Source organism: Bacteroides acidifaciens (assembly GCF_024623065.1).
Lineage (GTDB): Bacteria > Bacteroidota > Bacteroidia > Bacteroidales > Bacteroidaceae > Bacteroides > Bacteroides acidifaciens.
This window is the reverse complement of the sequence record NZ_JANJZR010000008.1, coordinates 1-57,671: the sequence shown is the minus strand read 5'-3', so window position 1 is coordinate 57,671 and position 57,671 is coordinate 1. Positions and strand designations below refer to the sequence as shown.

Below are 57,671 nucleotides of genomic sequence, written 5' to 3'. Positions count from 1 at the left end.
CATTCTTCTGGGCTTCGCTCGCTGTGTTATTCATGATATTATCAAAGATTTTAGCGGCATCTTCCGGTGTTTGTCCGCCGTCCAAATCGGTATCTTTATAACGGGAGAATCCGAGGCTTTCGGGAGTATAAATCTTTTCGTTGGCACTGGTTGCCACTTTAAATTCATTAGTCAGGGAGATTTCATCATATCCGTCCAAACTATGAACGACCGCAAATTTCGTCTTACTTTCCTGATAAGTATAGGTATAGAGACGCAGTAGCGGGAGATTATAAACTCCTAAAAGCTGATAAGCCGGCAATGCCGGATTCACCAACGGACCGAGCATATTGAAGAAAGTACGTACGGCAAGTCCTTTGCGAACCGGAGCGACCGCTTTCAAGGCCGGATTGAATAAGGGGGCATGCAGATAGGCGATATTGCATTGTTCCATGCTACGACGGAGTTGATTGACATCACTGGTGAACTTCACACCATGCTGTTCCATCACATTGCTGGCGCCACTGACTGATGTTGCCCCATAATTACCGTGTTTTATTACCGGAAAACCTGCTCCGGCAACGGTAAAGCAGGAAGCCGTAGAAATGTTGAACGTATTTTTCCCGTCACCGCCGGTTCCTACAATATCTATCGGGGCGAACTCGCTCAAATCTACCGGAACACGCATCTCAAGCAATGCATCGCGGAAACCGCATAATTCCTCAACGGAAATGTTGCGCATCAGGAAGACAGTGATTAGCGATGCCACCTGTACATCATTGTATTTTCCTTGTGCGATGTTTTGCAAAATAGTACGCGCCTCATCTCGTCCCAGATATTGATGCTCGAAAAGTTGGTATAGAATCTGTTTCATAACTTTAATCGTTTAAGAAGTTTCTGATAATTTCTTTTCCTTGCGGAGTTAATACGGATTCGGGATGGAACTGAATGCCATGTACATCATAAGTTTTATGGCGCAATGCCATGATTTGTCCTTCCTTGCTTTCTGCCGTTATTTCGAGGCAGTCGGGAAAACCGTCCCGGCTTACTACCCAGGAGTGGTATCGTCCGACGGGAATTTCCTTTCCCAATCCCTCAAAGAGTATATCGTGACTAAGGATACTGACCGGAGTCTGCACTCCGTGATATACTTCTTTCAGATTTTCCAAACGTGCTCCGAAAGCCTCACCGATAGCTTGATGTCCTAAACAGACACCCAGAATACTTTTGGTAGGAGCATACTTTTTTATAATGGGTAATAGCAATCCCGCTTCTTCGGGGATACCCGGTCCGGGAGACAGGATGATTTTATCGAACCGTTCTACATCATCAAGTTCTATCTGGTCATTACGGACTACTTCTATATCCGTAGCCCCCAATTCTTTCACTGCGTGCAGCAAGTTATAGGTGAAAGAGTCATAGTTATCTAAAAGTAATATTTTCATTTCTTTATTGTCTTTGTAAAATTGTTGTTTCAATTGTTTCTCAATTGTTGTTTTTGTTTCCCGCCTAGTTCTTTAATTTTACAGCCAAATCAATTGCTTTTTTCAACGCTCCCAGCTTATTATTCACCTCTTGCAATTCGTGTTCTTCCTGACTGTGTGCCACGATACCGCCCCCCGCCTGGAACCATAATTCATTGTTGCGGCTTACAAACGTACGGATGGTGATGGCTTGGTTTAATTCACCGTTCAATCCGATAAAACCGATGCAACCGCCATACGCTCCGCGGTTGTGGGGCTCGATTTCACTGATTAGCTGCATGGCGCGTACTTTCGGTGCGCCGCTTAATGTGCCGGCGGGGAAAGTGTCGATAAATGTCTTTATCTTATCCGCTCCTTCATTTAACACACCACTGACACGGCTTACCAGATGGATGACATGACTATAATATTGCGGCTCTTTGTAGAATACCACCCGTACGTCATGGCAATTGCGGGAAAGGTCATTTCTTGCGAGGTCTACCAGCATTACGTGTTCGGCATTCTCTTTGGGGTCGGCAAGCAATGCTTCAGCCAGCTCACGGTCTTTCACGATGTCTCCGCTGCGGCGGGTAGTTCCCGCAATCGGGTCGATATACGCATGTCCGTCTTCAATCTTGCAGTGCGTCTCCGGTGAAGAGCCGAAAATGCGGTATCCGCCGAAGTCGAAATAGAAAAGATAAGGAGAAGGATTAATGCTGCGTAGTGCCCGGTAAACTTTGAAATCATCTCCGGCATAAGGTTGGATAAATCTTCTGGAGAGTACGATTTGAAAAACATCTCCACGCATACAGTGGGCAATTCCTTTACAGACATTCGCTTTATGTTCTTCGTCCGTGATAGGACTGGTGACGGGGCCAGTCACCGAGAAATTGTAAGAAGCATAATTCCTGTTTTCGATGGCTGCTTCCAGTTCCGGCAGACCGCTCTCTTCTCCCTCAGCCGACATCTCGACTAATGTCAGTTCATTCTTGAAGTGGTTGAAGACAATGACATACTTATATAATATGTATAGCAAATCCGGTGCGTCATTCTGTTCGTCATGGCTTTCTTTTACCGGAATATGCTCGAAATACTTCACGGCATTGAATGTGGTATATCCATAGAGCCCGCATACATTCTTATATTCTCCGGTCACCTGGAATCGGCTGATAAAGCGGTTCATGGCTTTTTCTACGGTGAATGTCTTAGCCAACGGCTCCTCAGCACGGCTGCCGTCCGGATAACTGGCTGTAACAATGCCGCTGTTTATGCCGATATTTGCCAGCGGGCAAAGGGCTATAAATGATAAAGAGTTTTCTCCCGCATGATAATCGGAACTTTCCATTAATGCAGATTGTGGATACATGTCGCGCACTTTCAGGTAGATGCTGACGGGGGTATGCATATCTCCGAGCACCTGTTTGCTATGGGTAGTATAATTAAATGTTTTCATTTCTGCTTTTGTTAATTGCGAGTTATAAACATGATTTGGCTGGTTCTCCTATTGCTCTTCGTTGAAAGATAAATAAGTCTCGATGTCTTTGTCACCTCGTCCCGAAACAGTGAGTACAACCACATCTTCCGGTTTAAACTTCAGTTTCTTCAAAGCGCCTAGTGCGTGTGCCGATTCCAGTGCGGGGATAATTCCTTCCAGCTTCGTCAGTTCGTAGGCAGCTTCTATGGCTTCGTCATCGTTGATGGCCAACACATTGGCACGGCTTTGGGCGGCAAGGTTAGCGTGTATCGGACCAATGCCTGGATAATCCAGTCCGGCGGAAATGGAGTATGGTTCCTCTATCTGTCCGTCTTCGTTTTGGATGACGTAGGTACGTGCTCCGTGGATAATGCCCATTTTGCCGAGTTGGATGGTAGCGGCGGTCATTCCGGTTTCTATTCCTTTACCTCCCGCTTCTGCCAGGATAATGCCTACCCGTTCGTCGTTGATATAATGATAAATCGTTCCGGCAGCATTGCTTCCTCCTCCCACGCAGGCTATCAGATAATCCGGATAATCACGTCCTTCTTTTTCTTGCAGTTGCTTTTTGATTTCTTCACTGATGACAGATTGCAGGCGTGCCACCATGTCAGGGTAGGGATGAGGACCTACGGTAGAGCCGATGATATAATAAGTGTCGGCAGGATGACAGCACCAGTCGCGGATCGCTTCGTTGGTTGCGTCTTTCAGCGTCATGTTGCCGGAAGTAACGGGGATAACGGTGGCTCCCAACATTTTCATTTTCTCTACATTGATGTGCTGGCGTTCTACGTCCGTTTTTCCCATATAAACGATACATTCCATATTCATCAATGCACAGACGGTAGCTGTTGCTACTCCATGTTGTCCGGCTCCGGTTTCGGCGATGATGCGCTTCTTTCCCATGCGGCGTGCCAGTAAGATTTGTCCGATGGTATTGTTGATTTTGTGAGCACCTGTATGATTCAGGTCTTCCCGCTTCAGATACAATTTGCAACCGTATTTTTCAGAAAGGCGTTGGGCTGGATAGAGTGGGGAAGGACGTCCTACGTAGTCACGTAGCAACTGGTCGAATTCCTTCTTAAATTCTTTACTTTCAATTACTTCGAGGTACTTACTAGTTAATTCCTCAACACATTTGTGGAGGATTTCCGGTACGTAAGCACCGCCGAATTCTCCGTAATAGCCATCCTGGTCAACTAAAAAACTTTTCATAATCCTATCTGTTTTTATGTTATTATTTGATTTTGTAAATGAAAAGAGCCCTGTCGCAAGTTGCGACAGGGCTCTTTCAAATCTGTTATATCTTTAATGAGGTATATACATACGAGCACTGCTCCCTTACGACTGTCGGAGTTGTAACGGGCGCCACCACCAATATGTATTTACTAACATTCTTCTCATTGTCTTTTGTTATTTTATGGAGACAAATATAGACACTTTGTTTGAAACAGCAAACAAAATATTACTTTTTTTCTCTTTTGCCTTCATTTTTCTGATTATAGAACAATTTCAGAACTGAGCTGTTCTTGTAAATATTGAATTTTTAAACAAAGACAAGTATGAAACAGAGAAAAGTCTTAGTAGGCATTGCTATTGTCATTTTCGTTATATTATTGCTTTATTGGTTATTGGTAGCAGAAGATATGAAACCTTGGCTGTCGGCTATGGTTCCTTCCGTTGCGCAGCAATTTATTACCTGATTCTGAAGATTTGGTTATTTCACGATAATTTCCCGTATCGGAATCCTGCCCCCCTCCCCCAAAAAAAAAGCGTCTTCTCCCAGCCGTAATGGGATACGGATTAATTTTCTACAAAAATATCTAAGTGAGATGTAATCGCTATAACGATTATATTACGAACTTATTACAATGTTCATTTGTTATTTTTATATATCAGTAGAAACACTTATATTCGCAAAAGTATCGGAACAGACTTGGTTAAAAAATATAGAATTTATGAAAACAATGAATTATTCCCTTATTCGTATTCTCTTTGCACTCGTGATAGGTTTGGTCTTGGTGATTTGGCCGAATGCGGCTGCCGGTTATATTGTTATCACAGTAGGAGTCGCTTTTTTGATTCCCGGTGTTATCAGCCTTTTCGGCTATTTCGGACGGAAAAGAACGGAAGGTGAGCCCGCACCCCGTTTTCCGATAGAAGGAATCGGCAGTTTATTATTCGGATTTTGGCTGATTATGATGCCTGAGTTTTTTGCGGATGTTCTGATGTTCCTGTTAGGGTTTATTCTGATTATGGGTGGTGTGCAACAGATTGCTTCTCTGTCTGCCGCTCGTCGCTGGATGCCTGTTGCGGGAGCATTTTATCTGATTCCTTCCCTGATTCTTATTGCGGGTATCGTTGCTTTGTTCAATCCGACAGGAGCACGTAATACTGCTTTTATTATTATCGGTATCAGTAGTTTGGTTTATTCGCTTTCTGAGTTGATAAACTGGTTCAAGTTTGTGCACCGCCGTCCGCAGACTCCGATGTCACATAACGATGCCGATATTGAGGATGCGAAGATTATCGAATGAAAAGTAGAGGACTGCCTCACGGCACCCCTCTACTGCAAACTTAAAACAACCAACAAAAGAAATAGATAATCTCTATTCCATGCCCGATGAGAAAGACTTCATCGGGCATTTTCTTTTTCTATCTTACGAATAATAGTTCCCTGTATTTCGGAAGCGTCCACATTTGATTGTCGACAATGAGTTCCAACTTGTCGATGTGGTAACGGATTTCTTCCAGTGCCGGAGTGATTGTGTCATGGTAGGCAATGGCTTTCTCACGTTCGCTTTCAATCTTGTTCGCCACTTTACGGGCTTCCACCATTGCGTCTACATGCTCCTTGATGAAGGCTGTACGGTCGGCAATCTCTTCGATAAGTTCCAGGTTCTTGGCAGATAGTTTGGCTGCCTTTTCTGCCGGAAACAGGGATTGCATCTTATAGACGTTGTTAATCAAATCTGTTTGATACTGGGTTGCTACCGGGATGATATGGTTCATTGCCAGGTCACCCAATACACGGGCTTCAATCTGGATTTTCTTCGTGTAAGTTTCCCATTTCACTTCGTTGCGGGCTTCCAGTTCTTTCTTTGTCATTACGCCGGTAGCTTCGAACATGGCAATCGTTTCCGGTTTCAGATAGTTGTCGAAGATGACAGGAACACTCGTTTCACAATCCAGACCGCGGCGGGCAGCTTCTTCTTTCCACTCGTCACTGTAACCGTTGCCGTCAAAGTGAATGGCTTTGCACTCTTTGATGTATCCGCGGATAATCTCAAGGATGGCGGATATCTTCGGTTCTCCTTTATCAATCAAGGCGTCTACATCTTTCTTGAATTTTGTCAACTGATGAGCTACGGCAGAGTTCAATGCAATCATGGCGGAAGCGCAGTTTGCTTCGGAACCTACGGCACGGAACTCGAAACGGTTGCCGGTGAAGGCGAAAGGAGAGGTGCGGTTACGGTCGGTATTGTCAATCAGCAATTCGGGTATCTGCGGAATATCCAGCTTCATGCCCTGTTTGCCGCTGAGGCTGATTAAGTCATCCTTTGTACTGTTTTCTATATGGTCCAATACCTGAGACAACTGTTTGCCCAGGAAAGAGGAGATGATTGCCGGCGGCGCTTCATTCGCTCCCAGACGGTGGGCGTTGGTGGCACTGGAGATAGATGCTTTCAGTAATCCGTTATGATGATAAACCGCCATCAATGTATTTACAACGAACGTAACGAAACGCAGGTTGTCTTCAGGAGTCTTGCCCGGTCCCATCAATAAGATACCTGTGTCAGTCCCCAGTGACCAGTTATTGTGCTTGCCGGAACCATTGACGCCTTTGAACGGTTTTTCATGAAGAAGTACACGGAAACCATGACGGCGGCTTACTTTGCGCATCAACGACATAATCAATAAGTTATGGTCATTGGCTAAGTTGCATTCTTCGAAGATTGGAGCCAGCTCAAACTGGTTGGGTGCAACCTCGTTGTGACGGGTCTTTACAGGGATACCCAGTTTCAGGGCTTCAATTTCGAGGTCTTTCATAAATGCTGCTACGCGGGTAGGGATAGCACCGAAATAATGGTCTTCCAACTGCTGGTTCTTGGCGCTGTCGTGTCCCATTAATGTACGGCCTGTCATTAACAAGTCCGGGCGTGCGGCGTATAAACCTTCGTCCACTAAGAAATATTCCTGTTCCCAGCCCAAGTAGGCAACTACCTTCTTCACTTCCGGGTTGAAATAGTGACAAACGTCTACGGCTGCCTTATCCACGGCACGAAGTGCTTTCAATAACGGAGCTTTGTAGTCGAGAGCTTCGCCGGTATATGCGATAAATACGGTCGGGATACAAAGAGTGTCGTCTACGATAAATGCAGGAGATGAAGGGTCCCAGGCACTGTATCCGCGGGCTTCGAACGTATTGCGGATACCACCGTTCGGGAAAGAGGAAGCATCCGGCTCCTGCTGTACAAGCAGTTTGCCCGTGAATTCTTCCATCATGCCGCCTTTGCCGTCATGTTCTACGAAAGCATCGTGCTTTTCTGCCGTACCTTCGGTCAGCGGTGCAAACCAGTGGGTGTAATGGGTAACTCCCATTTCGGTAGCCCATTTCTTCATGCCGGCAGCCACTTCGTCGGCAATGCTGCGGTCTAGCGGAGCGCCATTGTCAATAGCGTCAATCAATGCATTATATACCTTGCTGGGAAGGTACTTAAACATCTTTTCCTTGTTGAATACGTACTTGGCGAAATACTCCGACGGGCGTTCGGCAGGAGTTGCCACCTCAACCGCTTTCTTCTTGAAAGCAGTTTCTACTACTCTGAATCTTAGTTTTGACATAATATCTAATTTTGATTTGTTGTTAAATATGTGAGAGCAAATAATCTTTCTCTGTTAGTTGTAAGCGGATTCTCCGTGTTCGTAAATATCGAGTCCTTCTTCCTCGATACGTGCCGGAACGCGCAGACCGTGAATTTTTTCAAGAGCCTTGAAGATGATGAATCCCATGCCTGCCGCCCAAACTCCGACTACAAGTGCTCCGAAGATTTGTGCTCCGAGGAATCCGAAACCGTATCCATAGAACAGCCCTTCGCTGGTAGAAAACAAACCTGTAAGAATGGTTCCTAAGAAACCGCAAACACCATGCACGGAAGAAGCACCTACCGGGTCGTCGATTTTCAGGATTTTATCAATAAAGTCTACCGAGAATATCATCACAACGCCACAGATGGCACCTGTCAATGCGGCTCCTGCAGGAGATACGACATCGCATCCCGCGGTGATACCTACCAAACCTGCCAATACACCATTCAGTGTCAATGACAAAGAGGGTTTTCCGTACTTCGTCCAACTGATTGCCAAGGCGAAGAAACCACCGGCACAAGCTGCAAGATTGGTTGTCAGGAATACATGTGATATGGCGTTTGCATCTGCTTCACTACTTGCTGCCAACTGGGAACCGGGGTTGAATCCGAACCATCCGAACCAAAGGATAAATACACCCAATGCGGCAATAGTCAGGTTATGGCCCGGAATAGCTCTGGACTTTCCGTCTTTTCCATATTTCCCAATACGCGGGCCGAGAATGGCGGCACCTACCAAAGCAATCCATCCACCTACCGAGTGAACAACAGTGGAACCGGCGAAATCATGGAAGGTTGTTCCGAAAAGATTCATCATAAAAGAATCTGCTTCACTGTTCATCAGCCAACCGCCGCCCCAAGTCCAATGACCGGAAATCGGGTAAATCAGTACACTGATGAAGATTGTATAAATCAAATACATGGAGAATTTCGTACGTTCTGCCATTGCTCCTGATACGATGGTAGCGGCAGTGGCGCAGAATACGGTTTGGAAAACAAGGAATCCTTCTTTGGGCAGCCCGTTATCCATGAAAGACAGGTCGAAGAAGTGTGGCATCCCGATGAATCCGCCTGCGCCGAACATCAGTCCGAAACCGATGAACCAGTAAAGCAAAGAACCGAACATGAAGTCTACGAAGTTCTTCATTAAAATGTTGGCGGTATTCTTCACTCTAGTGAAACCGGCCTCTACCAAAGCAAATCCCGGCTGCATGAAGAACACGAGCATAGCTGCAAGTAGCATCCAAACCGTATTTAATCCTAAAGCCAGGTCGCCGATAGTATCCGGGGCTTCTGCCGTAGATTCGGCCGGGAGTGCTGAAAGTTCAGTTATTGTCTCTGTAACTGTTGCTGTATCGGCAATAACTGTATCCTGTGCTAGTGTACCTGTAGCAAAACAGCATAACATGAACATAGTAGTGGCTATCCACAGCTTTATGAAGCCATGGCCTTTATATTTTGTATCCATAATAATTATCTTATTTTATACCTATTATTAGTGATGTTGTAAACCTCTTTATAAACGTTATAAACCGCAAGGCAACCTGGGAACGGCACCTTGCCGCTGCCGCTAGCGTTCTTGTTCGGCGTTATAGAGGGCTATGTCGCCGCGCTCGGCAGTACGGATGCGGATGGCGTCTTCGATGGGGATGACGAAGATACGTCCGTCGCCGATTTCTCCGGTTTGTGCAGCCTTGATGATGGCTTGTACCGTTTTCTCTGTATTCTTGTCGCGTACGACAATAGAGATAAGTATTCGTTCGATGGTGCTGGTGTCATAGACTACGCCACGATAGATACGTCCCTGGCGCGCTTTTCCAATACCCCTTACGTCATAGTAAGAGAACCATTCGATGTCCGCTTCGAGAAGGGCGTCTTTCACGTCCTCGAATTTGGTTTTACGGATAATAGCTTCAATCTTTTTCATATACCTTAAATTATTAGTGTTGACCAGTAAAAGAAAGAGGTATAGGGTAGTGGCAGCCATGGCAGGTTACCATACAACAAACCGATAAAATCTAAACTCTAACTACCTTGGCCCTATACACTCTCTTGATATTCTAAACTTCCTCTCTTAAAAATTTAGTCCGAATGTGAAATAAGCTCCTTCCGTGCGTGGATTGACTGATACCTTGGCGAATGCCGGGACGGAGAAGGAATCGGTAATCTTGATGTCCTTGGAAGCTCCGAGGCTGACATCGGAAACACAGAACCCACTTGTATAGCCATTATAGAAAGTCGTCTCCCAGGGTACCATGCCCAAATCTACTGTCCAGTCAAGACCACCCAATCTGAACGGTGCGCTGAGTGCGAGATAGGAAGAATAAGCTCTTTTGCCATTTTCTTTCACACCGTCGGCACCAGCAAAGTTCGTGTACCAGTTGACGGACAGCAGACCGAAATCATATCCCACTTGTGCCTCAAACACATGAGCCGTAGAATGGGATCCATATTTAAAATACTTGTTGGTTGAATAAACCGTTTCTCCGTCATCGTCCACACCTGTCGCTACTTGGCTATTAAACCAATAATCTGTTACCGAAACGCTAAAACCACCAATCGAGTAACCGAAGGTCAAATCAAACTCTTTCGTGTCTGCCGATTCGAATCCTACAGAACCCCATGCTCCGAGTGTGAAACCTTTGTAAGCAATTCCCAGTGAAGGCTGGATGCTGACTCCGCCTAAATCCTGCCCACGCCAGATGTAACCGCTTACCAGGTCAACTCCTACGGAAGCTTCTACTTTATCTTGTGCCATCGTTGCGGATGGGACAAGTCCTGACAGTAATAATGCTACTGTTATTACCCCCTTGTTTTTGTTAATCGTCGTTTTCATCGTCTTTTTACCTTTAAAAGTTAGAAAAATGTGGATGTACGGTCCATATATATAGTAGCGCGCGAAATACTATCGTTCTTTTTATAGATAACTAACAATGGATAACTGATAATGCGGGAATGATGATGTCCGTTAATGGGGGTATGTTGAACTTTCCATTCCCCGCTATCCATTATTCATTCAATCAGAGCCAGTTTTTTATTCTTCTCATAGCTTCGATACAGTCGTTGCGTTCGCCGAAAGCGGTCAGGCGGATATATCCTTCACCACTCGGCCCGAAGCCCACACCGGGAGTACCGACAACATTGGCTTCATACAACATCTGTTCAAAGAATCGCCATGAGGATAGGCCATTCGGGGTTTTCACCCATAAATAGGGAGCATTCACTCCGCCATAAACTTTCAATCCGGTAGCTTCCAGTCCTTCCTTCATGATTTTTGCGTTGGTCATATAATAGTTGATCGTTTCTTTAATCTGTGCCTTGCCCTCCGCACTGTAAACAGCTTCCGCTGCCCGTTGGGTAATGTAGGAAGTGCCGTTGAACTTGGTACACTGCCGGCGGTTCCATAGTCTGTTGAGCGGGATGCGGTCGCCTTCCAACGTTGCGGCAGTAAGCTCTTTCGGTACTACCGTATATCCGCAACGTACTCCGGTGAATCCTGCTGTCTTTGAGAAGCTGCGGAATTCAATGGCACACTTCTTCGCCCCTTTAATTTCGTAGATAGAGTGGGGGATGTTTTCGTCTTGGATATATGCTTCGTATGCGGCATCAAACAGGATTAACGTGTCGTTTGCCAAAGCATAGTCCACCCATTTCTTCAGTTCCGGTTTGGTCAGTGTTGTCCCGGTCGGATTGTTCGGATAGCAGAGATAAACAATATCTATCCGTTTGTCCGGAATTTCAGGAATGAAGTTGTTTTCACTCGTGCAGGGCATATATGTGACATTGCTCCATTTACCCGTTTCCTCTTCCAGTACTCCGGCACGTCCGCACATGACGTTACTGTCAATATATACCGGATAGATAGGGTCTGTAACGCCTACGCTATTGTCATGGCGAAGAATATCACCTATGTTCCCGGTATCGCTTTTGGCTCCGTCGCTGACAAATATCTCAGAAGCGGAAAAGTGAATCCCGCGTGAGGCGAAGTCATTCTTTATAATTGCTTCAATCAAAAAATCATATCCCTGTTCAGGACCATATCCGCGGAATGTGTCCTTACTGGCCAGTTCTTCTACCGCTTTATGCATTGCTTCGGTACAGGCTTTGGGAAGTGGCTGAGTTACATCACCGATACCTAGCCGGATGATTTCCTGTTTGGGATGCGTTATCCTGAAAGTATTTACCTTTTTCGCTATATCCGAGAACAAGTAACTTCCCGGTAATTTCAAAAAATGTTCGTTTACTAATGCCATGTTGTTATTGTTTTAAGTTTCTATCCGTATTCATTCTTAATTCTCGACTCTCAACTCTCCATTCTCAACTTCTTCAACAATTTCTCCATCGAAAACTTTGGTTGCCGGTCCTGTCATCAATATATGGTCTGAGGCTTCGTCCCATTCAATGATAACTGTGCCGCCATCCATTATTATATTGCTTTTTCTTCCTGCAAGCCCGTTGATGAAGGCGGCTACTGCTGTGGCGCAAGCACCTGTTCCGCAAGCTTGGGTAATTCCCGAACCTCTTTCCCATACTCTCATCCGTATAGTATCTTTGCCGACAATTTGTGCAAACTCTACATTAGTTCTGTCAGGAAAAAGAGGATGATTCTCCAATTCGGGACCGATTTCCGGTAAGTTAATCCGGGTTATATCATCCACAAAAGTAACTAAATGAGGATTTCCCATTGATACTTTAGTTGACTGGAAAGGATATTTCCCTTTCCAATGTACTTCTCCTGTTTCCAACGGACTGCCCATATCTACTGTGACTGCGGTAACTGTTTCTCCTTCTACGTGAAGTTTCAGTATCTTAATTCCCGACAGCGTGTCCAGTGTGATTTCTGTTTTATCAGTCAAACCGTATTCATATACGTATTTGCCTACGCAACGGCTACCATTTCCGCACATCATCGCTTCCGAACCGTCGGCATTGAAAATACGCATGCTGAAATCAGCCTTATCGGAACTTCCAATTAATATAAGTCCGTCACTCCCAATTCCTGTATGAAACTTGCTCCATTCGATTGCTTTCTTTTCAGGATCTGCTATCGGATATTGGGTAGTATCTACATATATGTAGTCATTTCCTGCTCCATGCATTTTCGTGAACTTAATCTTTCTTATCATTTTGACTTGTATTTATTGGTTGTTGTATCCTTTTGTTTTATTACGATGCAAAGATATGACTTTTTGTTTTGTGTTTTATTTAAAAGTATATCTAATATCTATTTATTTTCATCAATCTTTCAATCGCTTATTATATAGCTATCTAAACTTATAAAATGAAATTATGTATATCTATATGTTGATGAATTGTTATTTGGGTGTGTCCTTTTGCATATTCTTTCATAATATATAAAGAATATTTAGCCTTGATAGTCCTAAGAACCTTCTCCTATATCCATTGTTTTTGCCGATGTACATAATGTAGATACTGTTCCGGCATTCCTCTTATTACATAAGAGAAATGAACTTTGGCGGCAAGTAGGAGAATTGACGGTGCAAGAGTTGAAAGAGGTGCTGGATGATTTGAGATGAACTGACTGTAATATTTTGTTAGTGTTTGCAGAAATACGGATATTCTCTTCAATGTCAAATGAATTGAAGGAATACTCCGTTGTTTTAAGTCCGGATACTAAACGATTAAATATATATATATATATATTGATTTATTGTTGCTTAAGCTCTTTCTGTAATACAATCGGCTCATTGGTAGTAATAAAATCTGCTTTATGCTCAATCAGCCATTTCATGTCCTCTGCCTCATCCACTGTCCATACATTGACTTTCATGCCAAGGTCATGAGCTTCCTTAATCCATTCGGGGTGTTTTTTAATTACTCCCATATGATAGTCAAATCCCGCTGCACCAAGTTCTTTTAATTCTTCCGGAGATAAATCACCGTTCAGATAGAATACCGGAGTTCCGGTAGGTGCCAAGCGGATAAATTCTTTCATGGCATGCAGAGAGAAAGTGATATATTCCATGCGGTTCTCCAATCCCATACTTTTTACCATAGCCACAATTTCCTGCACGGCTTTTGTCTCACGCTTTTTGGTGCTGTGTGCTTTGAGTTCGAGTATCAATTGGGTATCGCATTTTTTTCCTGCTTCCAAATACTGCTTTAAACTAGGCAGGTTTTCTCCGTTAGAGAGTTTCAGACCGGTCAATGCATCCCCTTTGGAATATTCCATCGGTCGCATTTTATAAACGGGGTCATGATTGACAATCAGTTTATTATCTTTGGCAATCCATACATCAAATTCTGAACCGTAGCATCCGATGGAATCTGCTTTTTGAAGTGCGGCAATACTGTTTTGTGATGAACCCGGGGTTTTCCAGAAACCACGGTGGGCAATTGCTTTTGTCTGTGCCTGCATACAGCAAGCAGTTACTAAAAGGGCGGAAGCCATCATTATTTTCTTTAAATTCATTGGTCTGGTCTTTAAAAGGTTTAACAGATTTAATCGGGTTTGGCCTCAAAATTATAAAAAAGAAAACGCAAATCAGACAATAATATGCTAATCTGCGTTAATCTTAAGGATTTTAGAATAGAAATGCTACAAAAAAGTAACAGAAATAGTCTATTCTATTACTTTTCGACAAGTTAAGTATAGGCTTCTTCATGTATTCCTTTTACCGCGCGTCCGCTTGGCTCATTCAGATTTCTGAAGGAAATATCCCATGCCAGTGCTTCTGCCGTAGAGCAGGCTACGCTGGGAACACTCGGCACGCTGCGAGCCGCACTTTCGCTGGGGAAATGTTCTTCAAAGATGCTGCGGTAATAATATTCTTCCTTGTTTTGCGGAGTATTGATGGGGAAACGTTCGGCTGCATGTGCCATTTGTTCGTCACTTACGGCAGCGGTTGTTATTTCTTTCAATGTATCAATCCAGGAATATCCCACACCGTCACTGAACTGCTCTTTTTGTCTCCATGCCACGCTTTCCGGTAGCATATCGGTGAAAGCCTCACGTACGATTCTTTTTTCAATATTCTTTCCTGGACACATTTTGGCCTTCGGATTCAGCGTCATTGCCACATCAAGAAATTCTTTATCAAGGAAGGGGACACGTCCTTCAACTCCCCAGGCAGATAAACTCTTGTTGGCCCGGAGACAGTCATACATATGCAATTTTGAAAGTTTGCGTACCGTTTCTTCGTGGAACGCCTCCGGAGTAGGGGCTTTGTGAAAATAGAGATAGCCGCCAAAAACTTCATCGGCACCTTCACCGCTCAACACCATTTTGATACCCATAGACTTGATGACACGTGCCAGCAGATACATAGGAGTAGAAGCCCGCACAGTAGTTACGTCATACGTCTCTATGAAATAGATAACGTCACGAATCGCATCCAGTCCTTCCTGCACGGTGTAGTTTATTTCGTGATGCACCGTGCCGATATATTCGGCAACCTCACGCGCCTTTATCAAGTCGGGCGCACCCTTCAGACCGATGGCAAAAGAGTGAAGTTGCGGCCACCAGGCATCGCTTGCCCCGTCTGTTTCTATACGTTTGGCTGCATATTTCTTGGCGATAGCGGAAATGACAGAACTATCCAGACCGCCGGAAAGAAGTACTCCATAAGGTACGTCACTCATCAACTGGCGATGAACGGCATCTTCTAATGCTGTTTTTATATCGGCGGTTCGGGCATCGTTGTCTTTTACGGTTTCATATTCTGTCCAGTCGCGCGAATACCAGCGTTTCATCTCTCCTTCTTTACTGTAATAGTAATGTCCGGGAAGGAATACCTCGTATTCATTACAAAATCCTTCGAGCGCTTTCAGTTCGCTGCCGAAGTAGATTTTTCCCTCTTTGTCTTTGCCTATATATAAAGGTATAACGCCGATAGGGTCGCGGGCAATCAGGAACTCATCTTTCTCTTCGTCATAAAGGACAAAGGCAAAGATACCACTGATATCTTCCAGAAAATGGATACCTTTATCTTTATAGAGGGCAAGAATTACCTCACAGTCACTTCCAGTCTGAAAGTTATATTTTCCCGCATATTTAGCGCGAATATCACGGTGATTGTAAATCTCACCGTTGACGGCTAGCACCTGTTTACGATCGGGAGAGTATAACGGTTGTCCGCCACTCTGCGGGTCGACAATGGAAAGACGTTCGTGTGCCAGGATGGCACTTCCGCCTACATAGATTCCGCTCCAGTCCGGTCCGCGATGACGGATCTTCTGGGCCATTTTCAGTGCTTTATCTCTTAGTTCTTTCGTTTGAACTTTGATGTTGAGTATACCTGCTATTCCACACATAACTTTAATTTTTGGTTGTTAAGTAAGCATCTATTTCCGCAGCCGCTTTCCGTCCGCCTGCCATGGCACGTACTACCAGACTGGCTCCGGTAGTTGCATCTCCGGCAAGAAATACATTTTTTGCAAATTTCGGTTGCTCCGGTTTCAGGAATCCCATCGCCAATAATACCATATCAGCTTCGATGACTTCCTTCTTCCCTGTTGGTTTCATCGTGGGACGTCCGCCGTCTGCTGCTGGAATCCATTCTACCTCTTCCACTTCTACACCTGTCACCTTTCCGTTCTTTCCGAGGAACTGATTGGAAGCCAGGCACCAGCGGCGTGTACAACCTTCTTCATGGCTGGAAGTCGTTTTGAAGACTGCCGGCCATTGTGGCCAAGGAGTAGCCGGATTGTAGCCGACAGGAGGTTTCGGCATGATTTCGATTTGAGTGACACTGGCGGCTCCCTGTCTCACACTGGTTCCGATGCAGTCGGAACCGGTATCTCCGCCACCTATCACAAGTACTTTTTTGCCTTTGGCATTCACCAATTTATCTTTCGGGAAAGTCTGTCCTGCCAGAATCCTGTTCTGCTGTGCCAGCATTTCAAGTGCGAAATGGATGCCTTTCAGTTCACGTCCCGGAATACTCAAATCACGTGCAGTCGGTGTTCCGGTACAGATGCAGTAAGCGTCGAATCCTTCCGGCAAATGATTGATGTCTATTTCTACTCCCATCTCAAACAGTATTCCTTCTGCAGCCAATATCTTCATCCGTCGGTCAATTACATTCTTATCCAGTTTGAAATTAGGAATACCGAACCGTAATAACCCTCCGGGCGCTTCATCTTTATCGAATAAAGTAACGCTATATCCTTTTAAATTCAGCTGATTAGCCACCACCAATCCGGCAGGACCCGCACCAATCACCGCCACTTTCTTTCCGTTTCTTCTCGGTGTTTTTACCTGTATATATCCTTCGCGAAAAGCTGCTTCAACAATAGCTGCCTCGTTTTCACGAATCGTCACAGGTTGGTCGCATGACAGTTTTAACACACAAGACTTTTCGCAGAGGGCAGGGCAGATACGTCCTGTAAATTCAGGAAAATCACAAGTGGATGACAATATTTCGTATGCCTCTTTCCATTTTCCCTTGAATAAGGCATCCTGCCATTCCGGTTGTTTATTTCCTATCGGGCATGCCCAGTGGCAGAAAGGTACGCCGCAGTCCATGCAGCGGGATGCCTGCAACTTGCGGCTGTTTGTATTCAACGTCTGTTCTACCTGACTATAATCAGTGATTCGTTCGTTCACAGGGCGGTATCCCGCTTCCTGCCGGGGTATATTTAGAAATGCTTTAGGATCTCCCATCTTGTTATTTACTATTTGACGGTTTACTATTATTATTTACTATTTCCAGACTATCTTGTCATTTGCTATTTGACTATTTACAGACTATACATTCAAATAGTAAATTGTAAATAGTCAAATAGTAAATCTAATAGTCTCTTTGCATGTCTGCAATTTTCTGTTGTAACTTTCTCATCTGTTCTTCCTGCAATACTTTTTTGTATTCGATAGGTACTACCTGGATGAATTGGTCTGCATAATGATTCCAGTCGTCGAGCATTGTTCGTGCCAGTTTGGAGCCCGTGTACAGGTAGTGCTGGCGAATCAGTTCGTGTAGCTCCTTCCGGTAGCTGGCTTCTTCGATGAGTGACAGTTCCACCATTTCCATATTACAGAAATAATCGAAGTTACCGTCTTTGTTCCATACATAGGCTACACCGCCACTCATGCCGGCTGCAAAGTTGCGTCCGGTTTGTCCGAGGACCACAACGCGTCCGCCGGTCATATATTCGCAACAGTGGTCGCCTACACCTTCCACTACGGCGACGGCACCCGAGTTGCGTACGGCAAAACGTTCTCCTACACGACCGTTGATATACACTTCACCACTTGTGGCGCCATAAAGCAAAGTATTGCCGGCAATTGTATTCTTGTCAGCTTCGAAATTGCTGCGGATAGGGGGAAGCACGGCGATACGTCCGCCACTCAGACCCTTGCCAAGATAATCGTTCGCTTCCCCTTCCAGTTTAAAGTTGACCCCTGGCACAAGGAATGCACCGAAAGACTGACCTGCCGAACCTTTGAATTTCACATTCAACGTATGTTCCGGTAATCCCTTGGCACCATGTTTCTTCGCGATTACTCCCGAAAGCATAGCACCTATTGCACGGTCTGTATTCGCAATTGTATATTCTAAAGAGATTTCTTTCTCATGTTCGATGGCATCCCGGGCGGCATCAATGATAGCCACATCCTTTACGGTAGAGATGCCATGTTCCTGGTCGGTGACATGACGGATAGCGGCAGTGTTGTCAATACGTGCCAACATTCTGTTGAAATCAATCAACGCATGCTTCGGATTCGGATCGTCCGCTACGGATTTACGTTCAATCAAGTCTGTCCGTCCGATAATGTCATTCATCCGGGTGAATCCCATTTCCGCCAGATGTTCACGGACTTCCTGCGCCAGGAACGTGAAGAAATTTACTAAATATTCACTGCGTCCGTGGAAACGTTTGCGCAACTCCTCATTCTGTGTAGCAACTCCCACAGGACAAGTGTTCTGATGACATTTGCGCATCATCACACAACCTAGTACAATCAGTGCAGAGGTGGCAAAACCATATTCTTCGGCTCCCATCAATGCCATTAAGATAATATCCCGTCCGGTTTTCAATTGCCCGTCAGCTTGCAGAATCACTTGGCCACGGAGTCCGTTCAGTACCAATGTCTGCTGTGTCTCGCTCAATCCCAATTCCGGTGAGATGCCCGCATAACGGATAGAAGAAGCCGGAGAAGCACCTGTGCCCCCCTCAGCACCGGAGATGACAATCAGGTCTGCCTTTGCTTTTGCCACCCCGGCGGCAATTGTACCGACACCGCTTTCTGCTACCAGTTTCACACTGATTTTAGCCTGTGGATTTACATTTTTCAGATCGAAGATTAATTGTGCCAAATCCTCAATCGAATAAATATCATGATGAGGTGGGGGAGAAATCAGAGAAATTCCCGGAATAGAGTGGCGTGTCTTGGCAATCACATCGTTCACCTTGAATCCCGGAAGCTGTCCACCTTCGCCCGGCTTTGCCCCTTGGGCTATCTTAATCTGAATCTCATCCGCATTCACTAGATATTCTGCTGTCACACCGAAGCGTCCCGAAGCCACCTGCTTGATGGCACTTCGCAGGGAACTGCCGTCCGGTAGCGGTTGGAAGCGGGAAGCGTCTTCACCGCCCTCGCCGGTATTACTGCGTCCGTGAATTTTATTCATGGCGATAGCCATTGCCTCGTGAGCCTCTTTGCTGATAGAGCCGAAAGACATGGCACCCGTAACAAAACGGTGTAAAATATTCTCTACCGGTTCCACCTGGTCGATAGAAATCGGATTGCGGCGGAATCCCAGGAAGTCACGCAGGAAGATAGGTTTCTCTTTCTCGTCTACCAAGTGAGTATATTCTTTGAATTTCTTATAGCTGCCCAAGCGGGTAGCCAATTGCAGCGCACTGATGGTTTCGGGATTCCATGCATGCTTTTCTCCGTCTTTTCGGAAAGAATACAACCCGTTGCTTTTAAGAAGTTGAGAGTTGGGAGTTTCTCCACTTTCAACTTCTTGCGCCATTCCTTCTTTATGAAAAGCAATGGCGTCTCTGGCAATCTCTTCCAGCCGGATACCCCCAATGGGTGAACCGAGTCCCCCGAAATAAGCCTTGGTTAACTCTTCGCTCAAACCGACAGCTTCGAAAATCTTTGCACCGCGGTATGAACGGATGGTAGAGATACCCATCTTGCTCATAATCTTGAACAGACCTTTGCAGATGGACTTGATATAATTCTTCTCGGCCGTGGCATAGTCCAATTGAATATCCCTGTCTTTCACCAATTTGTCAAGCACCGCAAATGCCATATACGGATTCAGTGCGCTTGCCCCGAAGCCGAGTAATAAGGCTGCGTGCATTACCTCGCGTATTTCACCGCTTTCTACTACCAGTGCCGTCTGCACACGTTTCCCAACGGAAATCAGATGATGATGGACAGCGCTTACCGCCAGAAGGGACGGGATTACTGCATGGTCGGCATCCACATCACGGTCACTCAGAATGATATAGTTCACGCCTTCCGTCACGGATTCTTCTGCCATTTTGCAAAGTCCGCCCAGTGCTTCCTGAAGCCCGGCTTTTCCTTTCGCTACTTCAAAAAGCATCGGAAGCTTTACAGTCTTAAAACCTTTATAGCGGATATTACATAAAATATCCAATTGAGTATTGTTTAGAATCGGATGGTTCAGACGCACCATTTTACAATGGCTTTCGCTCGGTGTCAGAATATTCATGCCGACAGCACCGATATATTCCGTCAATGACATCACCAGTTCCTCGCGTAGAGGGTCAATCGGCGGATTCGTCACCTGGGCGAATTGCTGGCGGAAATAATTGTAGAGCAGTTGCGGCTTGTCCGAAAGCACAGCCAACGGGGTATCGTTGCCCATTGAATGGATAGGCTCTGCGCCGGTGCTGGCCATGGGTGTAATCAATTTTTCGATGTCCTCTTTTGAATAACCGAAAGTACGGAGCATCCGGTCGTAGTTCTCTACATGATGAGGCACTTTGCGTCCGCTTTTCAATTCGTCCAGTTCGATACGGTTGGTAGCCAGCCATGTGCGGTAAGGTTTTGCTTCCGCCAATTGCTTTTTCAGTTCACCGTCGTAATATATTTCGCCCTTTTCCGTGTCAATCAATAGAATCTTACCCGGTTGCAGCCGTCCTTTTTCTTTAACATCTCCCGGTTCGAAATCCATTACGCCAACTTCCGAAGCTACTACCATCATATCATTTTTCGTAATCAGGTAGCGGGCGGGACGCAGACCGTTACGGTCGAGCATACCGCCTGCAAAACGTCCGTCGCTGAATAGCAAGGCGGCAGGTCCGTCCCAGGGCTCCATTAATATAGAGTGATATTCATAGAAAGACTTCAAATCTTCACTGATGGGATTCTTTTCGTTGAAAGATTCAGGTACAAGCATTGCCATGGCGTGGGGCAGGCTCAATCCCGACATTACTAAAAATTCCAGTACATTATCCAATGAAGCACTGTCACTCATACCCGGCTGTATAATCGGACGAATCTCTTTGATATCTCCGAGAGTGGGAGAGGAAAGTACACTTTCGCGGGCTTCCATCCAGCCGCGGTTACCGCGAATCGTATTGATTTCGCCATTGTGTGCCAGAAGACGGAAAGGTTGTGCCAAGCCCCATGTCGGGAACGTGTTGGTACTGAAACGGGAATGCACCAAAGCCAGTCCGCTGGTAAAGTAACTGTTCGTCAGGTCAGGATAATAGTTGCGTAGCTGCAATGACGAAAGCATACCTTTATATATAATGCTTTTTGTGGAGAGCGAAACGACATAAAAATCCTCTTTCGCCGGAATGGCTGACATTCTGACTTTATTTTCGATTCTCTTGCGAATCAGATAAAGTTTGCGGTCGGCAGTTTCCGTTTCCGTAAATCCGGTGATAAATACCTGCCTGATATCCGGTTCATTGGCCAAAGCCGCTTCTCCCAGGATTTCCGGGCAGGTAGGTACATTACGCAGATGCATCAGCGTAAGTCCTTCTTTTTCAATTTCTTCGATGATGATACTCAAAATGGCTGCTTGGTCTTTTTCATTTTTGGGTAGAAAAAGCAGACCGGTGCCATAACGTCCCTTTTCGGGAACGGGGATACCTTGTAATAAAATAAACTCGTGCGGGATTTGTAGCATAATGCCAGCACCGTCTCCGGTCTTGTTGTCCGCACCTTCGGCGCCGCGGTGGCGCATGTTCTCCAATACCTTTAAAGCCGACTCAACAATGTCGTGTGACTTTTCTCCGTGAATGTTTACCAGCATACCAACACCGCAGGCATCGTGTTCGTATGCCGCATCGTACAAGCCTGCTTGTTTGGGCTGTCGTTGGTAAGGGAATCCTTCTGTTTCGTTGTTAAAAAGTTCTTGTTTCTTCATTCTTACTAGCTTTATTGTATGATAATACCTATTTGATGTATCAAAATGTTCTGCAAAAATAACTGTTTAATTTCAGAATGATAGTAAAATGTCGCCTTTCTGTGACACGAAATATAAAGTTTGTTTTTTCTTCTTTTAATTTGTAATTAAAATCAGTTGGATAACTTTTAATTTATTAGTCTGATGACTATTATTTGATATTGATTGTAATGCGTTTCTTTTTGAGCTAAAAAGATTGTATTATTTAACTTTTTGATGTGTTTGTAACTTTTTTGTGAGTTTCTGTCAAATAAATATTGAATTTATAATCTTTATGTTATTCGGAATATGTATATTTGCAGCCGAAATAAAAATATTATAATATGTGTGGAATAGTAGGCTATATTGGTAAAAGAAAAGCCTATCCCATCCTTATAAAAGGACTGAAGCGATTAGAGTATCGTGGATATGACAGCGCAGGGGTAGCATTAATCAGTGACAACCAACAGTTGAATGTGTATAAGACGAAAGGAAAAGTCTCCGAACTCGAAAATTTCGTCACACAGAAAGATATTTCCGGTACAATCGGAATCGCCCATACTCGTTGGGCTACTCATGGGGAACCTTGTTCCGCTAACGCCCATCCTCATTACTCTTCTTCCGAGAAACTCGCTCTCATTCACAACGGTATCATTGAAAACTACGCCGTACTCAAAGAAAAACTCCAAGCCAAAGGCTACATCTTTAAAAGCAGTACAGATACCGAAGTTCTTGTTCAATTAATAGAATACATGAAAGTTACTCACCGGGTTAGTTTGCTGACCGCCGTTCAGTTGGCATTGGGAGAGGTGATTGGTGCATATGCAATCGCGATTCTTGATAAAGAGCATCCGGATGAGATTGTCGCTGCGCGCAAAAGCAGCCCGTTGGTAGTAGGCATTGGCGAGGATGAATTCTTTCTGGCTTCGGACGCCACTCCGATTGTTGAGTATACAGATAAGGTAGTTTACTTGGAAGACGGAGAGATTGCCGTAATAAACAGGGGTGAAGAATTGAAGGTAGTCGATTTGAATAATGTCGAAATGACCCCCGAAGTGAAGAAAGTGGAATTGAATCTCGGACAACTGGAAAAGGGCGGTTATCCGCACTTCATGTTGAAAGAGATTTTTGAACAGCCGGATTGCATCCATGATTGTATGCGCGGACGCATCAATGTAGATGCGGACAACGTAGTGCTTTCGGCAGTGATTGATAATAAGGAAAGGTTGCTGAGTGCCAAACGGTTTATTATCGTGGCTTGCGGAACTTCCTGGCATGCCGGACTTATCGGCAAACAACTGATTGAAAGTTTCTGCCGCATACCGGTAGAAGTGGAATATGCTTCTGAATTCCGTTACCGCGATCCTGTGATTAACGAGCAGGATGTAGTGATTGCCATTTCTCAGAGTGGCGAGACTGCCGATACATTGGCTGCCGTAGAATTGGCAAAGAGCCGTGGGGCATTTATATATGGTATTTGCAATGCCATCGGTTCGTCGATTCCCCGTGCCACTCACACCGGTTCGTATATCCACGTAGGCCCGGAAATCGGAGTTGCTTCTACCAAAGCATTTACGGGACAGGTCACTGTATTGGCGATGTTGGCATTGACACTTGCCAAAGAAAAGGGAACGATTGATGAACGGTATTATCTTTCGGTTGTGCGGGAGTTGAACCAAATTCCTGAGAAAATGAAAGAAGTGCTGAAGTTGAATGATAAACTAGCGGAACTATCGAAAACTTTCACCTATGCACACAACTTTATTTATTTGGGACGCGGATATAGCTATCCCGTAGCTCTCGAAGGTGCGCTGAAATTGAAAGAAATTTCGTATATCCACGCCGAAGGTTATCCGGCTGCCGAGATGAAGCACGGGCCGATTGCTTTGATTGACGCGGAAATGCCGGTAGTGGTGATTGCTACCCAGAATGCCCTGTACGAAAAAGTGCTGAGCAACATTCAGGAAATCAAGGCGCGGAAAGGACGGGTGATTGCTTTTGTGACGAAAGGCGATACGGTTATCAGCCAGATTGCCGATTGCAGTATCGAGCTTCCTGAAACAATCGAATGTCTCAATCCGTTAATTACTACGGTACCTCTCCAATTGCTTGCGTACCACATAGCAGTCTGCAAAGGAATGGATGTAGATCAGCCCAGGAATCTGGCGAAGTCAGTAACAGTAGAATAATGTAATTTACAATTAGACAATTTGCGATTGAAGAATCAATGATAGATAGTAAGTTGTTTGATTGGCAGGTGGTAATTTAAATCGTAAATAGTAAATCGTCAAATCGTAAATAGTATAGATGGAACAATTGAAACATGAATGTGGCGTTGCCATGATACGCTTGCTTAAACCGCTGGAGTATTATGAGAAGAAGTATGGAACGTGGATGTACGGCCTGAACAAGCTTTATCTGCTGATGGAAAAGCAGCACAATCGTGGTCAGGAAGGTGCAGGACTGGCTTGCGTGAAACTGGAAGCCAATCCGGGTGAAGAGTATATGTTTCGCGAACGTGCCCTGGGTTCCGGTGCCATTACCGAAATCTTTGAAAATGTGCAGAACAATTTCAAGGATTTGACTTCCGAACAACTGCATGACGCGGAGTACGCCAAACGTACTTTACCTTTTGCCGGTGAAGCATATATGGGACATCTCCGTTATTCCACCACTGGGAAATCCGGCATCTCTTACGTACATCCGTTTTTGAGAAGAAACAACTGGCGTGCCAAGAATCTGGCTCTCTGCGGTAACTTCAACATGACGAACGTAGATGAAATATTTGCCCGTATTACGGCTATCGGTCAGCATCCGCGTAAATATGCCGATACATACATCATGCTGGAACAGGTGGGACACCGTCTCGACCGTGAAGTGGAACGTGTCTTTAATCTTGCCGAAGCGGATGGGCTCACAGGCATGGGCATCACCAATTATATAGAAGAGCATATCGACCTTGCTAATGTATTGCGTACTTCCAGCCGTGAGTGGGATGGGGGATACGTTATCTGCGGACTGACCGGAAGCGGTGAATCTTTCGCTATCCGCGACCCGTGGGGGATTCGTCCCGCATTCTGGTACCAGGATGACGAGATAGCCGTATTAGCTTCCGAACGTCCGGTCATCCAGACCGTCCTGAATGTTCCGTTTGAAGAGATTAAAGAACTGCAACCGGGACAAGCGCTGTTTATCAGCAAGGAAGGCAAAATACGTACTTCGCAAATTATCAAACCTTGTGAGAAGCACGCCTGCTCTTTCGAACGTATCTACTTCTCCCGTGGTAGTGACGTAGATATCTATAAGGAAAGAAAACTGCTGGGCGAAAAGTTAGTTCCGAAAATCCTGAAAGCTATCAATAACGACATCGACCATACCGTTTTCTCTTTTATTCCCAATACTGCCGAAGTCGCTTTCTACGGAATGCTGCAAGGATTGGACGATTATCTGAACGAAGAGAAAGTGCAGCAGATTGCCGCATTGGGGCATAACCCGAATATGGAAGAACTGGAAATAATCCTTTCCCGCCGTATCCGTAGTGAAAAGGTGGCTATCAAGGATATCAAGCTCCGCACTTTCATAGCCGAAGGAAACAGCCGCAATGATTTGGCGGCTCACGTATATGACATTACATACGGAAGTCTCGTGTCCGGTGTCGATAACCTGGTGATAATTGACGACAGTATTGTGCGCGGTACGACACTGAAACAAAGTATTATCGGTATTCTCGACCGTCTCAACCCGAAGAAGATTGTCATCGTATCCTCTTCACCGCAAGTACGTTATCCCGATTATTACGGCATAGACATGGCGAAGATGAGCGAATTTATTGCTTTCAGGGCAGCTATCGAACTTCTGAAAGAACGCGATATGAAAGATGTGATTGCTGCCGCTTACCGTAAATCCAAAGACCAGATAGGACTGCCGAAAGAGCAGATGGTGAACTATGTCAAAGACATCTATGCTCCTTTCACCGATGAAGAAATCTCCGCCAAGATGGTGGAACTGCTGACACCGAAAGGAACGAAAGCGAAAGTCGAAATCGTCTACCAACCGTTGGAAGGACTTCACGAAGCTTGCCCGAATCATACGGGCGACTGGTACTTCAGCGGCAATTACCCTACACCGGGAGGCGTGAAAATGGTGAATCAGGCATTTATAGATTACATAGAGCAAATGTATCAATTCTAACAACCATACAACGATTCAATAATAAGAATGAGAAATGTGACATTAATCCTTGACGACGGGAGCCGGTTCTCCGGCAAGTCGTTTGGCTACGAAAAGCCGGTGGCGGGCGAAGTAGTTTTCAATACTGCCATGACTGGATATCCCGAGAGCCTTACCGACCCTTCGTATGCCGGACAGTTGATGACTCTTACCTATCCTTTGATAGGTAACTACGGAGTTCCCCCTTTTACAATCGGACCGAACGGGCTCGCTACTTTCATGGAGAGCGGGAAAATCCATGCGGAAGCGATTATCGTAAGCGACTATTCTTATGAATACAGCCACTGGAACGCAGTGGAAAGTCTCGGTGACTGGTTGAAACGTGAACACATTCCCGGCATCACAGGTATTGACACCCGCGAGCTGACGAAAGTGCTCCGCGAACATGGTGTGATGATGGGAAAGATTGTCTTTGATGATGAGCCGGAGCATATTCCCGAAGCTGCTTATGCAGGCGTTAATTACGTAGACAAAGTAAGTTGTAAGGAAATAATCTCTTATCTTCCTGACGGAACTTCTCACTCTTTTCCTGTAAATACTCCCATTGCGCAACTTAATTCTCAACTTCCAACTTTCAATTCTCAATTAAAAAAAGTGGTATTGGTAGATTGTGGAGTAAAGACCAACATCATCCGTTGCCTGCTGAAACGTGATGTCGAAGTGATTCGTGTGCCTTGGGATTATGATTTCAACGGACTCGAATTTGACGGATTATTTATTTCCAATGGCCCGGGCGACCCGGATACTTGTGATGCTGCGGTACAGAATATCCGTAAGGCAATGAAAAATGAGAAACTCCCTATCTTCGGAATCTGCATGGGTAACCAATTACTTTCGAAAGCAGGTGGAGCCAAAATATATAAACTGAAATACGGACACCGTAGCCACAACCAACCTGTGCGTATGGTAGGCACGGAACGTTGTTTCATCACTTCTCAGAATCACGGTTATGCCGTAGACAATAATACGTTGGGCGCAGATTGGGAACCGCTTTTCATCAATATGAACGATGGTTCCAATGAAGGAATCAAGCATAAGACAAATCCTTGGTTCTCGGCGCAATTCCACCCGGAAGCTGCCAGCGGCCCTACGGATACGGAATTTCTGTTCGACGAATTTGTAAACCTGCTTAAATAACCGACAATCATGAAAGAAAAAATAAAGAAAGTATTACTGCTGGGTTCCGGTGCCCTGAAAATCGGTGAGGCCGGTGAGTTTGACTATTCCGGTTCGCAGGCGCTCAAAGCCTTGAAAGAAGAGGGGATTGAAACGGTTCTTATCAATCCGAATATTGCTACGGTACAGACTTCCGAAGGAGTGGCCGATCAAATCTACTTCCTGCCGGTGACCCCGTACTTTGTAGAGAAAGTGATTCAGAAAGAGAAGCCCGAAGGCATTATGCTTGCATTCGGCGGGCAGACGGCCTTGAATTGTGGCGTAGCTTTATATAAGGAAGGAATCCTTGAAAAATATAATGTAAAGGTGCTCGGTACACCGGTACAAGCTATTATGGATACCGAAGACCGTGAACTTTTCGTGCAGAAACTAAACGAAATCGACGTAAAGACTATCAAGAGTGAAGCCGTAGAAAATGCGGAAGACGCCCGTCGCGCAGCCCGTGAACTGGGTTATCCGGTGATTGTCCGTGCTGCTTACGCGTTGGGTGGTCTGGGCTCCGGCTTTTGTGATAACGAGGAACAATTGGACGTCCTCGTAGAAAAGGCTTTTTCTTTCTCTCCGCAGGTGCTGGTGGAAAAATCACTCCGTGGCTGGAAAGAAGTGGAATACGAGGTGGTGCGCGACCGCTTCGACAACTGTATCACTGTTTGTAATATGGAAAACTTTGACCCGCTGGGTATCCATACCGGTGAGTCTATCGTTATCGCTCCCTCTCAGACGCTTACTAATAAAGAATATCATAAACTTCGTGAACTGGCTATCCGTATCATTCGTCATATCGGTATCGTCGGCGAATGTAACGTGCAATATGCTTTCGACCCGGAATCCGAAGATTACCGGGTGATTGAGGTAAATGCCCGTCTTTCCCGCTCATCGGCTTTGGCTTCCAAAGCAACCGGCTATCCGTTGGCTTTCGTTGCCGCCAAGTTAGGATTGGGTTACGGACTTTTCGACCTGAAAAACTCTGTAACAAAAACGACTTCCGCTTTCTTTGAACCTGCTTTGGACTATGTTGTATGTAAGATTCCTCGTTGGGACTTAGGTAAGTTCCACGGAGTGGATAAAGAACTGGGCTCTTCCATGAAATCAGTCGGTGAAGTAATGGCCATCGGTCGTACCTTTGAAGAAGCTATCCAAAAAGGGCTTCGCATGATAGGGCAGGGGATGCACGGATTTGTAGAAAATAAGGAACTGGTTATTCCCGATATCGACAAAGCGCTTCGCGAACCGACCGATAAACGTATTTTTGTCATCTCGAAAGCATTCCGCGCCGGATATACGATCGACCAGGTGCACGAACTGACAAAGATTGACAAATGGTTCCTTCAGAAGCTCATGAATATCATGAAAACTTCCGAAGAACTGCATAGCTGGGGAAGTAACCACAAACAAATAGCCGACTTGCCGGACGAGTTGCTTCGTAAAGCGAAAGTCCAGGGCTTCTCCGACTTTCAGATTGCCCGTGCCATTGGTTACGAAGGCGATATGGAAGACGGTATTCTCTATGTTCGCAATCATCGCAAGCATGCAGGAATTCTTCCGGTTGTGAAGCAAATTGATACCTTGGCTGCCGAATATCCCGCGCAGACCAACTACCTGTATCTTACTTACAGCGGCGTAGCAAACGACGTTCATTATCAGGGTGACCATAAATCTATCGTCGTGCTGGGTTCCGGTGCCTATCGTATCGGTTCCTCAGTAGAGTTCGACTGGTGTGGCGTACAGGCATTGAACACCATCCGCAAGGAAGGATGGCGAAGCGTCATGGTTAACTATAACCCCGAAACCGTATCTACGGACTACGATATGTGCGACCGTCTCTACTTCGACGAACTGACTTTCGAGCGTGTAATGGATATTTTGGAACTCGAAAATCCGCATGGTGTCATCGTATCTACCGGTGGGCAAATCCCGAACAATCTGGCATTGCGTCTGGATGCTCAGAATGTCAATATTCTCGGTACAAGTGCCAAGAGCATTGACAATGCCGAAGACCGCGAGAAATTCTCTGCCATGCTCGACCGTATCGGTGTAGACCAGCCGCGTTGGCGCGAGTTGACCTCTATGGACGACATCAATGAGTTTGTTGACGAAGTAGGTTTTCCGGTACTTGTCCGTCCGTCTTATGTACTTTCAGGCGCTGCGATGAATGTCTGCTCCAATCAGGAAGAACTTGAACGTTTCCTGAAATTGGCAGCTAACGTATCGAAGAAGCATCCGGTAGTGGTAAGCCAGTTTATCGAGCATGCCAAGGAAGTAGAAATGGATGCTGTGGCGCAGAATGGCGAAATCGTAGCATACGCCATCAGCGAACATATTGAGTTTGCGGGTGTGCACTCCGGTGACGCTACTATTCAATTCCCGCCGCAAAAGCTATATGTAGAGACTGTTCGTCGTATCAAACGTATCAGCCGTGAGATTGCCAAAGCTCTGAACATCTCCGGCCCGTTCAATATCCAATATCTGGCAAAAGACAATGATATCAAAGTCATCGAATGTAACTTGCGTGCCAGCCGTTCTTTCCCGTTTGTCAGCAAAGTATTGAAGATAAACTTTATCGAACTGGCAACGAAAGTCATGCTTGGTCTACCTGTCGAAAAACCGGAAAAGAATCTTTTCGAATTGGATTATGTCGGAATCAAGGCTTCCCAGTTCTCCTTCAACCGTTTGCAGAAAGCCGACCCTGTGTTGGGGGTAGATATGGCTTCTACCGGTGAAGTCGGCTGTATCGGCATGGATACTTCCTGTGCCGTACTGAAAGCAATGCTTTCCGTAGGCTATCGTATCCCCCAGAAGAATATCCTGCTTTCCACGGGAACAATGAAACAGAAAGCCGATATGATGGATGCAGCCCGTATGCTGGTGAGTAAGGGATATAAACTCTTTGCAACCGGCGGTACGCACAAAGCACTTGCCGAAAACGGTATTGAAAGTACCCATGTCTATTGGCCGAGCGAAGAGGGGCATCCGCAAGCATTGGAAATGCTTCATAATAAGGAAATTGATATGGTAGTCAACATTCCTAAGAACCTGACAGCCGGAGAGTTGGACAACGGATACAAGATTCGTCGTGCAGCCATTGACTTGAATATTCCGTTGATTACAAATGCCCGTTTGGCTAGTGCATTCATTAATGCTTTCTGCACGATGAGCATTGATGATATCACCATCAAGAGTTGGGCAGAATATAAGTAATGTGCTGTCATGCTTTCGATAGTATGACAGCGTTCTGCTGAAATGAAAAAAAGGTCGTTCTTGTTATTCAGGAGCGGCCTTTTTTGTCTACTTACTGATTAATGTGCCAATTTTGGTATTAAATCGTATAGGTTATTAAAAACTTCATAAGAAAATCTTAGTAAACAGCCATCTTTATTGGAAATTCATTCTATTTCTTGTAATATCATGCTGATTTTATAAATTAATAATAGTAAATTATGAGAAAAGACGGATTTACTGTATGTGTAAACAATTATGTGGAGTGCTTGCGCCGTGAGGGGCGCTATGCTACGGCACATGTTTATGAGAATGCGTTACGTTCTTTCACTGTGTTTTGTGGAACATCATGTGTGTCATTCAAACAAATTACCCGTGAAAACTTGAAGCGGTATAGTAATTACTTGCTGGCTTGCCGTTTGAAGCTTAACACTATATCTACTTACATGCGGATGTTGCGCTGCATATACAATAAAGGAGTGGATACACATCAGGCTCCTTATGTGCATCGCCTGTTTCGGGATGTATTTACCGGGGTGGATACACGCCAGAAAAAGGCCATTCCGGTGAACGAACTGCACACATTGCTTTACAAAGATCCGCAGTCCGAGAAATTGCGCCGGACACAGGCTATAGCCAATTTATTGTTTTTATTCAGCGGAATGCCTTTTGTCGATTTGGCTCATTTGGAAAAGTCAAACCTGGAAGGGAATATTCTGAAATACAATCGTAGCAAGACAGGAACTCCCATGAGTGTGGAAATATTGGAATCAGCGTCCGGTATTGTTTCCCGGCTTCGTAATTTCCACTCGTCAGTTCTTCCCGAATACCCCGATTATCTTTTTTATATATTGAGCGGGAAGAACAAGCGTGATGGAGAGGCGGCTTATAAAGAATATCAATCTACTTTGCGTTGTTTTAATAATAGTCTGAAGAGTTTAGCCAAAAAATTGCATATTCATTCGGCTGTTACTTCTTATACATTTCGTCACTCTTGGGCTACTACTGCTAAATATAGGGGAGTTCCTATTGAAATGATAAGTGAATCGTTGGGACACAAATCTATAAAAACAACACAAATCTATTTGAAAGGCTTTGATTTGAACGAACGAACAAAAGTAAATAAGTTAAATTATTATTACGTTAAGAATTGTAAGGGGATTGTGTAGGTTTTGTATTAAGTATTTGATATTTATACATGTAATAGTGTTGTTACTTCTTAGGTAACGGAATTTGTTTGGTGCAAATATAGACAAAATTGTTAATAGCGTACAAGCAAAATTCCTTTTTTTTCTCTTTTTATTTAAATATATAGCAAAAATGTATTCGAACATGAAATGTTTTTATTCTCATGTTCAATGATTTCTATTGTCTGCACTGAAAAGAATCCTCTGCAAATCAGGCAATATATCTAGAACTTTCCCTTTTTGTATACATTTCTTCTTTTTTTATTGTGCCTTGTTATCAGGTGCCTGTGTTTCTGTTACCTAAGAAGTAACGGAAACATAAGGGGTAAAAAAGTATGATTCTAAGAAAAGAAGGAACTTTAAATGCTGGGCCTAATATGGGGACAGGGGAAGGCGTAGCATACTCTAAACGCTGGTATGTAGCTCTCGTGCGTATGCACCATGAGAAGAAAGTAGCAGAGCGTTTGGGCAAGATGGGGATTGAGAATTTTGTACCGGTCCAACAGGAAGTGCATCAATGGAGCGACCGCCGTAAAGTGGTTGAATCTGTGCTGCTTCCGATGATGGTCTTTGTGCACGTAGATCCGAAAGAACGTAAAGAAGTTCTTTCTCTACAGTCAGCCGATATATGGTAATGCGTGGTGAAAGTAGTCCGGCTGTAATACCTGACGAACAAATGGCCCGTTTTCGCTTTATGCTCGATTATTCGGATGAAGCAGTTTATATGAAGCCTAAAATACGATAGATTTTTATGATGTATATTTATATTGGAGGTACTTTGTTGCTTTCAGTACTATTAGCTACGATTGTTATTCCAAGAATAATATTTATATCTTACAAGAAGCGTCTCTTTGACGTTCCTGATGCCCGTAAAGTACATAAGACTCCCGTACCTCGTCTGGGCGGTCTGGCTTTCCTACCTGTTATACTAATATCTTTGTGTATTATTACAGGAATTCGTTATTACATGAATGAACCGGTTGATCCTATTTGGTCATCTTGTTTATTCATGCGTTATCTTTTCCTCGTTGCCGGCACGACACTGCTGTATCTTGTTGGAGTAGCGGATGATTTGGTGGGAGTAGGGTATCGGTATAAATTTGTAGTACAGATTCTTTCCGCCTCTTTTCTTTCACTTTCCGGTCTTTGGATTAACGATTTGGGAGGACTATTAGGGCTTCATGCCATTCCTGCATTTATTGGTATGCCTCTGACTGTTTTTCTTGTAGTCTATATTACGAATGCTATTAATCTGATAGATGGAATTGATGGATTGGCTTCAGGTCTTACTTGTATCGCATTAGGATTGTTAATCATAGTCTGTATATTTGTAGGTCAGTGGACTCATGCTCTTTTAGCTTCCGCTACTTTGGGAGTGGTTGCTACTTTCTATTATTACAATGTATTTAGTGTATCAGGTCGAAAACTCTTTATGGGAGATGCCGGAAGTCTTACTCTTGGTTATATCCTTAGTTTTCTGATTCTTCATTTTTGGACACGGCAAGAGTCTTGGGATCCGTTTGAATTAAATCTGAATATGGTAACTATTTCTACACTCCTTATTCCTTTACTTGATGTAGTGCGTGTGTTTTATTCTCGAGCAAAAGATGGTCGCAATCCTTTTTTACCGGATAAGAATCATATTCACCATAAATTGTTACGTACTGGAATTAGGGTGCGTACTGTGATGATTACATTGCTATTATTATCTTTATTTTTGGTGGTATCTAATTTTATACTGTCATTTTATATTAATGCAACTTTCATGCTTCTTTTCGATTTGATATTTTGGGGTGTTCTGCACATGGTTATTAATCGTGCTATTGTAAAGCACGAAAAGTTAACAGGAAAGAAATGGTATAAAACTTACATACATGTTTCATAGTGGAGATGATATATAATTAATATTGAATGAGATTTAGAGTATGGAGAAATAAAAAGAATATATCTTCTTAGAATTCGTTTTAGGAGAAGTTATTCGGAAAAATTGTATTATAAATTAGTAATAACAAAAGAATGAAAGGTATTGTTTTAGCGGGCGGCTCTGGTACTCGTTTATATCCTATTACTAAAGGGGTTAGTAAACAACTGCTACCTATTTTTGATAAACCAATGATTTATTATCCAATTTCTGTATTGATGTTGGCAGGTATTCGTGAGATATTAATTATTTCTACACCGTATGATTTGCCGGGTTTCAAACGTTTACTTGGTGATGGTTCCGATTTTGGCGTTCGCTTTGAATATGCTGAGCAACCTTCACCGGACGGATTAGCACAGGCTTTTATAATTGGGGAGGACTTTATAGGAGGTGACTCTGTATGTTTGGTTTTAGGGGATAATATTTTCTATGGTCAAGGTTTTACTCGAATGCTGAAAGAGGCTGTTTATACAGCGGAAGAAGAAAATAAGGCAACTGTATTCGGATATTGGGTGAATGATCCAGAACGTTACGGAGTGGCGGAATTTGATAAGGAAGGTAATTGTTTAAGTATTCAAGAAAAACCAAGTTGTCCAAAATCCAATTATGCTGTAGTGGGCTTATATTTCTATCCGAATAGAGTTGTGGAAGTGTCGAAGAATATCAAGCCTTCTCCTCGTGGAGAGTTGGAAATTACAACTGTTAATCAAGAGTTTCTTAGAGACAAAGAACTGAAAGTGCAGACATTGGGACGTGGCTTTGCATGGCTTGATACTGGTACACATGATTCTCTTTCTGAAGCTTCTACTTTTATCGAAGTAATTGAAAAACGACAAGGTTTGAAAGTTGCTTGTTTGGAAGGTATAGCTCTTCGTCAGGGTTGGATTACAGCGGATAAGATGCGTAAACTAGCTTATCCTATGTTGAAAAACCAATATGGCCAGTATCTTCTAAAGGTCATTGACGAACTTAGTTTCACATAATTGTTTATTCAGAACTTATAGTTATTAAAATGAATGTAATTCAGACAGCAATAGAAGGGGTTGTAATCCTTGAACCTCTTCTCTTTAAAGATGAACGTGGTTATTTTTTTGAGTCTTTTTCGCAAAAAGAGTTTGAAGAGAAAGTACAAAAGGTGTCTTTTGTACAAGACAATGAGAGTAAATCTTCTTATGGTGTTCTTCGTGGCCTTCATTTCCAAAAGCCGCCTTATGCACAGAGTAAATTAGTACGTGTTATTAAAGGGGCGGTCTTAGATGTTGCAGTAGATATCCGTAAAGGTTCTCCAACTTTTGGTCATCATGTTGCTGTAAAATTAACAGAAGATAATCATCGTCAGTTTTTCATTCCTCGTGGCTTTGCTCATGGTTTTAGTGTATTGACTGATGAAGTAATTTTTCAATATAAATGTGACAATTTCTATACTCCACAGAGCGAAGGAGCTATTGCTTGGGATGATCCGTCTCTAGCCATTGATTGGTGTATTCCTGTTGATGCGGTGTTACTTTCCGAGAAAGACAAACATCATATGTGCTTAAGAGATGCAGATTGGTTGTTTGACTATAATGAAAAATTGTATTGAGATGAATATATTGGTTACTGGTGCTCATGGACAATTGGGCAATGAAATGGTGCGGGTTTCTGATAAAAGTAAAGATCATTATGTGTTTACAGACATCAATGAATTAGATATTACAAATAGGGATGTTCTCCATACATTTGTAAATAAGGAGCAGATAGATATCATTGTTAATTGTGCTGCTTATACTAATGTGGATAAGGCAGAGGAAGATGAAAGAACGGCAAACCTGGTTAATAATGTAGCAGTTGGCTATTTGGCTGAGGGTGCTAAATCTGTAGGGGCGACACTTATTCATGTTTCTACTGATTATGTATTCAATGGTAAAAATAATGTTCCATATACAGAATATGATATGACTGAACCGATAGGGGTATATGGTGAAACGAAGCTTGCTGGAGAAAAGGCGATTGTTGCTTCTGGCTGCAATTATATCATTCTGCGTACTGCATGGCTTTATTCTGTATGGGGAAATAATTTTTTAAAAACGATGTTGAAGCTAACGAAGGAAAGAGAGAGCTTAAATGTTGTTTTTGACCAAATAGGTACACCAACTTATGCAGGTGATTTGGCCGATGCTATTGGTTGGATTATAGATCATAGAATGATAGAACAAAAAGATATTTATCATTTCACTAACGAAGGTGTATGCTCTTGGTATGACTTTGCCGTGGCTATTGGTAAGTTGGGTGAAAATATGTGTAATATCCGTCCTATCCACTCTCATGAATATTCTAGCAAAGTAAAACGTCCACATTATTCTGTATTGGATAAAGTGAAGTTCAGAGAAACTTTTGGCTATCAGATTCCGTATTGGACGGAATCTTTGGAAAGATGTATTAATCAACTAAAAGCAAAAAAATATGAAGTTTGAACGTAATATCCTTATTACTGGAGGAGCTGGATTTATAGGTAGCCATGTAGTACGTTTGTTTGTCAACAAATATCCTAACTATCATATTGTCAATCTTGACAAATTAACCTATGCTGGAAATTTGGAAAACCTCAGAGATATTGAAGATACTCCCAACTATACCTTTGTAAAGGCTGACATTTGTGATTTCGATAAGATGCAGGAACTTATGGCACAATATCGTATAGATGGTATAATTCATCTTGCTGCCGAAAGTCACGTAGACCGTAGTATCAAAGATCCGTTTACTTTTGCTCGTACTAATGTAATGGGTACATTAAGTCTTTTACAGGCAGCTAAGTTATATTGGGAAACACTGCCCGAAAGGTATGAAGGTAAACGCTTTTATCATATATCTACAGATGAAGTTTATGGAGCATTGAGATTGACCCATCCTGAAGGCATAGAACCACCGTTCACTACTACAGCGTCTTCTTTGGAACATCATCTTGCCTATGGTAAAGATTTTTTTTATGAGGATACTAAGTATAATCCTCATAGCCCTTATTCAGCTAGTAAAGCGAGTAGCGATCATTTTGTACGTGCTTATCATGATACATATGGAATGCCTACTATTGTCACTAATTGTAGTAATAACTATGGTCCCTACCAGTTTCCCGAAAAATTAATACCACTCTTCATTAATAATATCTGTCATTGTAAGCCACTTCCTGTATACGGTAACGGAGAAAATGTTCGTGACTGGCTTTATGTTGTAGATCACGCCCGTGCTATTGAACTTATTTTTCATAAAGGAAAAGTCGCTGATACTTATAATATTGGTGGTTTTAATGAATGGAAAAATATTGATATTATTAAAGTAATTATTAAAACTGTAGACAGGCTGTTAGGTAATCCCGAAGGTTATTCTTTAGATTTGATTACTTATGTTACCGATCGCAAAGGACATGATATGCGCTATGCTATTGATAGTACTAAGTTGAAAAATGAACTAGGTTGGGAACCAAGTTTGCAGTTTGAAGAAGGCATTGAAAAAACAGTTCGTTGGTATCTTGATAATCAGGTGTGGATGGATAATATTATTACTGGTACCTATCAACGATATTATGAGGATATGTATAAAAATGATGATTATGCGTAATTGTAATTGTAGAAAAGTAGGAGAGGATAAAAACTTTGATAAAATATGTCATATCCTTCAGTGTATATAAAATATGGGATTAAAGAAGAATATTTTATATAGTAGTTTCTTGACAACATCAAATTATCTATTTCAATTTCTTACTTATCCTTATGTTGCTAGAGTTCTAGGTGTAACAGGTATTGGAGTCTGCAATTTTGCTCAAAGCCTCATTCAATATTTTATGTTATTTTCAACGTTGGGAGTAATGACATTAGGTACGAGAGAAATAGCAAAATGTAATGGAGATAGGGGTAGACAGAATATTGTTTTTTCTTCTTTATTTGAATTAACTGCAATTGCTACTTTTATCATTGTATTAATTTATCTGTGTTTGATAGAAACAGTTCCAAAATTGGCAGAATATCGGAGTCTGTTATATATTGGGGTATTTCAGCTCATATTTAATACATTGACAATTGAATGGCTTTTCCGGGGATTAGAAGATTTTAAATATATCACAATACGTACTTTTTGGACAAAAGTATTCTATGTAGTAGCAGTATTTATTTTTATTCAAGATCAGCAAGACTATCTTTTATATTTTGTAATAACAGTTAGCGTATATATTGTTAATGGTGTAATTAATTTGTCTTATAGCTATAAATGGATTTCATTTTCTTGGCAGCCTCTTCGTTCTATATTACATTTTATAAAACCAATGCTAGTCTTAGGAATTTATGCCATTTTAACTAATATGTATTTAAGCTTTAATATAATGTATTTGGGATTTGTGTCTAATGATGACCAAGTTGGTTACTATACTACTGCGACAAAAATACAGAATATAATTCTTGCACTTTACACATCTTTTACCTTAGTTATGATGCCACGGATCAGCTCTATGTTAGCTAAAAAAGATATGGATGGAATAAAAAATGCTATTGCAAAATCGTTGAACTTGCTTTATGCCTTTGCTTTTCCTATTATAGTTCTTTCTGTAGTTTTTGCATATCAAATAGTATATATTATAGCAGGATCTGGATATGAGCAAACTGTTCCTGTTTTACAAATAGCAATGCCATTAATTCTAGTAGTGGGGATTGAGCAAATACTTATTATTCAGTTGCTTATGCCTCTTGGAGAGGATAAGGCTGTATTTATAAATGCTTTGGTAGGAGCGACTGTTGCAATTATTTTAAATATTTTGTTAGTTAAAGAACTGCAAAGTATAGGTTCTATTATTGTCTGGTTTTCAGCGGAGGTCTCTGTGTTGATTTCAGCAAATATATTTGTGAGAAAAAAAATTGGAAATATAATATCAGTTAAGAAATTGGTAATATACATTATAATGTATTTGCCTCTCTTATTATTGTGTTATATGATAAAAGCATTGCCCATAAGTGAATACTTCTCTTTGATAATTTCTCTTGTTTTTACTGTTTTATATTGTCATTTTTGTCTTCTGTATGTTGTACGGAATGATATATATAAGTCATTATTTATACAATTAAAAAGTAAACTAAGTATACGATGAAAATTATTCCGTTCTACCTTCCGCAATTTCATACAATTCCGGAAAATGATAAATGGTGGGGTAAAGGCTTTACAGAATGGGTAAATGTAAAGAATGCCAAACCTTTGTTTGATGGACATAATCAGCCAAGAGTTCCGTTTAATAGAAACTATTATGATTTGAGTGATGTGGAAACTTTAAAATGGCAATGTAATATAGCAAGAAAATATGGTATATATGGCTTTTGCATGTATCATTATTGGTTTAATGGGCATCTACTCTTGGAAAAACCGATGGAAATGCTCTTGGCTCATCCTGAGATTGATATAAATTATTGTATTAGTTGGGCAAATCATGATTGGAATGATGCTTGGAAAGCACAAGATGGGGCTCCTAAAACACTCATAGCGCATGATTTTGATGATGAGCAGGATTGGGTTAATCATTTTAATTATATGCTCCCATTCTTTAAAGATTCACGCTATATAAGTGAAAATAATAAACCGCTGATGATTATTTATGTACCTAATCTGATTAGAAAACTTGATAAGATGTTGGATTTATGGACTAAAATGTCAAAAGCGGTCGGATTTGACGGTTTGACTTATATTTATCAGAGTGCAGCTGCGGCTTATGATGATTCTTGGGATAAATCAGGTTTTGATTATGGTATAGAGATGAATCCACAATATATAAATTTGCTATGTAAAAGTAATGAACCTCAAAGAATACCTTTTTCTGTGATAAAAACAGTCAGATTTGTAAAAAGAATGTTTCATATAAAAAGGAGTATTGCTCCATTCATGTATAAACATAAGAATGTCAGAAGATTGGATTATGATGTATGTTGGGGAAATATAATAAGTCATAAGCCTGTAACTGACAAAATGATTCCATGTGCTTTTACTGATTGGGATAACACACCGCGACATAGAATGAATGGGTACTTATATGATGGAGTGAGTGTGGAGAAATTTCAATATTATTTTAGAAAACTATTACTGAAAGCCCAAAAAGAATACCCAACAGATATGGTTTTTGTTTTTGCATGGAATGAATGGGCGGAGGGAGGCTATTTGGAACCGGATGAAAGAAATGGATATGCTTTGCTTCAATCAGTAAAGGATGCATTAATGGAATATAAATAATATGGATATTTTTATTTCAAGGAAACTTTCCAAATATCTGTTTTGCATCGGAATTTGCTTTCTTGTTACGTCTTTGGCATTTGCTCTAGGGGATGAAAATCGTAATGCATTATTGATTGGAGTTATGGCAATATCTCCATTGGTTTTTGTATTAATACCAGTTATAAACCGAAAAACAGATGTGGGGATTTTTCTTTTTATGACCTTGACGTTATTTTGTCCTTTATTAAATCATCCGGAAACAATGCGATGGAGTACAGCTTTATATGGATGTATGTTCGGATTTTACTTTATGGCTCTTTTTCATTTATTTGGATTTTCGGATTTGTCAAAACAGGATATCGCTAGATTGTTGAAATTTCTTTTATTAGCTTATGCAATAGTTTTGTTGATTCAACAGATTTGTGTGTTGACAGGATTTCCTATTTTTAATTTGGGTAATTATGATTTAAGGGAACCATGGAAATTGAATTCTTTAATGTCAGAGCCAGAGCATAGTGGCAGGATGACTTCATTGTTGATGTATGCATATTTATCTATAACTTCGAATGAAAAAACTGAAATTTCTTTTGTTAGTTCGTGGAGAAAAGACAAACTGGTATGGATTGCTTTTTTATGGTGTATGCTTACGTCTTTAAGTGCAGGTGCATATCTGTTTATGTTGGTCGTTCTATCGAAATTTTATACTAAAGGTGCCTCCTTTAAAATTGTAGGAGCTATTGTTACTTTATATATAATGTTGTCTTTATTTGATATTTCGGCCTTCAATCGTTTTACTAAATTTTGCGTTGCCATATTTACATTTGATATACATAAAATATATTCTGCTGATCAAAGTGCAGCACTGAGAATTGTTCCTTCTTTGATTTGTTTACAACAAATTGATTTGTTTACAGTGGATGGTTGGTTTGGACGTGGCATAGATTATATGTCAAGAATAATGTCTGATTATTTGCCAGGCGTAGAGAAAGGATATACAGGGGGAGGTTTACTTTTATATGCAGTGGAATATGGTTTTTTATCTTTTCTTGTTATCATACGTATTACGTTTAAACTGTGTTATGACAGGAATAATAAGACTCCTTCTATACTATTTTGGTTTTTCTCAGTTTTTCTTGTAGGAGTAAATTCTCAATTAACATGGGCTACAATAGTGTTACTTTATATGGTGAAGTGCATTCAGAAATTAGAGAAAAGTATATAGAAATAGTGGAAATTTATGAAAAATAAGAAAATTTTAGTGTTAGCTTATGCAATTTCCCCTACACGTGGTTCTGAGTACTCTGTGGCATGGAACTATGTACAAGAGATGTCAAAAGATAACAAACTAACAGTGCTTTATGGGGCATCAGGAGATTACATGGGGGATTGTGAGGAGATGGAGAATTATGTTAATCAACATCCGAACCCGCAAATTACATTTATTCCTGTTTACCCAAACAAGTTGGCGAATTTACTGAATTGGCCTAATCGCCATCATTTATTGGTTTATTCATTTTATTATGCATATAATGTTTGGCAAAAATTAGCATATCGAAAAGCTAAGGAGTTGGTGGCTGATGGGGCATTCGATTTAATACATTATGTAGGAATGATAGGCTATCGTGAACCAGGTTATTTGTGGAATTTAGGTTTACCATATATTTGGGGGCCTATTTCTGGAGCCAATAATTCATCTGTTGTTTTAATGAAAAATATGCCATTATTAGGTAAATTGAAACATCGGTTTAGAACAATAGCTAATATTTTTCAATTGCATTATAGTCGGAGATTAAAAAAAGCATTGAATGCAACAGATATTCTGCTTACTGCTACTTCTGAGAATCAGAGACTATTTAAGAATATTCATGGAAAAGACAGTATTTGTATTCCTGAGAATTGTATTATAGGGCATATTCATTTGAATAAAGGAAAATTTGTTAACCCTTGTAAATATAACCTTGTGGTGATTGGACGTTTGGATGCTGGAAAATCTGTTGGTATACTGCTGGAGGCAGTTGCTAAGTTAAAGTTTAAAGAAATGGTACATGTTGATATAGTTGGTGATGGATCTTTGAAAGATGAATTACAACAGTATGCAATAAAGAATGGTCTAAATTCTCTTATAACATGGCATGGAAGATTACCGAGAGATAAGGCCGTACAGGTATTTGATTCTGCTCATCTTCATGTTATAACCAGTATTAGTGAAGGTAATCCAACTACAATATGGGAAGCAATGAGTTTTGGTGTACCTACTTTGAGTTTTGATCATTGTGGTATGCATGATACTTTGTGTGACGGAGCAGGAATACTTGTACCGATAGAGTCGACTTATGAAGCTAATGTGCAGGGAATTACTAATGCTATAGATGTTGTGTTGGCAGAGCCTGAACGTTTGGAACGATTAGCAGAAGCTACGCTAATTCGTGCAAAGAAATATACATGGGAAATAAGGCGAAAGTTTTGGAATGAATTGTATGATGAATTGGTAATGAAATTAGATAAGAAAAGAAAATGAAACATCTCATTTGTTTTCACCTCTTTAATGATTATAGTGGCAGTCCCAAGATACTAAAGATGGTACTGGAAAATTTTCTGAAACAGCATTACATTGTAGATTTAGTTTCTTCTAAACATGGAGTGTTGGATGAATTGTTGTGTTATGAAAACTTACATAAACATTCTTATCCTTATCGTTTTTTAAAGAATCCAATAGTGATGATGTTATATTATTGTGCAGTGCAACTTTATATGTTTGTATTTGCATTCAGGTGGCTTTTTTGTAAGGATATAGTGTTTTATATAAATACTTTATTACCAGTGGGTCCAGCTTTGGCAGGAAGAATTATGGGAAAACGGGTGGTGTATCATTATCATGAGAATGCTTTTGTAAAAGGAAGAAGTTATAAAATACTAGCTATGGCTATGCAGAAGTTGGCACATGAGATAATCTGCGTTTCCTGTTATCAGGCTTCCTTTTTGAAACAAAAAAGTAATTTGTCTGTGGTACCTAATGCGTTGCCACAAGAATTTGTGGATAGACTGAGATTTATACCAAAAGCTGCTTTTATGAGGAAACGGGTATTAATGCTCGGGTCACTGAAACTTTATAAAAGTCCATTGGAGTTTGTGGAATTAGCCAAGCGTTTGCCACAATTTGATTTTGAATTGGTAGTGAATGATACGCAAGAAAATATCAACTGTTTTGTGAAAGAATACAAGATAAATATGGGTAAGAATCTGACTATCTATCCTAGACAGAATGATGTAACATCATTTTATAATCGTGCAAGTTTAGTGTTGAATTTGACGAATAAAAAACAAGCAATAGAAACGTTCGGTTTGACGGCTTTGGAAGCTATGAGTGCCGGTTTACCTGTGATTGTTCCAACGAAGGGGGGGATTGCAGAAATGGTAAAAGATGGAGTGAACGGATATAAGATAGATGTACAGGAATTAGATAAAATAGAAAACCGTATCAAATATATTCTATTAGACAAAGACATATACGTACACTTGTCTAATAATGCAAAAAAAGAATCGCAAAAATTTTCCATAATACAAATGCTAACAGAAATAGAAAGGTTGATATTTCCTTTATAGTTTGATAGTGAAAAAAGATTTGCTGCTTAGCTTTTTTAATATTTATCTGTTATATTTTTATGAAACAAGTTGCTATTGTAGGCATTCAAGGCGTACCTGCTAGGTATGGTGGTTTTGAAACTTTGGTTGAGAATATTATCGGTGATAATTGTTCGCCTGAAGTCCATTATACCGTTTTTTGTAGTGGCAAGGACTATGCCACACGTGCGGAAACATATAAAGGCGTGAAGTTGAAGTATGTCTCGTTATTTCGTGCCAATGGAGTGCAGAGTACTCTTTATGATATATTGTCAATGCTGAAATGCTTATGGGGGTATGATGCTGTAGTCATATTGGGGGTGTCAGGATGTATTTTTTTGCCTGTATTCAGATTATTATATCACAAACGACTGATCGTGAATATTGATGGCTTGGAGTATAAGCGAGCAAAATGGGGGAGGTTTGCTAAGTGGTTTTTGCGAACTAGCGAGATGATGGCTATTCGTAATGCTGATATAATTATAGCTGATAACAAAGCTATTCAGGATTATGTAATTGAAAAGTATCATAGAACAGTTGAACTGATTACTTATGGGGGAGATCATGTTTTCCAAGAGATTTCAGAGGAAAGGATAAATGATGTATTGAATCATTATAGTCTTACTCCAGGGGAATATGCTATATCGGTGTGTCGTATAGAACCAGAGAATAATTGTCATGTAGTGTTGGAAGCTTTTTGTAAGACAGATAAACGTTTGATTTTTATAGGAAACTGGCAGAGGAGTGAATATGGAAAAGGGTTGAAAAATAAGTATGGGGATTATACAAATATTACTTTACTTGATCCGATTTATGATTTGGAAATACTATATTCTTTGCGGGTAAATGCCGGGCAATATATTCATGGTCATAGTGCTGGTGGAACAAATCCTTCATTGGTAGAGGCTATGTCTTTAGGAGTTCCCATTATAGCTTTTGATGTGGTGTATAACCGGGAAACGACTCAAAATAAGGCATTCTATTTTAAAAATGTAGAGGAATTGATTCTTTTATTTAACAAGAAAAAGGAATTGTTGTCTATGAATGCCAAAGCAATGCAGGAGATTGCTGAAAGGGAATATGTTTGGTGTAAAATTGCACGACAATATGAGGCTTGTTATTGAAAAATAAATGTTTTTGATATATTACGCTTTAGGAACCGCTTTATGCACTACTTTTAAGTATATGTAATATGCAAAATGAAATATTAATAAATGAATTTTATGAACAAATTGTGTGAGAAACTATTATTTGGGTTGATACTGCCTTTTATTTTGGTAGCTTGTCAGTCCTACAAAAAAGTTCCCTATTTACAGGATTCGGAGATGATCGGTCAGGGGGTACAACAAGAAGTGATGTATGATGCTAAAATTATGCCGAAAGATTTGTTGACAATTGTGGTGTCATGTACAAGTCCGGAATTAGCAATGCCGTTTAACTTGACTGTAGCAAGTCCTATAAGTGTCGCTACCAGTAATATTACAACTACTACTCAGCCGGTCTTGCAACAATATTTAGTAAGTAATGAGGGGACGGTGGATTTTCCCGTATTAGGCGAGTTGAAGTTAGGCGGCTTGACAAAGAAGGAAGCGGAACAAATGATTGTGGAAAAATTGAAACCATACATTAAGGAGACTCCGATTGTTACTGTTCGCATGGTAAACTATAAAATATCAGTAATCGGTGAAGTGACCCGTCCAGGTACATTTACTATTAATAATGAGAAGGTGAATCTATTGGAAGCTTTAGCTATGGCAGGCGATATGACTGTTTACGGACTCCGTGACAATGTGAAGTTGATTCGTGAGGACGCCCATGGTAAACAACAGATTATAACTCTTGATCTCAATAAAACGGAGACAATTCTATCTCCTTATTATTGGTTACAACAAAATGATATAGTCTATGTAACTCCTAATAAAGCGAAAGCTCGCAATTCTGATATTGGCAACAGTGCAAGTCTTTGGTTCTCAGCTACTTCAATATTGGTGTCATTAGCGAGTCTGTTAGTAACAATTTTTAAATAATAAATCTATTATGAGTGGAGAAAATAAGGAAAAGTATAATGAAGTGGATGAAGAGTATATTAATATTCAAGAGATTCTTTTTCGTTATCTGGTTCATTGGCCTTGGTTTGTTGTTTCGGTAGTAGCTTGCATAATTCTTGCATGGGTATATTTGCATATAGCAACTCCTGTTTATAATATTTCTGCTACTGTTCTGATAAAAGATGAGGAAAAAGGTGGTGGAAAAAGTATGAGTTCCGAACTTGAAAGAATGGGGCTTGACGGTTTTATGTCATCATCCAAAAATATAGATAATGAAATAGAAGTGTTACGGTCTAAATCGTTAGCTCGTGAAGTTGTGAATCAGTTGAGTTTATTTGTAACTTATAAGGATGAAGATGCATTTCCTGAAAAAGAACTTTATCGTACTTCTCCCGTGCTGGCAAGTCTGACTCCACAGGAGGCTGAAAAACTTCCAGAAACGATGGAGGTGGGAATGACCTTATTGACAAATGGAATGATGGATGTCTTGATAACAGTAGGAGACAAAGAGTATCAGAAGCGATTTGATAAGTTACCGGCTATATTCCCAACAGATGAGGGCACTGTTGCTTTTTTTGAAAATAAAGATACGTTGGCAGTGAATTTTCAGAAAGGAGAAGAGGGGGAACGGCATATTAAAGCCTTTATAAATCGTCCAATGTCCGTAGCAAAAAAATATAGTGAAGCTTTGTCAATAGCTCCTACTTCAAAAACTACTTCAGTTGCTGTGCTTTCGCTAAAGAATTCAAATACACAACGCGGAAAAGATTTTATCAATAAGTTGCTTGAGATGTACAATATCAATGCCAACAATGATAAGAATGAAGTGGCGCAGAAGACTGCTGAATTTATAGACGAGCGTATCGGTATTATTTCCAAGGAACTGGGCAGTACGGAGCAGGATTTGGAGAATTTCAAACGTAGTGCCGGTATTACGGATTTGAGTAGTGAAGCTCAGATTGCCTTGACAGGTAATGCGGAATATGAAAAGAAGCGTGTAGAGAATCAGACTCAGATTAATTTGGTGATAGACCTGCAACGCTATATGAAAGGTAATGAATATGAGGTTTTGCCTAGTAATATTGGACTCCAAGATGCAGCATCGGCTGGCGCAATTGACCGATATAATCAGATGTTGGTTGAGAGAAAGCGTTTGCTACGTACATCGACAGAGAATAATCCGACCATCGTGAATTTGGATACTAGCATTCGGGCAATGCGCAGCAATGTGCAAGCTACATTGGATGCTACACTGAAAGGATTGCAAATTACAAAAGATGATTTAGCTCGCGAAGCGAATCGTTATTCTCGTCGTATTAATGATGCTCCTACGCAAGAACGTCAGTTTGTCAGCATTGCCCGTCAACAAGAAATCAAGGCAGGACTCTATTTGATGTTGCTTCAAAAGCGTGAAGAGAATGCTATAACTTTGGCTGCTACTGCTAATAATGCAAAGATAATTGATGAAGCATTGGCGGACGAAAATCCGGTTTCTCCTAAAAAGATGATGATTTATTTTGCTGCTTTAGTCTTGGGAATGGGGCTTCCGGTAGGTATCATTTGTCTGATTGGTTTGACTAAGTTCAAGATAGAGGGTCGTGCAGATGTTGAAAAATTGACTTTGCTTCCTGTTGTCGGCGATATTCCATTAGCGGATGAAAAGACAGGTTCAGTTGCAGTATTTGAGAATAAGAACAATCTCATGAGCGAGACTTTCCGAAACATTCGTACCAATCTTCAGTTCATGCTTGAGAATGGTAAGAATGTAATTTTGGTGACTTCTACCATTAGTGGTGAAGGAAAGTCTTTTATATCCGCCAATTTGGCAATCAGTCTCTCTTTACTAGGCAAAAAAGTAGTAATAGTCGGGCTTGATATTCGTAAACCGGGGTTGAACAAAGTATTCAATATTTCTAAGAAGGAGCATGGTATTACTCAGTTCCTGACTAATCCGACTATGAATCTGATGGACTTGGTACAACCTTCTGACATAAATAAGAATCTGTTTATTCTTCCCGGTGGAACCGTTCCGCCTAATCCGACAGAGTTATTGGCTCGTGACGGATTGGATAAAGCTATCGAAACATTGAGGGCGAATTTTGATTATGTGATATTGGATACGGCGCCGGTGGGTATGGTAACAGATACTTTGCTTATAGGACATGTTGTTGACTTATCTGTATATGTATGTCGGGCAGATTACACCCGTAAGGCTGAGCTTACTCTTGTTAATGAACTTGCTGAAAACAATAAGTTGCCTAATCTTTGTATCGCTATTAATGGTTTGGATTTGAATAGGAGAAAATATGGCTATTATTACGGCTATGGTAAATATGGCAAATATTATGGCTATGGTAAACGTTACGGTTATGGCTATGGTTATGGAGAAAATCATGGTGATAAAGAATAATCGTTGAATAAATAGATATTATATCTCTGCCTGTATTCTGATATATACAGGTCGATATGACATATGACATAAAGTGCTTTTAATACTTTTATACAAAGTGAGATGAAACATGTAGGTCCCTAACTTCATGCTACATACACATGAAGAATCCTACATTTTGTAGGTCGGGAAATGTACAGCGGTATGTTCCTGATCTACGCCCTCATACCGGCGTAAACGCCGGTGTGATTTCCTTTATATCAACTGTCTGTGAAGATCGTTGATATATTTTTTTTATAACAAGCAGAGGTGGAAAACGAAATACGAATAAGAGAAAAACATAAAGCACCATGTGTTACAAGTGTTTTAATTAGTTTCTTCTGTTTTTCTTGTAAAATTGGACATTTTGGAGTAACTTGCGCAATTATTAAAAAAACAGAAGAATAATTAGGTATGGATAATCATGTCGTAATAATGGCCGGTGGCATTGGCAGCCGTTTTTGGCCGATGAGCACACCGGAATGTCCGAAACAGTTTATTGATGTAATGGGATGTGGGCGGTCGCTGATTCAGTTGACTGCCGATCGTTTTGACGGTGTTTGCCCGAAGGAAAATATGTGGGTGGTTACTTCCGGGAAATATATAGATATTGTTCGGGAGCAGTTGCCCGAGATACCGGAGAGTAATATTCTGGCAGAGCCTTGTGCGCGGAATACTGCGCCTTGTATAGCTTATGCTTGCTGGAAGATTAAAAAGAAACATCCGAATGCAAATATCGTGGTAACTCCTTCGGATGCATTGGTTATTGATACGGGGGAATTCCGCCGGGTAGTAGAGAAGGCGCTTCGTTTTACGAATGATAGCAGTGCTATTGTTACCTTAGGTATCAGACCGACTCGTCCGGAAACAGGATATGGATATATTGCTTCCGGAGATCGGATAATGACGGATAAGGAGATTTTTACGGTAGATGCATTCAAAGAAAAACCGGATAAAGAAACTGCTGAGAGGTACTTGGCAGAAGGAGATTATTTCTGGAATGCTGGAATCTTTGTGTGGAATGTACGTACCATAACCTCAGTGATGCGTGTATATGCTCCAGGTATTGCACAGATTTTCGATCGTATCTTCCCGGACTTCTACACGGAGAAAGAAGGCGAAACGATAAAGAAGCTGTTTCCGACTTGCGAAAGCATTTCTATTGACTACGCAGTGATGGAGAAAGCGCAGGAAATCTATGTACTGCCTGCTTCATTCGGTTGGTCGGATTTGGGCACTTGGGGAGCTCTGCGCGGACTCTTGCCACAGGATAAATCGGGGAATGCTACGGTAGGAACGGATATTCGCCTGTATGACAGTAAGAACTGTATTGTGCACGCCAGCGAAGAAAAGCGGGTGGTGGTGCAAGGACTGGACGGATATATCATTGCCGAGAAAGATAATACATTGTTGATTTGCAAACTGGATGAGGAGCAGAGAATTAAAGAATTCTCTAAATAATTGGGGGATATTTTTTTGGAAAATGGAGTAAACCAAGTTTTGTCATATTGGTTTATTCCATTTTTCCGTTTATTTCGTTTTTCTTTTTATGGCCGGACTCTATGAAAGGGCAGAGATGGCAAATGGGTAAGGACTATTGGGCTCAGAGGAGCTTGAATCTTAATCGCAACGTTTGTCGTTCTTCGTCATAATCATAGCTGATGATTTTGAAATTTCCTACTTCTGAAGTATTCGATACATGCGAACCGATGCAGGCACAGGCATCATAATCTCCAATGCGAATGATGCGAAGTGTTTCGCTGGCATCGGCAGGTAGTTTACTCAAGTCTACAATGGCTTTAGCCTGTTCGTGTGTCATAAACTCAATAGTCACCGGCAGATTCTGACTGATGACTTCGTTCACTTTATTTTCAATAGATTGTATCTGCTCTGCTGTCGGACAAGAGGAAAGAATATAGTCACATTTACTTTTTTTTCTTTCTATGTGGGCATTGCGAGAGCGTGGGCAACCGAAAGTTTTTACCATAGTGGCATTTAATAAATGCTCCGCTGTATGCATGGGCGGGTACTCCTGTTTGTTGTGGTCGTTGAGTTGAGGCTGTTGTTCCATAAATTATTCTTATTTTCCAATTATAATTTTTTCTCCTAAGAAATGGGGCTGTTGTTTTTTGGTTTTTTGGGGCAAAAGTACCATTCTTTTTTAGGATTCCAAACGTATGGATATAAAAAAAGGAGCAACGCCTTGCTCCAACCTTTGTTAACCTTAAATCTAATACTATGAAAAACACATTGCAAAGGTACGGACTTTTGCGACAATAGCAAATAATCCAAGAAAAACAATATGTTATATAACATAGATTAAGAAACTTGGGTTTGATGTTAACGCTTATTTGCTGATTGAGTAACAAGATATATGAGAATTCTTTATCTTTGCGTGTGATTAATATTTCACTAATACTTAAAAATATAAAGATGAAAGGAAAAAGGATAGGCCAGTGGGCATTATTGGTTGTTATTTGTTTGAGTTTCTCAATAGGAGAGACTTTTGCTCAGAAAAAAGATTTTGCAAACTTGGCTCGCTATGCAAAAGAAAATGTAGCGTTGCCCACACCGGCAAAAAAAGAGAAAAGGGTTGTGTTTATGGGAAACTCTATTACCGAGGGGTGGGTGCGGACTCATCCGGAGTTTTTTAAGACGAACGGATATATCGGTCGTGGTATTAGTGGGCAGACTTCCTATCAGTTCTTGCTGCGCTTCCGTGAAGATGTGATAAATCTTTCTCCAGCTTTGGTAGTCATTAATGCCGGAACCAATGATGTGGCGGAAAATACGAATCCTTATAATGAAGATTATACTTTTGGCAATATCGTTTCTATGGTCGAACTGGCTAAGGCAAATAAGATAAAGGTGATATTGACTTCCGTACTTCCTGCTGCGGCTTTTGGATGGAGAATGGAAATAAAAGATGCTCCACAGAAGATTCAAGCCTTGAATGCCCGTATAGAGGCTTATGCTAAGGCTAATAAAATTCCGTTCGTAAATTATTATAAGGCAATGGTGGCCGGTGATAATCAAGCTTTGAATCCTCAATATACAAAAGATGGAGTTCATCCGACAGGTGAAGGATATGATATTATGGAACCGTTGATTAAAGCTGCGATAGAGAAAGCGCTTTGAGGAATGTTGGCAGATTTTGATGCGTGCGACGGTCGTAAATAAGTAAACTTTCGTATTGGAAAATAGTGGATAAAAATGGCGTCACTATCCGGTCGGCATAGTGACGGTATGTGGCTATGATAGTGACGGTATCCCACCCGGATAGCGTCACTGTTTTTGGGGGGCGGAATAAGAAAGACAGGATAAGTACGGGCATAAAAAAAGGAGCAACGCCTTGCTCCAACCTTTGTTAACCTTAAATCTAATACTATGAAAAACACAGTGCAAAGATACGGACTTTCGTGATATTTGCAAATTATCAGTGAATGATTCGTGTTTTTATAACACTAGTTAAATGTTTGATTCCTGTATTATAGATTTGTTAAGATTCTCCATCTTCCGTAGTAGATGGAGAATGAAAAAGCTTATCCCCATTTTTCTTTCATTAAATCTTCCAGTTTCAGTAATTCGTCACGATATTGGGCAGCTTCAATGAATTCCAATTTCTTGGCGGCTTCCTGCATAAGTTTGCGGGTACGCTCGATGCTCTTTTCCATTTGCGGTTTGCTCATATACTGTATTACCGGATCGGCCGCGATATTTGGCGTGGCAGGTTCGATATAAGCATGCTTATCCTTCAATAATTCATTTGCTTCGGAGTTTACATTGCCGAATAAGGTCAGATTTCTAGCCTTCTTGATTTGCTGTGGAGTAATCCCGTTTGCTTCATTATATGCCAGTTGTTTTTCACGACGGCGGTTAGTCTCGTCAATGGTCAACTTCATGCTATCCGTCATTTTGTCGGCATACATGATAACTTTTCCATTCACATTACGCGCGGCGCGTCCCGCGGTCTGTGTCAAAGAACGGTGGGAGCGAAGGAATCCTTCTTTGTCTGCGTCGAGGATAGCTACAAGAGATACTTCGGGAAGGTCCAACCCTTCACGAAGCAGATTCACTCCGATTAGTACATCGTAAATTCCTTGCCGGAGATCATCCATGATTTTGACACGTTCGAGCGTATCGACATCACTATGGATATAATTACACCTTACGTTATTATTAAGAAGGTATTCCGTCAATTCTTCCGCCATTCGTTTGGTCAGCGTAGTGACAAGTACACGTTCTTCCCTTTCTATCCGCAGTTGAATTTCTTCCATCAAGTCGTCAATCTGATTTAGGCTCGGACGAACTTCAATAATCGGGTCTAATAAACCGGTAGGACGGATTACCTGTTCCACAACAATACCTTCGGATTGAATTAATTCATAATCAGCCGGTGTTGCACTGACGTAAACCACTTGTTTGGCCATCTCCTGAAACTCTTCAAATTTCAGCGGACGGTTATCCATAGCGGCAGGCAGGCGGAACCCGTATTCCACAAGATTCACTTTACGTGCACGGTCTCCCCCGTACATGGCGCGGATTTGCGGTACGCTTACATGACTTTCATCAATAACGATGAGAAAATCCTCAGGGAAGAAGTCGAGCAGGCAGTAGGGGCGGGTGCCGGCTGCACGACCGTCGAAATAGCGGGAATAATTTTCAATGCCGGAACAATGGCCGAGTTCCCGAATCATTTCCATATCGTAAGTGACCCGCTCATAGAGTCGTTTTGCTTCATATTCCTTGCCTATAGATTCAAAGAAAGCCACTTGTTTGGTCAAATCATCCTCTATTTCGTGAATGGCGCGGAGAGTGGCTTCCTTGGTGGTCATAAACAAATTGGCCGGATAAATCTTATAAGCATCGAATGGAGCGACGGTGACACCTGTTATGGGATCGACCTCTTCTATGCCATCAATTTCATCTCCCCAGAAGGTGACGCGAAGCAGATTGTCCGTGTAAGCCAGATAAATATCCACAGTATCACCTTTCACGCGGAAATTGCCACGGTTGAGGTCGATATCGTTACGCACATACAGGCTGTCCACCAGACGGCGAAGAAATACGTTGCGGTCCATCATACGGCCCCGTTCTATATCAATCACATTCTTATAGAAATCCGAAGGGTTTCCCATACCATAAATACAGGAAACGGAAGAAACCACTACCACATCTTTTCTTCCGGAGAGTAGGGCGGAAGTGGCGGCAAGACGAAGTTTGTCGATTTCGTCATTAATCATCAAGTCTTTTTCTATATATGTATCACTGCTTGGCAAATAGGCTTCCGGCTGGTAATAATCATAATAAGAAACGTAATACTCTACCGCATTGTTGGGGAAGAATCCTTTAAATTCGCCATATAGCTGGGCAGCCAGCGTTTTGTTATGACTCAAAATCAACGTCGGTTTGTTGATATTGGCAATTACGTTGGCGATGGTAAATGTTTTTCCCGAACCGGTGACTCCCAATAAAGTCTGTGCGGGAACTCCCTGAAGAATTCCCTCTGTCAGTTGTGCGATAGCTTCCGGTTGGTCTCCCGTAGGCTTGTAAGCTGATGTTAGTTCAAAATTCATAGTTAATCCTAAAAAGTGGAGCAATATTCGGTAAAATAATTGAGATTACAAATCATTTTTTCAAATAAATCCTTTACTTTGCAACATATTAATATCAAACAACAGATTCATACAACTAGTAATACCGGAAACACATGATTTGGAATGAGAGCATTGAGTGTATGGACCGCGAAAGTCTTCGCAAGATTCAAAGCATACGACTCAGGAAAATTGTAGATTACGTTTATCACAACACGCCCTTCTATCGGAAGAAGATGCAGGAAATGGGGATTACTCCCGACGATATCAATAGTATTGATGATATTGTAAAACTGCCGTTTACCACGAAACATGATTTAAGAGATAATTATCCGTTCGGACTTTGTGCCGTGCCGATGAGCCAGATTGTACGTATCCATGCATCTTCCGGTACTACCGGAAAGCCGACAGTGGTTGGGTATACCCGTAAGGACTTGTCTTCGTGGGCGGAATGTATCTCACGGGCTTTTACTGCCTATGGGGCAAGCCGCTCTGACATATTCCAGGTTTCTTATGGATACGGGCTTTTCACAGGTGGGCTGGGTGCGCATGCCGGAGCTGAAAATATTGGGGCTTCCGTTATTCCGATGTCGAGTGGTAACACGGAGAAACAGATTACTTTGATGCATGATTTTGGCTCGACAGTACTTTGTAGCACGCCTTCTTATGCACTTTATCTGGCGGATGCTATCAAAGATTCCGGCTTGCCGCGCGAAGAATTTAAACTGAAGATGGGGGCTTTCGGTGCGGAACCTTGGACTGAAAATATGCGTCATGAGATTGAGGAAAAGCTGGGCATCAAGGCTTATGATATTTATGGTTTGAGTGAAATAGCCGGGCCGGGTGTGGGGTATGAGTGTGAATGCCAGCATGGTACGCATTTGAATGAAGACCATTACTTCCCCGAAATTATTGATCCGAATACTTTGCAACCGGTGGAATCCGGACAAACAGGCGAATTGGTATTTACCCATCTGACTAAGGAGGGTATGCCGTTGCTTCGTTATCGTACGCGCGACTTGACTGCTTTGCATTACGAAAAATGTTCTTGTGGACGTACGCTGGTGCGCATGGACCGCATTCTGGGACGTAGTGACGATATGCTGATTATCCGTGGTGTAAACGTGTTCCCGACGCAAATCGAGTCCGTTATTCTCGAAATGGCGGAATTTGAACCTCACTACCTGTTGATAGTAGGTCGTGAAAACAATACCGATACGATGGAGCTTCAGGTAGAAGTACGCTCTGAATTCTATTCGGACGAGATTAACAAAATGCTGGCCTTGAAGAAAAAACTGGCAGGACGTCTGCAAAGTGTAATCGGATTGGGGGTTAACGTGAAACTGGTGGAGCCGCGCAGCATTGAGCGTAGTGTAGGCAAAGCGAGACGAGTGATTGATAACAGAAAAATATAATACCTCAACTTACAATATAATACTTTACGAGCATGGTAGCAAAACAACTTTCTATCTTTTTGGAAAACAAGTCAGGCCGTTTGACGGAAGTGACTGAAGTGCTGGCGAAAGAGAATGTCAATCTTTCAGCCTTGTGCATCGCTGAAAATGCAGATTTTGGCATTTTGCGTGGAATAGTATCCGACCCGGAAAGAGCATATAAAGCTTTGAAAGATAAACATTTTGCGGTGAATGTGACTGATGTGGTCGGCATTAGCTGTCCGAACGTGCCGGGGGCTTTGGCTAAGGTGCTGGCATTCTTGTCGGACGAAGGGGTATTTATCGAATATATGTATTCGTTTGCCAATAACAATATCGCTAATGTGGTGATTCGTCCCAGCAATCTGGATAAATGTATTGAAGTGTTGAAAGAAAAGAAGGTCGATTTGCTGGCAGCGAGCGACCTGTATAAACTGTAAATGTCAAGGTTGAAATGTAGACAGTAATAATGAACCATAAACAAGATGCGGTGGATGGGCTGTACTTTCAGTTAATAGTGCGGTTCATTCACCGCATATCGTTTATGGTTCGATGTCATTTTCTCCCCCTTTTGTCGATGTTTAACGCCTTTTATGTATTAAAAAACATAGATTAATTGCTAAATTCCCGGCGAATCAGTAACTTTGCGCATTATTTTTAAATAGGATGAAGAAAAATATCATTATAACTTTGCTTGCAGCAGCTACTCTTACTTCATGTGGAGAGTATAATAAATTGCTGAAAAGCACCAATTACGAATACAAGTACGAAGCCGCCAAAAACTATTTTGCGAAAGGACAATATAACCGTTCGGCTACTTTGTTGAATGAGTTAATCACTATTCTTAAAGGTACGGACAAGGCGGAAGAGTCTTTGTATATGTTGGGAATGAGCTACTATAATCAGAAAGATTATCAGACAGCTGCCCAAACATTTATTACCTATTTCAATACATATCCCCGTGGTACTTTTACCGAACTGGCGCGTTTCCATGCAGGTAAGGCATTATTCCTGGATACGCCGGAGCCACGCTTGGATCAGTCAAGTACTTATCAGGCTATCCAGCAGTTGCAGATGTTCATGGAATATTTCCCGAACAGCACAAAGAAGCAGGAAGCACAGGATATGATTTTTGCTTTGCAGGATAAGTTGGTGCTGAAAGAGCTTTATTCGGCCAGATTATATTATAATTTGGGTAATTATATGGGTAACAACTATGAGTCTTGTGTTATCACTGCTCAGAATGCTCTGAAGGATTATCCTTATACCGATTATCGCGAAGAACTTTCCATTTTGATTCTGCGTGCAAAACACGAAATGGCTATTTATAGTGTGGAAGACAAAAAGATGGACCGTTATCGTGAAACTATTGATGAATATTATGCCTTTAAGAATGAATTTCCTGAAAGCAAATACTTGAAAGAGGCTGAAAAAATATTCAATGAATCACAGAAAGTAATTAAAGACTAAATTTAAATAGATTTATGGACTACAAAAAAACGAATGCTCCTACTACAACGGTAACCCGTGACATGATGGAACTCTGTTCTGATACAGGGAATGTTTATGAAACTGTTGCCATTATTGGTAAGCGCGCTAATCAGATCAGTGTGGAAATCAAAAACGACTTATCCAAAAAGTTGGCTGAGTTTGCTTCTTATACAGATAATATGGAAGAAGTATTTGAAAATAGAGAGCAAATCGAAATTTCTCGCTACTATGAGAAATTGCCGAAACCGGATTTGATTGCTACGCAAGAATACGTCGAAGGGAAAATATATTATAGAAATCCTGCTAAGGAGAAAGAAAAACTTCAGTAATCTATTTTCTGACGAAAGAATTGATAGTCAAGTAGTAAGTGGGATACTAATCCTTGCTCCTTATTGCTTGGCTATTATTGTTTAACTTAACTGCTATTAGAAAAATTATGATTCAACGGATTCAAACAGTTTATTTACTGATTGTTGCAGGATTGCTGATTGCGGCAATGTGTCTGCCGATGGGCTACTTTATTGATACGATGGGAGAGCATCCTTTCAAGGCTTTGGGAATGGGCGTAAATGACGCTTTCCAGTCTACATGGGGATTGTTTGGCATTTTAATGTTCAGCACCTTGGTGGCTGCTGCTACTATCTTCTTGTTTAAGAACCGTATGTTGCAGATTCGTATGACAATCTTCAATAGCCTGCTGTTGGTGGGGTATTATATCGCTTTCATTGCTTTTTATTTTGCATTGAAAAATGACGCGAATATGTTCCGTATTGGTTGGGCGCTGTGTCTGCCGCTTGTTTCTATTATCCTGAATATTTTGGCTGTTCGTGCTATCGGACGGGATGAAGTAATGGTAAAGGCAGCAGATAGATTGAGATAATTTGAGCATTCATATCTGATACAAAAAGAAGGTGTGTCAAAATGCGCACCTTCTTTTTTTATGCACAAAGCCCCTACTTTCACAAGCTGGGGCTTTGTTATTAC

At 41.7% G+C, this 57,671-nt stretch carries 43 protein-coding genes and 2 pseudogenes (1 of these 45 running past the window's edge); 29 read left to right on the top strand and 16 right to left on the bottom strand.

Features of this window, described 5'->3' with window-relative positions; translation table 11 throughout:
• From trpD to trpB, 4 genes are all read right to left on the bottom strand, one after another.
• Positions 1 to 853, bottom strand: the 5' portion of a protein-coding gene (gene trpD, locus NSB03_RS03830) for an anthranilate phosphoribosyltransferase (protein ID WP_024986904.1). It extends 143 nt beyond the left edge of the window; only the first 853 of its 996 coding nucleotides appear in the window; it begins with the start codon at positions 851 to 853; its stop codon lies off the left edge, out of view.
• A gap of 4 nt (positions 854 to 857) precedes the next feature.
• A complete protein-coding gene (locus NSB03_RS03825) occupies positions 858 to 1,424 on the bottom strand; it encodes an anthranilate synthase component II (protein ID WP_024986903.1) in 567 nt (188 codons plus the stop codon).
• Between the two features lie 64 nt (positions 1,425 to 1,488).
• Positions 1,489 to 2,895: an anthranilate synthase component I family protein gene (locus NSB03_RS03820; RefSeq protein WP_024986902.1), complete on the bottom strand. Its 1,407-nt coding sequence runs from the start codon at positions 2,893 to 2,895 to the stop codon at positions 1,489 to 1,491.
• A 48-nt stretch (positions 2,896 to 2,943) separates the two neighbouring features.
• Positions 2,944 to 4,131: a tryptophan synthase subunit beta gene (trpB, locus tag NSB03_RS03815; protein WP_024986901.1), complete on the bottom strand. Its 1,188-nt coding sequence runs from the start codon at positions 4,129 to 4,131 to the stop codon at positions 2,944 to 2,946.
• Positions 4,132 to 4,478: 347 nt separating this feature from the next.
• Between trpB and NSB03_RS03810 the strand changes: the two genes are divergently transcribed.
• Together NSB03_RS03810 and NSB03_RS03805 are read left to right on the top strand one after the other, a co-directional pair.
• Entirely contained in the window at positions 4,479 to 4,619 is a 141-nt protein-coding gene (locus NSB03_RS03810) for a hypothetical protein (protein WP_159102124.1), read from the top strand.
• A gap of 255 nt (positions 4,620 to 4,874) precedes the next feature.
• Positions 4,875 to 5,453, top strand: a complete 579-nt coding sequence (locus tag NSB03_RS03805; protein WP_024986900.1) for an HdeD family acid-resistance protein — start codon at positions 4,875 to 4,877, stop codon at positions 5,451 to 5,453.
• A 118-nt stretch (positions 5,454 to 5,571) separates the two neighbouring features.
• Here the strand turns inward: NSB03_RS03805 and NSB03_RS03800 are convergent, their stop codons facing one another.
• From NSB03_RS03800 to dapF, 6 genes are all read right to left on the bottom strand, one after another.
• Positions 5,572 to 7,761 (bottom strand): glutamine synthetase III family protein, encoded by a 2,190-nt coding sequence (locus tag NSB03_RS03800; RefSeq protein WP_024986899.1) that lies wholly within the window; start codon positions 7,759 to 7,761, stop codon positions 5,572 to 5,574.
• Between the two features lie 54 nt (positions 7,762 to 7,815).
• The gene (locus NSB03_RS03795) at positions 7,816 to 9,252 is read right to left on the bottom strand and encodes an ammonium transporter (protein WP_024986898.1); all 1,437 of its coding nucleotides are present in this window, start codon (positions 9,250 to 9,252) and stop codon (positions 7,816 to 7,818) included.
• Positions 9,253 to 9,354: 102 nt separating this feature from the next.
• A complete protein-coding gene (locus tag NSB03_RS03790; RefSeq protein WP_004303701.1) occupies positions 9,355 to 9,711 on the bottom strand; it encodes a P-II family nitrogen regulator in 357 nt (118 codons plus the stop codon).
• Positions 9,712 to 9,858: 147 nt separating this feature from the next.
• Positions 9,859 to 10,620 (bottom strand): hypothetical protein, encoded by a 762-nt coding sequence (locus NSB03_RS03785; RefSeq protein ID WP_024986897.1) that lies wholly within the window; start codon positions 10,618 to 10,620, stop codon positions 9,859 to 9,861.
• 184 nt (positions 10,621 to 10,804) lie between these two features.
• Positions 10,805 to 12,037 (bottom strand): LL-diaminopimelate aminotransferase, encoded by a 1,233-nt coding sequence (locus tag NSB03_RS03780; RefSeq protein WP_024986896.1) that lies wholly within the window; start codon positions 12,035 to 12,037, stop codon positions 10,805 to 10,807.
• 36 nt (positions 12,038 to 12,073) lie between these two features.
• A complete protein-coding gene (dapF, locus tag NSB03_RS03775) occupies positions 12,074 to 12,910 on the bottom strand; it encodes a diaminopimelate epimerase (RefSeq protein ID WP_024986895.1) in 837 nt (278 codons plus the stop codon).
• 285 nt (positions 12,911 to 13,195) lie between these two features.
• Between dapF and NSB03_RS03770 the strand changes: the two are divergent.
• A pseudogene (locus NSB03_RS03770) lies at positions 13,196 to 13,321 on the top strand (thioredoxin domain-containing protein); the annotation flags it as partial.
• A 131-nt stretch (positions 13,322 to 13,452) separates the two neighbouring features.
• Here NSB03_RS03770 and NSB03_RS03765 read toward each other — a convergent pair.
• The 4 genes from NSB03_RS03765 to gltB all read right to left on the bottom strand — a co-directional run bounded on the left by NSB03_RS03765 (position 13,453) and on the right by gltB (position 22,105).
• Positions 13,453 to 14,217, bottom strand: coding sequence for a glycerophosphodiester phosphodiesterase family protein (locus NSB03_RS03765; RefSeq protein WP_024986894.1), 765 nt, complete (start codon positions 14,215 to 14,217; stop codon positions 13,453 to 13,455).
• A gap of 173 nt (positions 14,218 to 14,390) precedes the next feature.
• On the bottom strand, positions 14,391 to 16,058 hold the full coding sequence (gene asnB / locus NSB03_RS03760) for an asparagine synthase B (protein WP_024986893.1): 1,668 nt from the start codon (positions 16,056 to 16,058) through the stop codon (positions 14,391 to 14,393).
• A 4-nt stretch (positions 16,059 to 16,062) separates the two neighbouring features.
• The gene (locus tag NSB03_RS03755) at positions 16,063 to 17,409 is read right to left on the bottom strand and encodes a glutamate synthase subunit beta (protein WP_257466225.1); all 1,347 of its coding nucleotides are present in this window, start codon (positions 17,407 to 17,409) and stop codon (positions 16,063 to 16,065) included.
• 127 nt (positions 17,410 to 17,536) lie between these two features.
• On the bottom strand, positions 17,537 to 22,105 hold the full coding sequence (gltB, locus tag NSB03_RS03750; protein ID WP_257466224.1) for a glutamate synthase large subunit: 4,569 nt from the start codon (positions 22,103 to 22,105) through the stop codon (positions 17,537 to 17,539).
• A gap of 362 nt (positions 22,106 to 22,467) precedes the next feature.
• Here gltB and glmS point away from each other — a divergent pair, with 362 nt between their 5' ends.
• The 20 genes and pseudogenes from glmS (at position 22,468) to NSB03_RS03650 (ending at position 49,630) form a co-directional block, all read left to right on the top strand.
• The gene (glmS, locus tag NSB03_RS03745; protein WP_136013474.1) at positions 22,468 to 24,312 is read left to right on the top strand and encodes a glutamine--fructose-6-phosphate transaminase (isomerizing); all 1,845 of its coding nucleotides are present in this window, start codon (positions 22,468 to 22,470) and stop codon (positions 24,310 to 24,312) included.
• Positions 24,313 to 24,430: 118 nt separating this feature from the next.
• On the top strand, positions 24,431 to 26,314 hold the full coding sequence (locus NSB03_RS03740) for an amidophosphoribosyltransferase (RefSeq protein WP_024986892.1): 1,884 nt from the start codon (positions 24,431 to 24,433) through the stop codon (positions 26,312 to 26,314).
• Positions 26,315 to 26,341: 27 nt separating this feature from the next.
• A complete protein-coding gene (carA, locus tag NSB03_RS03735; protein WP_136013473.1) occupies positions 26,342 to 27,490 on the top strand; it encodes a glutamine-hydrolyzing carbamoyl-phosphate synthase small subunit in 1,149 nt (382 codons plus the stop codon).
• 9 nt (positions 27,491 to 27,499) lie between these two features.
• On the top strand, positions 27,500 to 30,727 hold the full coding sequence (carB, locus tag NSB03_RS03730) for a carbamoyl-phosphate synthase (glutamine-hydrolyzing) large subunit (protein ID WP_024986891.1): 3,228 nt from the start codon (positions 27,500 to 27,502) through the stop codon (positions 30,725 to 30,727).
• 239 nt (positions 30,728 to 30,966) lie between these two features.
• Positions 30,967 to 31,914, top strand: a complete 948-nt coding sequence (locus NSB03_RS03725; RefSeq protein ID WP_024986890.1) for a tyrosine-type recombinase/integrase — start codon at positions 30,967 to 30,969, stop codon at positions 31,912 to 31,914.
• 353 nt (positions 31,915 to 32,267) lie between these two features.
• Positions 32,268 to 32,659: pseudogene (locus NSB03_RS03720) on the top strand (UpxY family transcription antiterminator); the annotation flags it as partial.
• A 24-nt stretch (positions 32,660 to 32,683) separates the two neighbouring features.
• Entirely contained in the window at positions 32,684 to 33,817 is a 1,134-nt protein-coding gene (locus tag NSB03_RS03715; RefSeq protein WP_024986889.1) for an MraY family glycosyltransferase, read from the top strand.
• A 131-nt stretch (positions 33,818 to 33,948) separates the two neighbouring features.
• On the top strand, positions 33,949 to 34,836 hold the full coding sequence (gene rfbA, locus NSB03_RS03710) for a glucose-1-phosphate thymidylyltransferase RfbA (RefSeq protein ID WP_024986888.1): 888 nt from the start codon (positions 33,949 to 33,951) through the stop codon (positions 34,834 to 34,836).
• Between the two features lie 29 nt (positions 34,837 to 34,865).
• A complete protein-coding gene (gene rfbC / locus NSB03_RS03705) occupies positions 34,866 to 35,435 on the top strand; it encodes a dTDP-4-dehydrorhamnose 3,5-epimerase (protein WP_024986887.1) in 570 nt (189 codons plus the stop codon).
• A 1-nt stretch (position 35,436) separates the two neighbouring features.
• Positions 35,437 to 36,306, top strand: coding sequence for a dTDP-4-dehydrorhamnose reductase (gene rfbD / locus NSB03_RS03700; protein ID WP_257466223.1), 870 nt, complete (start codon positions 35,437 to 35,439; stop codon positions 36,304 to 36,306).
• Positions 36,296 to 37,447 (top strand): dTDP-glucose 4,6-dehydratase, encoded by a 1,152-nt coding sequence (locus tag NSB03_RS03695; protein ID WP_024986886.1) that lies wholly within the window; start codon positions 36,296 to 36,298, stop codon positions 37,445 to 37,447. The genes rfbD and NSB03_RS03695 overlap by 11 nt, the downstream gene beginning before the upstream one ends.
• A gap of 73 nt (positions 37,448 to 37,520) precedes the next feature.
• Positions 37,521 to 38,963 carry a flippase gene (locus NSB03_RS03690; RefSeq protein WP_257466222.1) on the top strand — a complete coding sequence of 481 codons (1,443 nt, stop codon included), beginning with the start codon at positions 37,521 to 37,523 and terminating at the stop codon, positions 38,961 to 38,963.
• The gene (locus tag NSB03_RS03685; RefSeq protein ID WP_024986885.1) at positions 38,960 to 40,090 is read left to right on the top strand and encodes a glycosyltransferase WbsX family protein; all 1,131 of its coding nucleotides are present in this window, start codon (positions 38,960 to 38,962) and stop codon (positions 40,088 to 40,090) included. Before NSB03_RS03690 ends, NSB03_RS03685 begins: the two co-directional genes overlap by 4 nt.
• 1 nt (position 40,091) lies before the next feature.
• On the top strand, positions 40,092 to 41,294 hold the full coding sequence (locus NSB03_RS03680) for a hypothetical protein (protein ID WP_024986884.1): 1,203 nt from the start codon (positions 40,092 to 40,094) through the stop codon (positions 41,292 to 41,294).
• 15 nt (positions 41,295 to 41,309) lie between these two features.
• Entirely contained in the window at positions 41,310 to 42,590 is a 1,281-nt protein-coding gene (locus NSB03_RS03675; protein ID WP_257466221.1) for a glycosyltransferase family 4 protein, read from the top strand.
• Positions 42,587 to 43,675, top strand: coding sequence for a glycosyltransferase family 4 protein (locus NSB03_RS03670; RefSeq protein ID WP_024986881.1), 1,089 nt, complete (start codon positions 42,587 to 42,589; stop codon positions 43,673 to 43,675). The genes NSB03_RS03675 and NSB03_RS03670 overlap by 4 nt, the downstream gene beginning before the upstream one ends.
• Positions 43,676 to 43,734: 59 nt before the next feature.
• Positions 43,735 to 44,817, top strand: coding sequence for a DUF1972 domain-containing protein (locus tag NSB03_RS03665; RefSeq protein WP_024986880.1), 1,083 nt, complete (start codon positions 43,735 to 43,737; stop codon positions 44,815 to 44,817).
• 99 nt (positions 44,818 to 44,916) lie between these two features.
• Positions 44,917 to 45,720, top strand: coding sequence for a polysaccharide biosynthesis/export family protein (locus NSB03_RS03660; RefSeq protein WP_024986879.1), 804 nt, complete (start codon positions 44,917 to 44,919; stop codon positions 45,718 to 45,720).
• A gap of 10 nt (positions 45,721 to 45,730) precedes the next feature.
• Complete coding sequence (locus NSB03_RS03655) at positions 45,731 to 48,151, top strand: GumC family protein (protein WP_024986878.1); 2,421 nt, start codon at positions 45,731 to 45,733, stop codon at positions 48,149 to 48,151.
• A 432-nt stretch (positions 48,152 to 48,583) separates the two neighbouring features.
• The gene (locus NSB03_RS03650) at positions 48,584 to 49,630 is read left to right on the top strand and encodes a mannose-1-phosphate guanylyltransferase (RefSeq protein WP_024986877.1); all 1,047 of its coding nucleotides are present in this window, start codon (positions 48,584 to 48,586) and stop codon (positions 49,628 to 49,630) included.
• Between the two features lie 142 nt (positions 49,631 to 49,772).
• Here the strand turns inward: NSB03_RS03650 and NSB03_RS03645 are convergent, their stop codons facing one another.
• Positions 49,773 to 50,240, bottom strand: coding sequence for an alanyl-tRNA editing protein (locus tag NSB03_RS03645; RefSeq protein WP_257466219.1), 468 nt, complete (start codon positions 50,238 to 50,240; stop codon positions 49,773 to 49,775).
• A 362-nt stretch (positions 50,241 to 50,602) separates the two neighbouring features.
• On the opposite strand from NSB03_RS03645, the gene NSB03_RS03640 reads away from it, so the two are divergent.
• Positions 50,603 to 51,307, top strand: coding sequence for an SGNH/GDSL hydrolase family protein (locus NSB03_RS03640; protein WP_024986876.1), 705 nt, complete (start codon positions 50,603 to 50,605; stop codon positions 51,305 to 51,307).
• Between the two features lie 404 nt (positions 51,308 to 51,711).
• Here NSB03_RS03640 and uvrB read toward each other — a convergent pair whose 3' ends face one another.
• Entirely contained in the window at positions 51,712 to 53,745 is a 2,034-nt protein-coding gene (gene uvrB / locus NSB03_RS03635; RefSeq protein WP_024986875.1) for an excinuclease ABC subunit UvrB, read from the bottom strand.
• Between the two features lie 134 nt (positions 53,746 to 53,879).
• Between uvrB and NSB03_RS03630 the strand changes: the two genes are divergently transcribed.
• From NSB03_RS03630 to NSB03_RS03610, 5 genes are all read left to right on the top strand, one after another.
• Positions 53,880 to 55,178 carry a phenylacetate--CoA ligase family protein gene (locus tag NSB03_RS03630; protein ID WP_024986874.1) on the top strand — a complete coding sequence of 433 codons (1,299 nt, stop codon included), beginning with the start codon at positions 53,880 to 53,882 and terminating at the stop codon, positions 55,176 to 55,178.
• 32 nt (positions 55,179 to 55,210) lie between these two features.
• On the top strand, positions 55,211 to 55,636 hold the full coding sequence (locus NSB03_RS03625) for an ACT domain-containing protein (protein ID WP_024986873.1): 426 nt from the start codon (positions 55,211 to 55,213) through the stop codon (positions 55,634 to 55,636).
• A gap of 226 nt (positions 55,637 to 55,862) precedes the next feature.
• Positions 55,863 to 56,666: an outer membrane protein assembly factor BamD gene (locus NSB03_RS03620; RefSeq protein WP_024986872.1), complete on the top strand. Its 804-nt coding sequence runs from the start codon at positions 55,863 to 55,865 to the stop codon at positions 56,664 to 56,666.
• 14 nt (positions 56,667 to 56,680) lie between these two features.
• The gene (locus NSB03_RS03615; protein ID WP_024986871.1) at positions 56,681 to 57,016 is read left to right on the top strand and encodes a DNA-directed RNA polymerase subunit omega; all 336 of its coding nucleotides are present in this window, start codon (positions 56,681 to 56,683) and stop codon (positions 57,014 to 57,016) included.
• A gap of 107 nt (positions 57,017 to 57,123) precedes the next feature.
• A complete protein-coding gene (locus tag NSB03_RS03610) occupies positions 57,124 to 57,567 on the top strand; it encodes a DUF4293 domain-containing protein (RefSeq protein WP_024986870.1) in 444 nt (147 codons plus the stop codon).
• The last annotated feature ends 104 nt before the right edge of the window (positions 57,568 to 57,671 follow it).

Excerpts from the sequence above, each read along its gene's own strand:
- NSB03_RS03800 (WP_024986899.1), bottom strand. The coding sequence starts at position 7,761 with ATGTCAAAACTAAGATTCAGAGTAGTAGAAACTGCTTTCAAGAAGAAA.
- NSB03_RS03825 (WP_024986903.1), bottom strand. The coding sequence starts at position 1,424 with ATGAAAATATTACTTTTAGATAACTATGACTCTTTCACCTATAACTTG.
- carA (WP_136013473.1), top strand. The coding sequence starts at position 26,342 with ATGAGAAATGTGACATTAATCCTTGACGACGGGAGCCGGTTCTCCGGC.
- NSB03_RS03780 (WP_024986896.1), bottom strand. The coding sequence starts at position 12,037 with ATGGCATTAGTAAACGAACATTTTTTGAAATTACCGGGAAGTTACTTG.
- rfbD (WP_257466223.1), top strand. The coding sequence starts at position 35,437 with ATGAATATATTGGTTACTGGTGCTCATGGACAATTGGGCAATGAAATG.
- dapF (WP_024986895.1), bottom strand. The coding sequence starts at position 12,910 with ATGATAAGAAAGATTAAGTTCACGAAAATGCATGGAGCAGGAAATGAC.
- NSB03_RS03670 (WP_024986881.1), top strand. The coding sequence starts at position 42,587 with ATGAAACATCTCATTTGTTTTCACCTCTTTAATGATTATAGTGGCAGT.
- NSB03_RS03805 (WP_024986900.1), top strand. The coding sequence starts at position 4,875 with ATGAAAACAATGAATTATTCCCTTATTCGTATTCTCTTTGCACTCGTG.
- NSB03_RS03665 (WP_024986880.1), top strand. The coding sequence starts at position 43,735 with ATGAAACAAGTTGCTATTGTAGGCATTCAAGGCGTACCTGCTAGGTAT.
- NSB03_RS03785 (WP_024986897.1), bottom strand. The coding sequence starts at position 10,620 with ATGAAAACGACGATTAACAAAAACAAGGGGGTAATAACAGTAGCATTA.
- gltB (WP_257466224.1), bottom strand. The coding sequence starts at position 22,105 with ATGAAGAAACAAGAACTTTTTAACAACGAAACAGAAGGATTCCCTTAC.
- NSB03_RS03820 (WP_024986902.1), bottom strand. The coding sequence starts at position 2,895 with ATGAAAACATTTAATTATACTACCCATAGCAAACAGGTGCTCGGAGAT.
- NSB03_RS03795 (WP_024986898.1), bottom strand. The coding sequence starts at position 9,252 with ATGGATACAAAATATAAAGGCCATGGCTTCATAAAGCTGTGGATAGCC.
- NSB03_RS03645 (WP_257466219.1), bottom strand. The coding sequence starts at position 50,240 with ATGGAACAACAGCCTCAACTCAACGACCACAACAAACAGGAGTACCCG.
- NSB03_RS03740 (WP_024986892.1), top strand. The coding sequence starts at position 24,431 with ATGGAACAATTGAAACATGAATGTGGCGTTGCCATGATACGCTTGCTT.
- NSB03_RS03755 (WP_257466225.1), bottom strand. The coding sequence starts at position 17,409 with ATGGGAGATCCTAAAGCATTTCTAAATATACCCCGGCAGGAAGCGGGA.
- asnB (WP_024986893.1), bottom strand. The coding sequence starts at position 16,058 with ATGTGTGGAATAGCAGGTATACTCAACATCAAAGTTCAAACGAAAGAA.
- NSB03_RS03715 (WP_024986889.1), top strand. The coding sequence starts at position 32,684 with ATGATGTATATTTATATTGGAGGTACTTTGTTGCTTTCAGTACTATTA.
- NSB03_RS03655 (WP_024986878.1), top strand. The coding sequence starts at position 45,731 with ATGAGTGGAGAAAATAAGGAAAAGTATAATGAAGTGGATGAAGAGTAT.
- glmS (WP_136013474.1), top strand. The coding sequence starts at position 22,468 with ATGTGTGGAATAGTAGGCTATATTGGTAAAAGAAAAGCCTATCCCATC.
- rfbC (WP_024986887.1), top strand. The coding sequence starts at position 34,866 with ATGAATGTAATTCAGACAGCAATAGAAGGGGTTGTAATCCTTGAACCT.
- NSB03_RS03790 (WP_004303701.1), bottom strand. The coding sequence starts at position 9,711 with ATGAAAAAGATTGAAGCTATTATCCGTAAAACCAAATTCGAGGACGTG.
- NSB03_RS03640 (WP_024986876.1), top strand. The coding sequence starts at position 50,603 with ATGAAAGGAAAAAGGATAGGCCAGTGGGCATTATTGGTTGTTATTTGT.
- NSB03_RS03610 (WP_024986870.1), top strand. The coding sequence starts at position 57,124 with ATGATTCAACGGATTCAAACAGTTTATTTACTGATTGTTGCAGGATTG.
- rfbA (WP_024986888.1), top strand. The coding sequence starts at position 33,949 with ATGAAAGGTATTGTTTTAGCGGGCGGCTCTGGTACTCGTTTATATCCT.
- NSB03_RS03690 (WP_257466222.1), top strand. The coding sequence starts at position 37,521 with ATGGGATTAAAGAAGAATATTTTATATAGTAGTTTCTTGACAACATCA.
- uvrB (WP_024986875.1), bottom strand. The coding sequence starts at position 53,745 with ATGAATTTTGAACTAACATCAGCTTACAAGCCTACGGGAGACCAACCG.
- NSB03_RS03650 (WP_024986877.1), top strand. The coding sequence starts at position 48,584 with ATGGATAATCATGTCGTAATAATGGCCGGTGGCATTGGCAGCCGTTTT.
- NSB03_RS03660 (WP_024986879.1), top strand. The coding sequence starts at position 44,917 with ATGAACAAATTGTGTGAGAAACTATTATTTGGGTTGATACTGCCTTTT.
- NSB03_RS03685 (WP_024986885.1), top strand. The coding sequence starts at position 38,960 with ATGAAAATTATTCCGTTCTACCTTCCGCAATTTCATACAATTCCGGAA.
- NSB03_RS03725 (WP_024986890.1), top strand. The coding sequence starts at position 30,967 with ATGAGAAAAGACGGATTTACTGTATGTGTAAACAATTATGTGGAGTGC.
- NSB03_RS03630 (WP_024986874.1), top strand. The coding sequence starts at position 53,880 with ATGATTTGGAATGAGAGCATTGAGTGTATGGACCGCGAAAGTCTTCGC.
- NSB03_RS03625 (WP_024986873.1), top strand. The coding sequence starts at position 55,211 with ATGGTAGCAAAACAACTTTCTATCTTTTTGGAAAACAAGTCAGGCCGT.
- NSB03_RS03615 (WP_024986871.1), top strand. The coding sequence starts at position 56,681 with ATGGACTACAAAAAAACGAATGCTCCTACTACAACGGTAACCCGTGAC.
- NSB03_RS03765 (WP_024986894.1), bottom strand. The coding sequence starts at position 14,217 with ATGAATTTAAAGAAAATAATGATGGCTTCCGCCCTTTTAGTAACTGCT.
- NSB03_RS03680 (WP_024986884.1), top strand. The coding sequence starts at position 40,092 with ATGGATATTTTTATTTCAAGGAAACTTTCCAAATATCTGTTTTGCATC.
- NSB03_RS03620 (WP_024986872.1), top strand. The coding sequence starts at position 55,863 with ATGAAGAAAAATATCATTATAACTTTGCTTGCAGCAGCTACTCTTACT.
- trpB (WP_024986901.1), bottom strand. The coding sequence starts at position 4,131 with ATGAAAAGTTTTTTAGTTGACCAGGATGGCTATTACGGAGAATTCGGC.
- NSB03_RS03695 (WP_024986886.1), top strand. The coding sequence starts at position 36,296 with ATGAAGTTTGAACGTAATATCCTTATTACTGGAGGAGCTGGATTTATA.
- NSB03_RS03810 (WP_159102124.1), top strand. The coding sequence starts at position 4,479 with ATGAAACAGAGAAAAGTCTTAGTAGGCATTGCTATTGTCATTTTCGTT.
- carB (WP_024986891.1), top strand. The coding sequence starts at position 27,500 with ATGAAAGAAAAAATAAAGAAAGTATTACTGCTGGGTTCCGGTGCCCTG.
- NSB03_RS03675 (WP_257466221.1), top strand. The coding sequence starts at position 41,310 with ATGAAAAATAAGAAAATTTTAGTGTTAGCTTATGCAATTTCCCCTACA.